This is a genomic window from Mycolicibacterium neoaurum ATCC 25795 (assembly GCF_000691525.1).
Taxonomy (GTDB): domain Bacteria; phylum Actinomycetota; class Actinomycetes; order Mycobacteriales; family Mycobacteriaceae; genus Mycobacterium; species Mycobacterium neoaurum.
The window spans coordinates 167,633-223,414 of record NZ_JMDW01000010.1 but is presented as its reverse complement, the minus strand read 5'-3'; the positions used below and the strand labels follow the sequence as shown (position 1 = coordinate 223,414).

57 protein-coding genes (1 of these 57 running past the window's edge) are annotated in these 55,782 nt (G+C 67.7%); 38 read left to right on the top strand and 19 right to left on the bottom strand.

Annotated features, from left to right (window positions below; genetic code table 11):
• The 4 genes from IC40_RS0114985 to IC40_RS0114970 all read left to right on the top strand — a co-directional run.
• Positions 1 to 214, top strand: partial view of a phosphoribosyl-ATP diphosphatase gene (locus IC40_RS0114985; protein ID WP_030135522.1) — the 3' portion only. The gene continues 68 nt to the left of window position 1, outside the view; only the last 214 of its 282 coding nucleotides appear in the window; its start codon lies beyond the left edge, outside the window; its stop codon occupies positions 212 to 214.
• A gap of 2 nt (positions 215 to 216) precedes the next feature.
• On the top strand, positions 217 to 1,062 hold the full coding sequence (gene hisG / locus IC40_RS0114980; protein ID WP_030135521.1) for an ATP phosphoribosyltransferase: 846 nt from the start codon (positions 217 to 219) through the stop codon (positions 1,060 to 1,062).
• A 79-nt stretch (positions 1,063 to 1,141) separates the two neighbouring features.
• On the top strand, positions 1,142 to 1,642 hold the full coding sequence (locus IC40_RS0114975; protein WP_030135520.1) for a DUF4126 family protein: 501 nt from the start codon (positions 1,142 to 1,144) through the stop codon (positions 1,640 to 1,642).
• The gene (locus IC40_RS0114970; protein ID WP_030135519.1) at positions 1,642 to 3,018 is read left to right on the top strand and encodes an FAD-containing oxidoreductase; all 1,377 of its coding nucleotides are present in this window, start codon (positions 1,642 to 1,644) and stop codon (positions 3,016 to 3,018) included. The genes IC40_RS0114975 and IC40_RS0114970 overlap by 1 nt, the downstream gene beginning before the upstream one ends.
• On the opposite strand, the gene IC40_RS0114965 is transcribed toward IC40_RS0114970, so the two are convergent.
• From IC40_RS0114965 to IC40_RS0114945, 5 genes are read right to left on the bottom strand one after another with little or no spacing between them, the layout of a single operon-like run.
• Positions 3,002 to 3,601, bottom strand: coding sequence for a flavodoxin family protein (locus IC40_RS0114965; RefSeq protein WP_030135518.1), 600 nt, complete (start codon positions 3,599 to 3,601; stop codon positions 3,002 to 3,004). The genes IC40_RS0114970 and IC40_RS0114965 overlap by 17 nt on opposite strands.
• On the bottom strand, positions 3,594 to 4,109 hold the full coding sequence (locus tag IC40_RS0114960) for an SRPBCC family protein (RefSeq protein WP_030135517.1): 516 nt from the start codon (positions 4,107 to 4,109) through the stop codon (positions 3,594 to 3,596). Before IC40_RS0114960 ends, IC40_RS0114965 begins: the two co-directional genes overlap by 8 nt.
• The gene (locus tag IC40_RS0114955) at positions 4,106 to 4,417 is read right to left on the bottom strand and encodes an ArsR/SmtB family transcription factor (protein WP_030135516.1); all 312 of its coding nucleotides are present in this window, start codon (positions 4,415 to 4,417) and stop codon (positions 4,106 to 4,108) included. Before IC40_RS0114955 ends, IC40_RS0114960 begins: the two co-directional genes overlap by 4 nt.
• Positions 4,418 to 4,469: 52 nt before the next feature.
• Positions 4,470 to 5,288 carry a thioesterase family protein gene (locus IC40_RS0114950; RefSeq protein WP_042509710.1) on the bottom strand — a complete coding sequence of 273 codons (819 nt, stop codon included), beginning with the start codon at positions 5,286 to 5,288 and terminating at the stop codon, positions 4,470 to 4,472.
• Positions 5,285 to 6,130, bottom strand: a complete 846-nt coding sequence (locus tag IC40_RS0114945; RefSeq protein ID WP_030135514.1) for a RecB family exonuclease — start codon at positions 6,128 to 6,130, stop codon at positions 5,285 to 5,287. The genes IC40_RS0114950 and IC40_RS0114945 overlap by 4 nt, the downstream gene beginning before the upstream one ends.
• An 86-nt stretch (positions 6,131 to 6,216) precedes the next feature.
• On the opposite strand from IC40_RS0114945, the gene IC40_RS0114940 reads away from it, so the two are divergent.
• The gene (locus IC40_RS0114940) at positions 6,217 to 7,074 is read left to right on the top strand and encodes a tRNA (adenine-N1)-methyltransferase (protein WP_030135513.1); all 858 of its coding nucleotides are present in this window, start codon (positions 6,217 to 6,219) and stop codon (positions 7,072 to 7,074) included.
• Here IC40_RS0114940 and lppK read toward each other — a convergent pair.
• Positions 7,071 to 7,676, bottom strand: a complete 606-nt coding sequence (lppK, locus tag IC40_RS0114935; protein WP_036460705.1) for a lipoprotein LppK — start codon at positions 7,674 to 7,676, stop codon at positions 7,071 to 7,073. The two genes, IC40_RS0114940 and lppK, sit on opposite strands and share 4 nt — an antisense overlap.
• Positions 7,677 to 7,686: 10 nt before the next feature.
• Complete coding sequence (locus IC40_RS0114930) at positions 7,687 to 8,181, bottom strand: MTB12 family secreted protein (protein ID WP_030135511.1); 495 nt, start codon at positions 8,179 to 8,181, stop codon at positions 7,687 to 7,689.
• 145 nt (positions 8,182 to 8,326) lie between these two features.
• On the opposite strand from IC40_RS0114930, the gene arc reads away from it, so the two are divergent.
• Positions 8,327 to 10,138 carry a proteasome ATPase gene (gene arc / locus IC40_RS0114925; RefSeq protein ID WP_030135510.1) on the top strand — a complete coding sequence of 604 codons (1,812 nt, stop codon included), beginning with the start codon at positions 8,327 to 8,329 and terminating at the stop codon, positions 10,136 to 10,138.
• A gap of 21 nt (positions 10,139 to 10,159) precedes the next feature.
• Entirely contained in the window at positions 10,160 to 10,804 is a 645-nt protein-coding gene (locus IC40_RS0114920) for a hypothetical protein (RefSeq protein WP_030135509.1), read from the top strand.
• Here IC40_RS0114920 and IC40_RS0114915 read toward each other — a convergent pair.
• Positions 10,756 to 11,661, bottom strand: coding sequence for a LysR family transcriptional regulator (locus tag IC40_RS0114915; protein WP_030135508.1), 906 nt, complete (start codon positions 11,659 to 11,661; stop codon positions 10,756 to 10,758). The genes IC40_RS0114920 and IC40_RS0114915 overlap by 49 nt on opposite strands.
• A 72-nt stretch (positions 11,662 to 11,733) precedes the next feature.
• On the opposite strand from IC40_RS0114915, the gene IC40_RS0114910 reads away from it, so the two are divergent.
• The gene (locus tag IC40_RS0114910; protein WP_030135507.1) at positions 11,734 to 12,672 is read left to right on the top strand and encodes a DMT family transporter; all 939 of its coding nucleotides are present in this window, start codon (positions 11,734 to 11,736) and stop codon (positions 12,670 to 12,672) included.
• Here IC40_RS0114910 and IC40_RS0114905 read toward each other — a convergent pair.
• Positions 12,638 to 12,928, bottom strand: a complete 291-nt coding sequence (locus IC40_RS0114905; protein WP_030135506.1) for a DUF732 domain-containing protein — start codon at positions 12,926 to 12,928, stop codon at positions 12,638 to 12,640. The genes IC40_RS0114910 and IC40_RS0114905 overlap by 35 nt on opposite strands.
• Before the next feature lie 120 nt (positions 12,929 to 13,048).
• Entirely contained in the window at positions 13,049 to 14,224 is a 1,176-nt protein-coding gene (locus IC40_RS0114900) for a hypothetical protein (RefSeq protein WP_030135505.1), read from the bottom strand.
• 42 nt (positions 14,225 to 14,266) lie between these two features.
• Here IC40_RS0114900 and IC40_RS0114895 point away from each other — a divergent pair, with 42 nt between their 5' ends.
• Positions 14,267 to 15,670: a HAMP domain-containing sensor histidine kinase gene (locus IC40_RS0114895; protein ID WP_030135504.1), complete on the top strand. Its 1,404-nt coding sequence runs from the start codon at positions 14,267 to 14,269 to the stop codon at positions 15,668 to 15,670.
• Here IC40_RS0114895 and IC40_RS0114890 read toward each other — a convergent pair.
• Complete coding sequence (locus IC40_RS0114890) at positions 15,643 to 16,320, bottom strand: response regulator transcription factor (RefSeq protein ID WP_023985775.1); 678 nt, start codon at positions 16,318 to 16,320, stop codon at positions 15,643 to 15,645. The two genes, IC40_RS0114895 and IC40_RS0114890, sit on opposite strands and share 28 nt — an antisense overlap.
• A gap of 547 nt (positions 16,321 to 16,867) precedes the next feature.
• Between IC40_RS0114890 and ectA the strand changes: the two genes are divergently transcribed.
• The 15 genes from ectA (at position 16,868) to IC40_RS0114810 (ending at position 31,955) form a co-directional block, all read left to right on the top strand.
• A complete protein-coding gene (gene ectA, locus IC40_RS0114880; protein ID WP_234411623.1) occupies positions 16,868 to 17,383 on the top strand; it encodes a diaminobutyrate acetyltransferase in 516 nt (171 codons plus the stop codon).
• A 58-nt stretch (positions 17,384 to 17,441) separates the two neighbouring features.
• Positions 17,442 to 18,755: a diaminobutyrate--2-oxoglutarate transaminase gene (gene ectB / locus IC40_RS0114875; protein ID WP_030135502.1), complete on the top strand. Its 1,314-nt coding sequence runs from the start codon at positions 17,442 to 17,444 to the stop codon at positions 18,753 to 18,755.
• Positions 18,756 to 18,791: 36 nt separating this feature from the next.
• A complete protein-coding gene (locus IC40_RS0114870; RefSeq protein WP_030135501.1) occupies positions 18,792 to 19,202 on the top strand; it encodes an ectoine synthase in 411 nt (136 codons plus the stop codon).
• Positions 19,199 to 20,107 carry an ectoine hydroxylase gene (thpD, locus tag IC40_RS0114865; protein WP_030135500.1) on the top strand — a complete coding sequence of 303 codons (909 nt, stop codon included), beginning with the start codon at positions 19,199 to 19,201 and terminating at the stop codon, positions 20,105 to 20,107. Before IC40_RS0114870 ends, thpD begins: the two co-directional genes overlap by 4 nt.
• A gap of 43 nt (positions 20,108 to 20,150) precedes the next feature.
• The gene (dop, locus tag IC40_RS0114860; RefSeq protein ID WP_030135499.1) at positions 20,151 to 21,659 is read left to right on the top strand and encodes a depupylase/deamidase Dop; all 1,509 of its coding nucleotides are present in this window, start codon (positions 20,151 to 20,153) and stop codon (positions 21,657 to 21,659) included.
• An 84-nt stretch (positions 21,660 to 21,743) separates the two neighbouring features.
• Entirely contained in the window at positions 21,744 to 21,938 is a 195-nt protein-coding gene (locus tag IC40_RS0114855) for a ubiquitin-like protein Pup (RefSeq protein ID WP_030135498.1), read from the top strand.
• Complete coding sequence (prcB, locus tag IC40_RS0114850; protein WP_030135497.1) at positions 21,935 to 22,783, top strand: proteasome subunit beta; 849 nt, start codon at positions 21,935 to 21,937, stop codon at positions 22,781 to 22,783. The genes IC40_RS0114855 and prcB overlap by 4 nt, the downstream gene beginning before the upstream one ends.
• Positions 22,783 to 23,616, top strand: coding sequence for a proteasome subunit alpha (gene prcA, locus IC40_RS0114845; RefSeq protein WP_081843447.1), 834 nt, complete (start codon positions 22,783 to 22,785; stop codon positions 23,614 to 23,616). Before prcB ends, prcA begins: the two co-directional genes overlap by 1 nt.
• Positions 23,617 to 23,720: 104 nt before the next feature.
• Positions 23,721 to 25,079 (top strand): Pup--protein ligase, encoded by a 1,359-nt coding sequence (gene pafA, locus IC40_RS0114840; RefSeq protein ID WP_030135495.1) that lies wholly within the window; start codon positions 23,721 to 23,723, stop codon positions 25,077 to 25,079.
• Positions 25,080 to 25,130: 51 nt separating this feature from the next.
• Entirely contained in the window at positions 25,131 to 26,135 is a 1,005-nt protein-coding gene (locus IC40_RS0114835) for a helix-turn-helix transcriptional regulator (protein WP_030135494.1), read from the top strand.
• Positions 26,132 to 27,082, top strand: coding sequence for a helix-turn-helix transcriptional regulator (locus IC40_RS0114830; protein WP_030135493.1), 951 nt, complete (start codon positions 26,132 to 26,134; stop codon positions 27,080 to 27,082). Before IC40_RS0114835 ends, IC40_RS0114830 begins: the two co-directional genes overlap by 4 nt.
• A 30-nt stretch (positions 27,083 to 27,112) precedes the next feature.
• Positions 27,113 to 27,367: a Sec-independent protein translocase subunit TatA gene (gene tatA / locus IC40_RS0114825; RefSeq protein ID WP_030135492.1), complete on the top strand. Its 255-nt coding sequence runs from the start codon at positions 27,113 to 27,115 to the stop codon at positions 27,365 to 27,367.
• Between the two features lie 84 nt (positions 27,368 to 27,451).
• Positions 27,452 to 28,408: a twin-arginine translocase subunit TatC gene (gene tatC, locus IC40_RS0114820; RefSeq protein WP_030135491.1), complete on the top strand. Its 957-nt coding sequence runs from the start codon at positions 27,452 to 27,454 to the stop codon at positions 28,406 to 28,408.
• Positions 28,392 to 31,142, top strand: coding sequence for a DEAD/DEAH box helicase (locus tag IC40_RS0114815; RefSeq protein WP_030135490.1), 2,751 nt, complete (start codon positions 28,392 to 28,394; stop codon positions 31,140 to 31,142). Before tatC ends, IC40_RS0114815 begins: the two co-directional genes overlap by 17 nt.
• A gap of 66 nt (positions 31,143 to 31,208) precedes the next feature.
• Entirely contained in the window at positions 31,209 to 31,955 is a 747-nt protein-coding gene (locus IC40_RS0114810) for a DUF4333 domain-containing protein (protein ID WP_030135489.1), read from the top strand.
• 15 nt (positions 31,956 to 31,970) lie between these two features.
• On the opposite strand, the gene IC40_RS0114805 is transcribed toward IC40_RS0114810, so the two are convergent.
• A complete protein-coding gene (locus IC40_RS0114805; RefSeq protein ID WP_042509713.1) occupies positions 31,971 to 32,969 on the bottom strand; it encodes a 5'-3' exonuclease in 999 nt (332 codons plus the stop codon).
• 11 nt (positions 32,970 to 32,980) lie between these two features.
• On the opposite strand from IC40_RS0114805, the gene IC40_RS0114800 reads away from it, so the two are divergent.
• On the top strand, positions 32,981 to 34,150 hold the full coding sequence (locus IC40_RS0114800) for a M24 family metallopeptidase (RefSeq protein WP_030135487.1): 1,170 nt from the start codon (positions 32,981 to 32,983) through the stop codon (positions 34,148 to 34,150).
• A 15-nt stretch (positions 34,151 to 34,165) separates the two neighbouring features.
• Here IC40_RS0114800 and IC40_RS0114795 read toward each other — a convergent pair whose 3' ends face one another.
• A complete protein-coding gene (locus IC40_RS0114795; protein ID WP_030135486.1) occupies positions 34,166 to 34,579 on the bottom strand; it encodes a F420-dependent biliverdin reductase in 414 nt (137 codons plus the stop codon).
• Between the two features lie 35 nt (positions 34,580 to 34,614).
• Between IC40_RS0114795 and IC40_RS0114790 the strand changes: the two genes are divergently transcribed.
• Genes IC40_RS0114790 through IC40_RS0114775 form a run of 4 tightly spaced genes read left to right on the top strand, consistent with a single transcriptional unit; the run spans position 34,615 to position 38,010 of the window.
• On the top strand, positions 34,615 to 35,358 hold the full coding sequence (locus IC40_RS0114790; RefSeq protein WP_030135485.1) for a decaprenylphospho-beta-D-erythro-pentofuranosid-2-ulose 2-reductase: 744 nt from the start codon (positions 34,615 to 34,617) through the stop codon (positions 35,356 to 35,358).
• Positions 35,355 to 36,527 (top strand): bifunctional cobalt-precorrin-7 (C(5))-methyltransferase/cobalt-precorrin-6B (C(15))-methyltransferase, encoded by a 1,173-nt coding sequence (locus tag IC40_RS0114785; RefSeq protein ID WP_030135484.1) that lies wholly within the window; start codon positions 35,355 to 35,357, stop codon positions 36,525 to 36,527. Before IC40_RS0114790 ends, IC40_RS0114785 begins: the two co-directional genes overlap by 4 nt.
• Entirely contained in the window at positions 36,524 to 37,285 is a 762-nt protein-coding gene (gene cobM / locus IC40_RS0114780) for a precorrin-4 C(11)-methyltransferase (protein ID WP_030135483.1), read from the top strand. Before IC40_RS0114785 ends, cobM begins: the two co-directional genes overlap by 4 nt.
• Entirely contained in the window at positions 37,285 to 38,010 is a 726-nt protein-coding gene (locus IC40_RS0114775; RefSeq protein ID WP_030135482.1) for a cobalt-precorrin-6A reductase, read from the top strand. The genes cobM and IC40_RS0114775 overlap by 1 nt, the downstream gene beginning before the upstream one ends.
• On the opposite strand, the gene IC40_RS0114770 is transcribed toward IC40_RS0114775, so the two are convergent.
• From IC40_RS0114770 to IC40_RS0114750, 5 genes are read right to left on the bottom strand one after another with little or no spacing between them, the layout of a single operon-like run.
• Positions 38,007 to 39,047 (bottom strand): phosphotransferase family protein, encoded by a 1,041-nt coding sequence (locus IC40_RS0114770; RefSeq protein WP_081843446.1) that lies wholly within the window; start codon positions 39,045 to 39,047, stop codon positions 38,007 to 38,009. The genes IC40_RS0114775 and IC40_RS0114770 overlap by 4 nt on opposite strands.
• A 31-nt stretch (positions 39,048 to 39,078) precedes the next feature.
• Positions 39,079 to 40,557, bottom strand: a complete 1,479-nt coding sequence (locus IC40_RS0114765; protein WP_030135480.1) for a precorrin-2 C(20)-methyltransferase — start codon at positions 40,555 to 40,557, stop codon at positions 39,079 to 39,081.
• Positions 40,554 to 41,180: a precorrin-8X methylmutase gene (locus IC40_RS0114760; protein ID WP_030135479.1), complete on the bottom strand. Its 627-nt coding sequence runs from the start codon at positions 41,178 to 41,180 to the stop codon at positions 40,554 to 40,556. The genes IC40_RS0114765 and IC40_RS0114760 overlap by 4 nt, the downstream gene beginning before the upstream one ends.
• Positions 41,181 to 41,189: 9 nt before the next feature.
• A complete protein-coding gene (gene cobG / locus IC40_RS0114755) occupies positions 41,190 to 42,323 on the bottom strand; it encodes a precorrin-3B synthase (RefSeq protein WP_030135478.1) in 1,134 nt (377 codons plus the stop codon).
• Positions 42,324 to 42,353: 30 nt separating this feature from the next.
• Complete coding sequence (locus tag IC40_RS0114750) at positions 42,354 to 43,310, bottom strand: TauD/TfdA dioxygenase family protein (RefSeq protein WP_042509714.1); 957 nt, start codon at positions 43,308 to 43,310, stop codon at positions 42,354 to 42,356.
• 393 nt (positions 43,311 to 43,703) lie between these two features.
• Between IC40_RS0114750 and cobN the strand changes: the two genes are divergently transcribed.
• The 4 genes from cobN to IC40_RS0114730 are packed head-to-tail and all read left to right on the top strand — an operon-like array spanning position 43,704 to position 49,078.
• Positions 43,704 to 47,306 (top strand): cobaltochelatase subunit CobN, encoded by a 3,603-nt coding sequence (cobN, locus tag IC40_RS0114745; protein WP_191293427.1) that lies wholly within the window; start codon positions 43,704 to 43,706, stop codon positions 47,304 to 47,306.
• A 51-nt stretch (positions 47,307 to 47,357) separates the two neighbouring features.
• A complete protein-coding gene (locus tag IC40_RS0114740) occupies positions 47,358 to 47,744 on the top strand; it encodes a PPOX class F420-dependent oxidoreductase (RefSeq protein WP_030135475.1) in 387 nt (128 codons plus the stop codon).
• Positions 47,744 to 48,640: a formyltetrahydrofolate deformylase gene (gene purU, locus IC40_RS0114735; RefSeq protein WP_030135474.1), complete on the top strand. Its 897-nt coding sequence runs from the start codon at positions 47,744 to 47,746 to the stop codon at positions 48,638 to 48,640. Before IC40_RS0114740 ends, purU begins: the two co-directional genes overlap by 1 nt.
• 51 nt (positions 48,641 to 48,691) lie before the next feature.
• Complete coding sequence (locus IC40_RS0114730; RefSeq protein ID WP_030135473.1) at positions 48,692 to 49,078, top strand: PPOX class F420-dependent oxidoreductase; 387 nt, start codon at positions 48,692 to 48,694, stop codon at positions 49,076 to 49,078.
• Positions 49,079 to 49,106: 28 nt separating this feature from the next.
• On the opposite strand, the gene IC40_RS0114725 is transcribed toward IC40_RS0114730, so the two are convergent.
• On the bottom strand, positions 49,107 to 49,724 hold the full coding sequence (locus IC40_RS0114725; protein ID WP_030135472.1) for a TetR/AcrR family transcriptional regulator: 618 nt from the start codon (positions 49,722 to 49,724) through the stop codon (positions 49,107 to 49,109).
• Between the two features lie 102 nt (positions 49,725 to 49,826).
• Here IC40_RS0114725 and IC40_RS0114720 point away from each other — a divergent pair, with 102 nt between their 5' ends.
• The 5 genes from IC40_RS0114720 to IC40_RS0114700 all read left to right on the top strand — a co-directional run bounded on the left by IC40_RS0114720 (position 49,827) and on the right by IC40_RS0114700 (position 55,775).
• Positions 49,827 to 50,999 carry an aromatic ring-hydroxylating oxygenase subunit alpha gene (locus IC40_RS0114720; RefSeq protein ID WP_030135471.1) on the top strand — a complete coding sequence of 391 codons (1,173 nt, stop codon included), beginning with the start codon at positions 49,827 to 49,829 and terminating at the stop codon, positions 50,997 to 50,999.
• A gap of 105 nt (positions 51,000 to 51,104) precedes the next feature.
• Entirely contained in the window at positions 51,105 to 51,617 is a 513-nt protein-coding gene (locus tag IC40_RS0114715) for an FxsA family protein (RefSeq protein ID WP_030135470.1), read from the top strand.
• Between the two features lie 12 nt (positions 51,618 to 51,629).
• Entirely contained in the window at positions 51,630 to 53,228 is a 1,599-nt protein-coding gene (locus IC40_RS0114710) for an amidohydrolase (RefSeq protein WP_030135469.1), read from the top strand.
• Positions 53,221 to 54,975 (top strand): apolipoprotein N-acyltransferase, encoded by a 1,755-nt coding sequence (lnt, locus tag IC40_RS0114705; RefSeq protein ID WP_030135468.1) that lies wholly within the window; start codon positions 53,221 to 53,223, stop codon positions 54,973 to 54,975. The genes IC40_RS0114710 and lnt overlap by 8 nt, the downstream gene beginning before the upstream one ends.
• Entirely contained in the window at positions 54,972 to 55,775 is an 804-nt protein-coding gene (locus IC40_RS0114700; RefSeq protein ID WP_030135467.1) for a polyprenol monophosphomannose synthase, read from the top strand. The genes lnt and IC40_RS0114700 overlap by 4 nt, the downstream gene beginning before the upstream one ends.
• Positions 55,776 to 55,782 lie beyond the last annotated feature (7 nt).

The window sequence follows — 55,782 nt, the reverse complement described above, 5'->3', positions numbered from 1 at the left end:
CCGGCCCGCCGGGAGCGGGACGGTTGCGGCACTGGATTCCGGCGTCCACGGCCTTGGCAAGAAGATCCTCGAAGAAGCCGGCGAAGTGTGGCTGGCGGCCGAGCACGAGAGCGACGCGGCGCTGGCCGAGGAGATCAGCCAGCTGCTGTACTGGACCCAGGTGCTGATGCTGGCGCGCGGTCTGAAGCTCGATGACGTCTACCGGAACCTGTGACCATGTTGCGTGTCGCGGTGCCCAACAAGGGCGCTCTCAGCGAATCGGCGTCGGAGATCCTCTCGGAGGCCGGCTACCGCCGCCGCACCGACCCCAAGGACCTGACCGTCGTCGATCCGGCGAACAACGTCGAGTTCTTCTTCCTGCGGCCCAAGGACATCGCGATCTACGTGGGCTCGGGGGAGCTGGATCTCGGTATCACCGGTCGGGATCTGGCCGCCGACGCCGATGCGCCGGTCAGGGAACGGCTCGCATTGGGCTTCGGCTCGTCGACGTTCCGCTACGCGGGCCCGGAGGGTCAGGACTGGCAGGTGGGCGACCTGGCGGGCAAGCGGATCGCCACCGCCTATCCGAATCTGGTCCGTCGCGATCTGGCCGCCAAGGGAATCGAGGCGACGGTGATCCGGCTCGATGGTGCGGTCGAGATCTCCATCCAGCTCGGCGTGGCCGATGTGATCGCCGATATCGTCGGCTCCGGACGCACGCTGCGGTTGCACAATCTGGTCGCCTTCGGTGAGTCGCTGTGCGATTCGGAGGCCATCCTGATCGAACGGTCGAACTCCGATCCCGACCCCGCACGCGATCAGTTGGCGGCCCGGGTGCAGGGTGTGGTCTTTGGCCAGCAGTACCTCATGCTCGACTATGACTGCCCGCGTACGGTTCTGGACCGGGCGACCGCGGTCACCCCTGGCCTGGAATCGCCCACCATCGCTCCGTTGGCCGACCCCGACTGGGTGGCGGTGCGGGCGCTGGTGCCGCGCCGCACGGTGAACACCATCATGGACGAGCTCGCCGCGATCGGCGCCAAGGCGATCCTGGCTTCCGATATCCGCTTCTGCCGGTTCTGATCGGCTGCCGGATCATCCGGCTCACCAGCGTCCTGCGTGTTAGCGTCCGGAGATCAGCTGGTCCGGCGCGGAGGTGCTCATGACGGTGGTCCTGGTTCTGCTGCTCGCGTTGTTGATCGGCGTGGTGGCCGGTCTGCGCGCACTCACGCCGCCTGCCGTGGTGGCCTGGGGTGGTCTGCTCGGCTGGATCGAGCTCGACGGCACCTGGGCGCAGTGGCTGACTCACCCGATCACGGTCACGGTGCTGACCATCCTGCTGGTGGTCGAACTGGTCACCGATCAGCTGCCCGCAACACCGCCGCGCACGGTCACGATGCAGTTCGCCGCGCGCCTGTTCACCGGTGCCTTCGCCGGTGCGGTACTGGTCAGCGGGGTCATCGGTGACGCCTCCGCGGGCAACGTCATCTCCGGTATCGGCGCAGGCGTCATCGGCGCGGTGCTGGGCACCATGGGCGGTTACCGGGCCCGCAAGGTATTGGTCGAGCGCAACGGCGGCAGGGATCTCCCGGTGGCCCTCGTCGAAGACGTGATCGCCGTGGCAGGCGGATTCGCGGTGGTCTACCTCGCATCGCTCATCTGATGCCGCAGGAAACGGCTTTCGACGCCATCATCGTCGGCGCGGGGCAAGCCGGTCCGCCACTGGCCGGGCGGCTCACCGACGCCGGCCAACGCGTCGCGGTCATCGAGCGCAAGCTCGTCGGCGGCACCTGCGTGAACTCTGGCTGCATTCCCACCAAGACGTTGGTGGCCAGTGCGCATGCTGCCCATATCGCCCGCCGCGCAGCGGATTTCGGCATCGACACCGGCTCGGTCAGCGTCGACATGGCCAAGGTGAAGGCGCGCAAGGACGGTATCGTCGAGTCCGACCGGCGCGGGCTGGAATCCTGGATCGAGGGGATGGACGGCGCGACATTGCTGCGCGGGCACGCCCGTTTCGTCGACCCGCACACCATTGACGTCGACGGGCGACTCATCAGCGCGGACCGGATCTTCCTCAATGTGGGCGGGCGGGCGGTGGTGCCCGACCTTCCTGGTCTGTCCGATATCGACTATCTGACGAATGTGTCTGTGCTGGAACTCGATAGCGTTCCCGAGCATCTGGTGGTGATCGGTGGTAGCTATATCGCGCTGGAATTCGCGCAGATGTACCGCCGATTCGGTGCGGCGGTCACCGTCGTCGAACGCGGGCCGCGACTGACCTCGCGTGAGGACGAGGATGTGTCCGCCGCCATCCGCGGCATCCTGGAGGCCGAAGGGATCGTCGTGCACACCGATGCCGATGACATTCGTTTCACCAAGCGTGACAACGGGTTCGAGGTGACACCGCGGGCCGGCGCCGAACCGATCGAGGGTAGCCACGCGTTGATCGCGGTGGGGCGGACGCCCAACACCGACGACCTGGGTTTGGACAGGGCCGGCGTGCGCACCGACCACCGCGGCTACATCGAGGTCGACGATCAGCTGCGTACCTCCGTCGAGCACATCTGGGCAATGGGGGATTGCAACGGCAGGGGTGCATTCACCCACACCTCCTACAACGATTTCGAGATCGTCGCGGCCAATCTGCTCGACGATGACCCGCGGCGGGTCAGTGACCGGGTATCGACCTACGCGCTCTACATCGACCCACCGCTGGGCCGGGCCGGGATGACCGCCGAGGAGGTGCTGCGCACGGGTCGAAAGGCGTTGGTGGGCACGCGCCCGATGACCAGGGTCGGCCGCGCGGTGGAGAAGGGTGAGACGCAGGGCTTCATGAAGGTGGTGGTGGACGCCGAGACCCGCCAGATCCTCGGTGCGTCGATCCTCGGCGTCGGTGGTGACGAGGTGGTGCACGCGATCCTGGATGTGATGACCGCGAAACTGCCCTACACCGCGATATCGCGCACCATGCACATCCATCCCACGGTCAGCGAGCTGATTCCGACGTTGTTGCAGGATCTCAGGCCGCTGACGTAACGGCGCGGCCCGCGCTGAGTTGCGCGGTCACCCGCGCGACGCGTGAGCCGAGGTGGGTGAAGGTGGCCAGATCGGCGGGATGCACATCCCGGCGATCGGCGTCGACATCGGTCTGCGCGCCGGCGCCCAGCCAGAATCCCAGCCGGTTGAGGTCGTGCTCGCTGCCCGCAGAACTGTTCCATCCCGGGCCCAAACCCAGGTTGACCCAATGCATGTGGTGCTGGGCGGCGAAGACGGACAGCGAGATCAACGCGGTGAGCTTGTCACCGCTCTTGGCGCCGGAGTTGGTGAACCCGGCGGCGATCTTGTCCCGCCAGGCCCCGTCCACGCAGCGTCGACCGGTCTGCTCGGCGAATGCCTGGAAGCCTGCCGAGATGTTGCCCATGTAGGTGGGTGCGCCGAAGATGATGGCGTCGGCGGTATCGAGGGTGGCCCACACATTATCGGTCAGCTCGCCGAGGTCGACCATGTCGACATGCGCACCCGCCTCGCGGGCGCCGTCGGCGACCGCACCCGCCAACGTGGCGGTGTGGCCGAAACCGGAGTGACAGGCCACCGCGACGGTGGGCGGGATATCAGACATCATGGTTATCTCCTCCGTAGTACATCGTTTGTGCCAGTTGGCGATAGCGGTTGCGCCAGGGTGGGAGCGGTGCTCCGTCCAGTAGTGCGGCGAGTCGGTCCAGGAACGCGTGGGTGCCCGGGCGGAAGCCGCCGGCGTTACGCACGCCGAGGCCGCGGTGGGTGAGCACCAAACGCGTGCCTGCGTTCTCGGGGTGCAGTTCGTAGCGCACATATCCCGGCTCGGCGATCCGCTGGTTCCATTCGTGTTCGAGCACGTGCGGTGGATCCCAGACGGTGATCCGTCCGGTCATCCGCTTGGCGGCTTCGGGGGTCGGGGGATCGGTCGGAACCATGTCGATGTGTCCGCCGACGCGCGGTTCGATGACGGTGGGGCCCATCCACCGGGCGCGCTGCGCGGGTTCGGTGAGCGCCGCCCAGACCGTGGCCGGCGGATGCGCGAGCCAGCGATCGAAACGCAGCGTGGCGCGGTCCCCGTCGACGATGAGCTCGCCTGCGGTGTCGCTCATGATTGCTCCGGGTTGTCGAGATGACGCTCGAGGGCGTCCAGGTGGCCGGTCCAGAACTGCCGGTAACGGTTCAGCCACTCGTCCATCGCGACCAGGCCGTCGGCGCGCAATGCGTAGATCCTGCGCTGCGCGTCCGAGCGCACCTCGACAAGGCCGACCTCGCGCAGCACCCGCAGATGGCGCGACACCGTCGGCTGGGTCAGCTCGGGCAGGCTGGCGACCAGCTCGCCCGCCGAGCGCTCACCGTCGCGTAACGCGTCCAGCAGTACCCGACGGCTGGGTTCGGCAACCGCCTCGAAGACATCCACATCCGACAGTATTGCATTTCGTCTATATAGACGCAATGCGATATTCAAGCGGTCAGCGGGCGCGCTGAACCAGCAGGGTCTGCGCCGACGTACCGATGAACCCATCCCGGTCGAAGATCTCGGCCGTTGTCACACCGATACCGTCCGGGCCGATGGACGCCCGTGCACGCAGGCCGAAATCATCCCCGCGCGGGGCGCGGTGCAGATACACGGCAGTGTCGGTGTTCAGGAAGACGAAATCGGCAGGATCCAGCACGGCGCCGATCCCGTTCGCAGAATCCACCACCTGGGCCAACCGCTGCAACGGGGTCGTCGGCTCGTCGTCGACCAGCGGCACCAGCGGGCTCATCCAGGCCTGGGCGGCCTGGCCCGGTTCGGTGGCCTGATTACGCCAGCTCACCGTCTCCAGATAGCCGGGGGCGCCGAGCCAACCGTGCGCGGTGTCGACCGCCGAACCCTCGGCCAGCGGGGCGTACCGGTCGGTGCGTACATCGGTGGTGTCACTGATCGCCAACAGCCATGCGCTCACCCGGGCCACCGGACGGTCCGGCGCATCGGACGGACACATCTCGGCGACGGCGAGGCTGATCCGCGCGCCCGGACGCTGTACCCAGGCGCGTACCCGTACCGGAGCGACCGGGATGGCGCCGAGGATGTCCAGCAGCAGCCGCCCCACCCGAAGCTGGGGCCGGTCGCGGTACAACTCCTCGATGGCTTTGGTCAGCAGTGCCAGCGGCGGGGAGCCGTGCTGGATGGCCGGGCCCCAGTTGCTGGCCGTGCTGACGGTCGATTCGAACAACTGGAACTCGCCATCGGATCCGAGCCGACGGTAGTGCGGTGCGCGCGCTCCTTCGGTGTGCGAGATGGTCATTCGGCGGGCACCTCCGGCCAGCCCGGGTACGGCGGCGGCGTGCCCCCGAACTCGGGACACCGCGCCTGATGTGCACACCAGTCGCACAGCTTGGATCGTTTGGCCCGGAATTCACCGGTGCGCCCAGCCGATTGGATGGCGCGCCAGATGGCGGTCAAGGTGCGCTCGAATCGGATCAACTCCTCCGGGTCGGGGGAGTAGTCCAGTACCTGTCCGTCGGCCAGGTAGATCAGCCGCAACCGGGCGGGCAGCACGCCGCGGGACCGCCACAGCGCCACCGCGTAGAACTTCATCTGGAACAGGGCCTTGGCTTCGGCCAGCGCCCAGACCTCCGAGGGCGCCTTGCCGGTCTTGTAGTCGACCACCCGCATCTCGCCGGTGGCCGCCACGTCGATGCGGTCCACGAATCCGCGGAGCAGCGTGCCGTCGTCGAGTTCGACTTCCACCCGCTGTTCACAGCTGTGCGGGTCGAACCGGGTCGGATCTTCCAGCCGGTAGTACCCCGAGAGCAGCTTGCGTGCGTCGCGCAGGATCGCCGGGCGCAACTCCGGATCGAGGTCCTGGCCACCGGCGGCATGTTCGGCGGCGACCCGTTCCAGCGCCGGATCGACCAGTGTCAGGGCGGTGTCGTGCCCGCGCCGGGCGGCCGGCAGGGCGTAGAGATCCTCGAGCGCGGCGTGCACCACCGATCCGCGCAGCTGAGCCGCGGACACCGGTTCGGGCAGCCGGTCGATGGCACGGAAGCGGTACAGCAACGGGCACTGCTTGAAATCGCCGGCGCGCGATGGGGACAGGGCAGGGCGCCGAGCGGTTGCCGGTCCGGTTCTGGTGGCGACGCTCATGACCGGAAGCCTATGTCGGCACCCCGACAATCCCTGGCCCAATCCCTCGACGCCCGGCCGTGGCGCGTCTGGCAGGCTAGGGCCCCGTGGCAATCACTGGTCCGTTCGTCGTGGGCGATCGCGTGCAACTCACCGACGCCAAGGGGCGGCACTACACGATGGTGCTCAGTCCCGGCGCGGAATTTCACACCCATCGCGGCGCGATCCCGCACGATCAGGTGATCGGCCTGCCCGAGGGCAGTGTCGTGAAGTCCACCAACGGCGACCCGTTCCTGGTGTTGCGTCCGCTGTTGATCGACTATGTGCTCTCGATGCCGCGTGGTGCCCAGGTGATCTACCCCAAGGACGCCGCGCAGATCGTCCACGAGGGCGATATCTTCCCCGGTGCCCGGGTGCTCGAGGCGGGCGCCGGGTCGGGCGCGCTGACGTGTTCGCTGTTGCGTGCGGTCGGTCCGGCCGGACAGGTCATCTCCTACGAGGTCCGCGACGACCACGCCGTGCACGCCATCCGCAACGTCGAGACATTCTTCGGTGAGCGACCGGCCAACTGGGATCTGCGCATCGCCGACCTCAACGAGTACCCGGTAGGTGCGGACGGACAAGCCGGGCTCGATCGGGAGGTCGATCGGGTGGTGCTGGACATGCTCGCACCCTGGGAGGTGCTCGATACCGTCGCCGGCGCGCTGGTCGCCGGTGGGGTGCTCATCGTGTACGTCGCCACCGTCACGCAGCTGTCCCGCACGGTCGAGGCGCTGCGCGAACAGCAGTGCTGGACCGAGCCGCGATCGTGGGAGACCATGCAGCGGGGCTGGAACGTCGTCGGTCTCGCGGTGCGGCCCCAGCACAACATGCGTGGGCACACCGCGTTCCTGATCTCCGCGCGCAAGCTCGCTCCGGGAACCATCACCCCGACGCTGCTCAAACGGCGCAAGCAACAGGTCTAGCGCGGCGGTGTCGGTGGGGCCGGGGGGAGCGGGTTCTGCGCCTGCAACTCAAGCAGCTGATCGGCGGTGTCCCTGGTCAACTGCCAGGCGCCGTCGTGCAGGGTGAATTGCATCGGGAAAGTGAACGGCGCCGCGCCGGGAATCGGATTGGCCGGTGCGACCGTCACGGTGGCCACGACATCACCGGCGTCCCCGGAAGCGGGGTCCCTGACACCGGCGCCAGTGCCGTCCGCCCACGTCAGATCGGCCGCCTGAAAGCTCAGCGGAGCCAGACCGGCGTCGACGGTGGCCTTGGCGAAACGATCGAGGGCCGCGGCGTCTTCGGGGGTGGCAAATTGCACCAGCGGCACCTTCTGCGCACCGGGAATCGAAGGGTCGGCCAGCTTGCCCAATACCTCGGTGAGCGCCTCCGGTGCCGGCAGCGCAGCGGCGGGCGGCTGGAATGGCATCGCGGATGTGCTGATGGGGGCGGGCGCCGGGGACTGCGCGGCGGTCCCGCGGTCGGGCTGGTCGGCGCATCCGGACAGCAAGAGCGCCGCCACCGAGGTGACGGCGCTCAATGCCTGCTTGGTGAGGAGGGGGATACCCCCGATGCGGCGCATTGCCGTCCGGTCAGCCGGCCGCCGAGAGCAGCGACAGCGCGGACTGCTTGGTGACCTGCCAGCCGGTGGGGCTGGGCCCTGCGATGAACGTCACCGGCTGGGTCGCGGTACCGCCCGTAGCAGCCGTCGCGGTGACGTTGGCGGTGGCGACGGGACCGTTGACGTCGATATCGACGACGTTGAAGGTCAGCGGGAACTTGCCCTCACGCGCCGCGTTGTTGTACGCACGGTCGGCCGCGATCGACTCGAAGCGTCCGACGCCACCCTGGATGTAGGGCGCCTTTCCGGCGAACGAGCCGGGGCTGGCGAGCGCGGTGAGCGTCTGCGTCAACGGCGCGGCCAGATCGGGTGCGGGCGCCTGCGGTAGCGGGGTATCCCACACCACGGTCACGATTGCCGGTGCGTTGCTCGCTGCCACCGACGACACGCCCGCAGCGGCAGCCGTGACCAGACCGGCTGCTGCGGCACTGGTCACTACGCCGGTCACTAGGGTTTTGATGAGCACAGTGGTCCTTTCCAACGGGCCAAGTATTCCGTGAGGTTAACAGCGTTGCTGGTGTGTCGAATTCCTAGACCGCACACAAAGGCTGAATCGCCGGTAGCGTTGAAGTTGTTACTGCGCCAACATTCGGTGCGGGAGGGAGCGCAACATGACTGATTCCGAGCGTTCGGGCTTGTCCGCCGAGGATGCCGCCGAACTGGAGAGGTTGCGCCGCGAAGCTGCGGCACTTCGTGAACAACTCGAGCAGACGGTGGGAGCGGGTAGCGGTCTTCGCAGCGCACGCGACATCCAGCAGCTCGAGGCGCGCATCGATTCGTTGGCTGCGCGCAACGCGAAGCTGATGGACACCCTCAAGGAAGCCCGTCAGCAGCTGCTCGCGCTGCGCGAGGAGGTTGATCGCCTCGGTCAGCCGCCCAGCGGGTACGGGGTGTTGTTGGCCACACACGAGGACGAGACCGTCGATGTCTTCACCTCCGGCCGCAAGATGCGGCTGACACTGTCGCCCAATATCGAGGTCGCCGCCCTGAAACAGGGCCAGACGGTTCGCTTGAACGAGGCGTTGACGGTCGTGGAGGCCGGCACCTTCGAGGCGGTCGGCGAGATCAGCACGCTGCGCGAGATCCTCGATGACGGTCACCGCGCCCTCGTGGTCGGCCACGCCGACGAGGAGCGCATCGTGTGGCTCGCCGAACCGTTGATCGCCGCGGAGTTCCTGCCCGAGGGCGTCGAGGTCGACGAGACCGACCTCGACGACGGGCAGCCGCGCAAGCTGCGCCCCGGTGACTCGCTACTGGTGGACACCAAGGCCGGCTACGCCTTCGAGCGCATCCCCAAGGCGGAGGTGGAGGATCTGGTCCTGGAGGAGGTGCCCGATGTCAGCTACGGCGATATCGGCGGGCTGACCCGTCAGATCGAGCAGATCCGCGATGCCGTCGAGCTACCGTTCCTGCACAAGGACCTCTACCGCGAGTACGCGCTGCGGCCGCCGAAGGGCGTCCTGCTCTACGGCCCGCCAGGATGCGGTAAGACGCTGATCGCCAAGGCCGTCGCGAATTCACTGGCCAAGAAGATGGCCGAGTTGCGCGGCGAGGAGTCCCGCGAGGCCAAGAGCTACTTCCTCAACATCAAGGGCCCGGAGCTGCTCAACAAGTTCGTCGGTGAGACCGAGCGGCACATCCGGTTGATCTTCCAGCGGGCACGTGAGAAGGCCTCCGAGGGCACCCCGGTGATCGTGTTCTTCGATGAGATGGACTCGATCTTCCGAACCCGTGGCACCGGTGTGAGTTCGGACGTGGAGACCACGGTCGTGCCCCAGCTGCTCTCGGAGATCGACGGTGTCGAGGGTCTGGAGAACGTCATCGTGATCGGCGCCTCCAACCGTGAGGACATGATCGATCCGGCGATTCTGCGGCCCGGCCGCCTGGACGTGAAGATCAAGATCGAGCGCCCCGATGCCGAAGCGGCACAGGACATCTTCAGCAAGTACCTCACCGAGGATCTGCCGGTCAACGCTGATGACCTCGACGAGTTCGGCGGCGACCGCGCGCTCACCATCAAGTCGATGATCGAGAAGGTCGTCGACCGGATGTACGCCGAGATCGACGACAACCGATTCCTGGAGGTCACCTACGCCAACGGTGACAAAGAAGTCATGTACTTCAAGGACTTCAACTCCGGCGCCATGATCCAGAACGTCGTGGACCGGGCCAAGAAGTACGCGATCAAGTCGGTGCTGGAGACCGGATCGAAGGGTCTTCGCATCCAGCACCTGCTCGACTCCATCGTGGACGAGTTCGCCGAGAACGAGGATCTGCCCAACACCACGAATCCGGACGACTGGGCCAGGATCTCGGGGAAGAAGGGCGAGCGGATCGTCTACATCCGCACGCTCGTCACGGGCAAGAGCTCGTCGGCCAGCCGCGCCATCGATACCGAGTCGAATCTGGGCCAGTACCTGTAGATCGCGGCTTAGGATCCTCCGGTGCAGTCAACCGGTGCCGACGTCTTCGGCAAGCGCTACGGCGAGGTCTTGTTGGTGGAGGCTGCCGAGAGCGGTCTGCAGGCGACGGTCTACAACACCTTCGGGCTCAACGACTGTCCGGCGCAGCTGTGGGACGCCCTGGACGCCACGGCGATCGCGGCCGAGCATGGTGTGCTCGCGGCGCATCTGAACGGTCCGAGGTACTGGCTGATGAGCCGTATCGAGAAGGCGCCCGGTGCGGCCATGCCCCGTGCCACGTTCGGTGGCCTGGCCATGCTGCGCCAGGCGACGGTCAGACTGTCGGCGATGAACCCATCGCCCTACGGCGAGAATCGGGTTGATCGGCGGGCGGTCTTCGTGTTCGACGCCGGACGTCGCGTGTATGAACTCAGCGATCCCGCCGGTCGCCGATGGATCATGCAGACCTACAGCCAGACCGTCGACAAGGACCTGGAGATGTCCGATCTCAGCGGTCTGGCGGTGCGGTTGTCCCTACCCGAGGGCTGGGGTTTCCACTCCTATGTCCCCGATGCGCCGGTCGTCGTCGACACCACGGGCGCCGAGGCGATCGTCACCCAGGACGATCTTGCCAACACCTACTCGCTGGTCGACGCAGCGACCTCTGATGCGATCGCGCGTAGCTGAGCCAGCACCAGCGCGATCGCCGGCCGCGACTCGGCGCCGGCGCGGGTGATGGCCTCGATCCGCCTGGCCAGTCGCATGTCGCCGATCGGCACGCGGACCAGATCGCGGGCCAACGTGACGTAGCGAGGTAACAGGGCGATGCCGATCCGGGCCGCGACGAGTTCTTCAGCGACGCGGAAGTCGTTCACCCGCTGGATGATTCGCGGGCTGGATCCGGTCAGGGTGGCCATCGTCTTGAATGCATCGTCGACCATCAGTCCGCCCGCCACACCGACCCAGTCCTGGCCCGCGAGTTCGGAGAGCTCGATACGGGGCCGCGTTGCCAGCGGATGGGTCGGCCACATCAGCACATCGAGCGGTTCGCGCAGGAGCATCGTCGAGTTGAATCGCGGTCCCCACGAGCTCGTATCGCGATCGTCACGATGCACGACCACGACGTCGAACTCCGTGAGCTGCTGTGGTGCATGGGCCGCCGGAACGTCGATATCGCGGCCCAGCACCTCGACACCGCGCGCGCCGGCGTGGCCGATCAACGGCGCCAACAACATCGCCGCACCGGACGGGAAGAGCGAGACCGTCACCTGTCCGCGTGGTGTGCTGCGGTAGCTGTCCATATCGGCGTGCGCCCGCTCCAGCGCTGCCAGCACCTGATCGGCGTGGCCGACCAGTACCCGACCGGCATCGGTGAGCCGGACGCGGCGGCCGGCAGGCTCGAGCAGGGTGACGCCTGCTTCGCGCTGCAACGTCTTCAACTGCTGAGAGACCGCCGACGGCGTCATCGACAACACGTCGGCGACCGCAGCGACCGTGCCGTGGTCGGCGAGCTCGCGCAGCATCCGCAACCTTTGCACATCCATGTAGGAATGCTACTTCTTACATTTAGAATGTGTAGCTGGACTGCACACTCATCGGGCGGCCAGGCTGTCCCCGTGACCCGATACCGCGTCGACCTCGCACTCCTGGCCGTGGCGGCAGTGTGGGGTTCGAGTTACCTCGCCATCAAGGAATCCGCCGCCCCGGCCGGGGTGTTCGGCTTCCTGGCGGTGCGCTTCACCCTCGCCGCGCTGGTGCTGGCCGTGCTGATGGCGCGGCGACTGCGGCGTATCACGCGCACCGAACTCGTCTCGGGCTCGCTCTTCGGGGTGATCCTTGCCGTCATCTGCATCACCGAGACCTACGGTGTGACGCAGACATCGGCGTCCAACGCCGGACTCATCATGGCGCTCACCGTGGTGGTCACCCCGCTGCTGGCGCGCGGCGGAACCCCCGCGTTGTTCTACCTACCCGCGGCGATCGTGGTGCTGGGCTGTGCGCTACTCACCCAGTCCGGTGGCTTCGCCGCGCCCGGCGCCGGGGACGCCTTGATCGCCCTGGCCGCGGTGGTGCGCGCACTTCACATCACCGTGATGGCGCGACGTCCGGGCATCGTCGATCCGGCGGCGGTGACCCTGATCCAGCTGTGCACCGTATCGGTGCTGACCGCGGCACCGGCGGTGCTGCTCGGTCAGTCCGGTGCGGTGCTGGACATGTCGCTGCGCCAGTGGGCCCTGACCGCGTATCTCGCCATCGCCTGCACGGTGTTCGCGTTCGGGCTGCAGGTCTGGGCGGTACGCCGGAGCACGCCGGCCCGGGTGGCACTGATGCTCGGCACCGAGCCCGTATGGGCGGTCATGATCGCGGTCGGTATCGCGGGGGAGTCGCTCACCCCGATCGGATTGCTCGGCGCGGCAATGGTTCTCGTGGGCACCCAATGGGGGCGCGCGGTGGAGACCCGACCCGCCGCACGCGCGCCTGCGCCGCCACCTGCGAGCGTTGGCGCGCGTGCGCCGACGCTCAGCAGAGGTGGACGATGGCGGTCTTGTAGATGAAGTTGGCGTCTTCGTGGTTGACGTTCTCGTTGGTGTTCTCGTAGATCGCATCGAGTGTGACCTGCATGGGCACCCCGTTGGCCAGGTCCTTGCAGACCGAGTACCCGAGATCCAGGGCGACATCCTGGGAGGTGTCCCCGTATCCGTAGTCGGTCAGGGCGGTGAAATAGCCTGCCTCGTCGGCGTAGGCAGGCGCAGCGAATGCGAGCCCGGCTGCGAACAAACCAGCGACGGCGGGCAGCACGAATTTGGCCATGATGATCTTCCCTTCATCCCGTGTTGCGCAGTGATCGACACTCACAGGACGGTCGCCGGTGATGCGCAGCGTAGGGATTCTATGTCCGAGTCTGGCAATCTGCAGTGCAAACTCGGAGACTCAGCTGGCAGACTCCATCTCCAGGTAAGCGTCACGGCCGGCGAGGCTGACGGCAACGTCGGCGACCAGTGGATCGAAGAAGCGCTCGCGGTAGAGCGGATCGACACTCGTGCTCACCGTGAAGTACAAACCCGAGAGCACCGCGACGAACAGCGAGGTGTGCACCACCGTCTGCGGAATCGGAATGTGAATTCCGAACCAGGTTCCCGCGCAGGGCGGTTCGCCGACCGCGCAGGTCTGTTCGCTTGCCCACAGCACCGTCACCTCATAGGGGACGGCGATGATGCCCAACGCAAGGAAGAAGGCGAACAGGCCCGCAGTGAACAGCACCACCTGGATCGCCTGTGACACCACCATCACGGCCACCACGTTGACCTGTTCGGCGCGCGACAGTGGCGTGCGGGTGGGCTGGTGGCCGGCCGGCGGGGCCAGTGGGGTTCCGGCGAGCAGACTTGCCGGATCGGTCTGCCCGGCCCGATCCTCGCGGAGTGCCTTGACCTCGTCGCGGATCGTCGTGACCATGAACAACAGCGCGATCAGAGCCAGGAAACCGATTGTCTCCCAGAGTCGTTGCCGTGTCATGCGGGCTGCCAGCTGCCACAGCTCACCGGTGAAGTAGACCACCACGGTCAGCATCAGCAGCGGCAGCGCGCGGCTCATCAGGTTGCCGAGCGCACCGAGCTGGACCCAGGCGAAGCGAAAGGCCCATGACGCGATCGACCCGAACCCGAGGTAGGTCAGCCAGATCGCGATGAGGGAGATCAACAGGAACAGCGGCACTTCGGCGGCCGCCGCAGCGGTCGCGCCGTTGACCGTCACGGGCATGACGATGACGAAGATCGCCATCACCAACCAGGCGCCCGACCGGCGCACCATCTCACCGAGCGCGGTATCGCGACGGTGCAGCACATACAGGGCGAAGGGTGCGGCCAGCAGAACGACGGCGATGACGCCCAACCGCAGCGCATACCCGTAGTTCGGGTCCGCTCCGGTGATCTCGGCAAGCAGCATGGTCGCCGCCGTCAACGCCCCCACGGAGCTGATCATCGGGGCGGAGCGTTCGATCAGGGCACGCGACCGCACCCGGCGGGTGAGCACCAGCGGCAAGCCCCGGTGCAGGAACCACTCGTGCACCTGCTCGTCGCGTGTTTGTGGGCTGGACTCCGACACCGCCATATTGTGCGGTATCGGCGGCCGGTTGTTTGGCACAGTGGACGCATGAGACCCGTGCTGACCCGCCCCGGCGAATGGGGGATCTCGGCACGGTCGGCCTTCGTCGCGGCGAGCGTGGTGCTCGGCGCGCTGGCTGTCACCGCGGTCGTGGTGTCCTGGGTGCTCTACCAATCGATGCTCACCGGCGTCGACAATGCCGCGGCCGCACGCGTGGCCCGGGTGGCCGCAGCGGTCGCCACCGGTGGTCCGGCCGCACTGGATGCCGAACTGCTGTCGACGGACACCAGGATCCTGTCCGTCCAGGTGATCGACGGCCAGTCCACCGTGGTGCGTCGCTCGCCGGGCGCACCGGATACCCCGCTGATCCCCATCGACCAGATCGGCGCCGGGCCGTTGATCGGTATGCCAGAACATGATTCGGCCGTCGGTCAGATTCGGTTCAGTGCCCAGTCGGTCGTCGGGCCGGATGGGGATCGGTACACCGTCGTGGTCGGCGAGGGCAGCCGTGTGGTCATCTCCACGGTTGCCACCGTGGTCGGTGCGCTCGCGGTGGCGGCACCGGTGGTGATCGGAGTCTCCGCCGCGGCAACATATCTGCTGGTGCGCCGGTCGATGCGATCGGTCGACGATATCCGGTCCAGGGTCGCCGAGATCACCACATCCGATCTCACCGGTCGGGTGCCGGTGCCCGAGGGGCGTGACGAGATCGCAGCGCTCGCGCTGACGATGAACGAGATGCTCGCGCGGGTGGAGGCAGGTCACGCCGCCCAGCAGCGCTTCGTCGGCGATGCCTCCCACGAGTTACGCAGTCCGCTGGCCACCATCATCTCCGCTCTCGAAGTCGCCCAGGCCCATCCGGAACTGCTCAATGCCGAGCTTGCCGAGCACACTCTGATGCCGGAGGCGCAGCGCATGCGCTCGCTGATCGACGACCTGCTGCTGTTGGCCCGCGCCGATGAGCGGGGGTGGAATCTGCGTCGCGATGATGTCGATCTCGACGACCTGGCCTCCGACGCGGTGCGTCGGATGCGTCGGGAGATCGACGGATCGTCCGACGCGGGAGCGCGTATCGAGGTGCGGTCCGCCATCGAGCCCGTGCGGGTCAGTGGCGATCCGGCCGCGCTGGCCAGGGTGTTGCGCAATCTCCTCGACAACGCCGCGCGTCATGCGGTCTCGTCGGTCGAGGTCGAACTGCGCACCACCGGTGACACCGCGGTGCTCAGCATCGGCGATGACGGGCCGGGGATCCCGCCTGCGGATCGGCAACGGGTGTTCGATCGTTTCGTGCGGCTGGACGAGGGCCGCTCACGAGATGCCGGCGGCACCGGCCTCGGGCTCGCCATCGTCGCCGAGATCGTCGCGGCGCACCGCGGCCGGGTGAGCATCGAGGACCGTCCCGGTGGCGGTACCCGCGCAGTGGTTCAGTTGTCGTCGGCGGTCAATCGGTAGCCGACACCGCGGATCGTCTCGATGGTGCTGGTACCGAACGGAATGTCGATTTTGCGTCGGACGTAACCGATGTACACCTCGACGACATTGTCCGGACCGTCGTAGTGCGCGTCCCAGACGTTGTGCAGGATGTCGGCTTTGGTGACCGCGACGTTCTTGTTGCGCATCAGGTACTCCAACAGGCCGAACTCGCGTGGGGTGAGCGAGAGCGCCTTGTCGCCACGCTGCACGGTGCGCCGACCCGGGTCGACCGAGAGCGTCCCCGCGGTGAGGACAGGTGGCTGGTGCGGAGCGGCGCGCCGGACCAGGGCCTTCAACCGGGCGACCAGCACGATGAACGAGAACGGTTTGGTCAGGTAGTCGTCGGCGCCGAGGTCGAAGGCATCGGTTTGGTCGTACTCACCGTCTTTGGCGGTGAGCATCAGCACCGGGGTCCACACCGATTTCGCGCGCATCCGGCGCAGCACCTCGTAACCGTTGAGGCCGGGCAGCATGATGTCGAGCACCACGACGTCGAAATCGTTCTCGGTGGCCTGCCACAGACCGTCCACACCATTGGCGGCTTCGACGACGACGAATCCCTCGGCCCGCAGACCGATGGCCAGGGTGGAACTCAGCCGAGGTTCGTCCTCGACGATCAGCACTCTCATAGGCCTCTATGTCTACCGGCTTCGTGGGCGGCCCGGGACGTGCGGGGCGAACCGGTCGGGGCCGAGGTCGGCGCGTCACTCGTGTGCCGGCCCCCACACCCCGCTGTCAACGATGAGCATGACGGTGTGGCCACGCGTGGCGCGCCGACGGCCTCACGCGTCAATCGACGCCTCGACCAGCAATTATCTGCGTACGGCTGGTGTCGACGATAGCTGTCGGTAGTGGTATCGGCGGCCGAATCGAACACACCACCGGCTGCCGGTATCGACGCACGTGAGCGGGGTCACACCGTCGAAATCAAGGTCACGATTGGGTAACGACGACGGGCGTCGGGCGGCGCTGGGGATTGTCAGGCTTTCCGCAGGTTGGCAGGGCGTCCGTCGGCGTACCGCGGCGACGGTGGTGCTTGATCCGGCCGGGCAATGCCGATTACGGTCGGGTTACCGAAGATACGAAACTCCGCGATGATCGATAACTGCTCGGTGGTGACTCTTACTGAACACGAACGGCTCGACCAAATCCCAAGTCCGGCAATCCAAGAGCGATCTGACCCAGGCGCCCGTGCTGCGCCGGCCACGCGCTGGCGATGCCATCGCCATCCGACGCCTCGTCGCCGAAACCGATGTGCTGGACCTCAATTCGACATACGCCTATCTCCTGCTCGCCACCGACTTCGCCGACACGTCGGTCGTCGCCGAGATCGACGGTCGCGTGACGGGAGTCATCACCGGTTACCCGCCGCCGAATCGACGCGGGGTGTTGTTCGTCTGGCAGGTTGCCGTCGCGTCGGCGGCGCAAGGTGGCGGGATCGCTGCAGCGATGCTCGACCATCTGGTGCACCGCGTCGCACAAGACGGTGGTGGCCGGCCGCTGACGGTGGAAGCCACGGTCGCCCCGGACAACGCGCCGTCGCGGGCGTTCTTCGCGGCATTTGCCCGACGTCACGGGGTGCCGATGTCGGAGCAACCGCATTTCACCGCGGCGCAACTCGACCCCGATCTGACGCATGCGGACGAGCCGCTGCTGCGCATCGGACCCGTCGCCACCTCCGCACCAATCTGATTACGCACTGTAACCCGCAGTGCGTCAAACCATCTCGTCGAAGATGGACCGATATCCAATGGAGGATAGTTCCTTGCTGCTCGAACCAACCCTGCTCCACGACGCCTCATCGCTGAGCGAGGCCGACCTTCCCGCGGTGTACGCGTCGGTGGAGTCCGAGGTCCGCAGCTACTGTCGGGCCTGGCCGACGACCCTGGCAACGGCCCGTGACTCCTGGGTCACCGATACCGAGGGGCGCACCTTCCTCGACATGTTCGCCGGTGCGGGTGCGCTGAATTACGGCCACAACAATCCGATCCTCAAAAGCGCTCTGCTGGAATACCTTGCCGCGGACGGGATCGTGCACTCGCTGGATATCGCGACGACCGCCAAGCAGCGGTTCCTGGAGGCCTTCGATCGGTTCATCCTCACTCCGCGTGGGCTGGACTACAAGGTGCAATTTCCCGGTCCCACCGGTGCGAACTCGGTCGAGGCGGCCCTGAAGCTGGCCAGAAAGGTCACCGGCCGCGAGTCGATCATCAGCTTCACCAACGCTTTTCACGGGATGACCCTCGGCGCTCTCTCGGTCACCGGTAACTCGATGAAGCGGGCCGGGGCCGGCATCCCGCTGGTTCATGCCACCCCGATGCCGTACGACAACTATTTCGGTGGCATCACCGAGGACTTCGGCTGGTTCGAGCGGGTGCTCGACGATTCCGGTAGCGGTCTGAACCGTCCCGCCGCCGTCATCGTCGAGACCGTCCAGGGCGAGGGCGGACTCAATGTGGCACGTGCGGAATGGCTACGGGCACTGGCCGACCTGTGTCGGGACCGCGACATCCTGCTGATCGTCGACGATGTACAGATGGGGTGCGGCCGCACCGGGGGATTCTTCTCCTTCGAGGCCGCAGGCATCGTGCCCGATATCGTCACGCTGTCGAAATCCATCAGTGGTTACGGACTACCCATGGCGCTGACCCTGTTGCGTCGGGATCTCGACGTGTGGACGCCCGGTGAGCACAACGGCACGTTCCGTGGCCACAACCCGGCCTTCGTCACGGCCGCCAAGGCACTCGAAACGTATTGGTCGGATCTCGAATTCGCCACCGAGACTGCCGATAAGGGTGCGCTGATGCGCGAGGGCCTTGAGCGTATCGCGGCGGGTCACGACGGCGTGTCGGCCCGCGGCCGCGGGATGGCGCAAGGGCTGCGCTTCGAAGAGGCCGAGGCGGCCGGACGGGTCTGTCGGGCGGCCTTCGACCGCGGTGCCCTGATCGAGACCAGCGGGCCATCCGATGAGGTCGTCAAACTTCTTCCGCCGCTGACCACATCGCGCAGTGACCTGGAGTCCGGCCTACAGATCCTGGCTGAATCGGTCACCACCGCCATCTGAAAATGCCTACCGCACAAGCAATGAGGAGTTGATTTCATGATCGTGCGCACCACCGCCGAGATCACCGGAACCGAACGCGATGTCGCAGCGGGCGCCTGGCGATCCAAGCGGATCATCCTGGCCGGCGACGGCGTAGGATTTTCCTTCCACGAGACCGTCATCGAATCGGATTCGGTCAGCGAGTTCCATTATCAGCATCACGTCGAGGCGGTCTGGGTGATCGAGGGCCGAGGCACCCTGACCAACCTGGAGACCGGAGAGGACCATCACCTGGTACCCGGAACCATGTATCTGCTCGACGGGCACGAACGGCATCGCGTCACCTGTGTCGAGCAGTTGCGGATGCTGTGCGTGTTCAATCCGCCGGTGACCGGGACCGAGGTTCACGACGAGACCGGTGCCTACCCGGCACCACAGCAGCTGGACCGGCAGGTGTTGAAGGCATGAGTACTGCCGTCCTGCCCACCCTGCGCGACCCTTATCCGAGCCGGCTGGACCATGCCATCTCGCCGATAGCGCGCCAGGAACCCACCGTGTGGTGTGACCGGAGGTCGAACTCGGGACCACTGGGCCCGGACGATCTCGATCGCTTCGATGAGCGGGGTTACCTGATTCGCCACGGAACCATCGGCACCGAGACGGTGGCACCGTTCGGCACCGAGATCGATCGGCTGGCCGCCGAGCTCGCACCCGATGACCGGCGGGTGATCCGAGAACCGGGCGGCGCGATTCGGTCCATTTTCGCGCCCCATCTGCTGAGCTCGCTGATCGCCGATGTGGTCCGCTCGGACGCCGTCCTACCGGTGGCTCGGCAGCTGCTCGGTGGTGAGGTCTACATACATCAGGCCCGGATCAACCTGATGCCAGGGTTCACCGGGTCAGGCTTCTACTGGCATTCCGATTTCGAGACCTGGCATGCCGAGGACGGGATGCCACGGATGCGCGCGGTGTCCTGCTCGATCGCACTGACACCCAACTACCCCTACAACGGCTCGCTGATGGTGATCCCGGGGTCGCATCACACCTTCTATCCATGCGTGGGCCCCACTCCTGCCAACCATCATGAGAAATCGTTGGTGGCCCAGCAATTCGGTGTTCCCGACCAAGACACCCTGACCAAGGCCGTCGACGCCCACGGTATCGACCAGTTCACCGGCGCAGCCGGTAGCGCGCTGTGGTTCGACTGCAATCTGCTGCACGGTTCGGGCTCCAACATCACCCCGCTGCCGAGGTCGAATGTCTTCCTGGTGTTCAACTCGGTCGAGAACCGGCTCGGGCAGCCGTATGCCGCCGAGCAGAGCAGGCCCGAGCACCTGGCCGCCCGCACCGCGACCGCTCCCATCCGCCGGTAGACGCGCCGACGTCGCGACCGGGCCCGTCGCCTAGGCTTTGCTCATGCAACGGATTATCGGGACCGAGGTCGAATACGGCATCTCCTCGCCGTCTGATCCCACGGCGAATCCGATCCTGACCTCGACCCAAGCGGTGTTGGCGTACGCCGCGGCGGCCGGATTGCAGCGGGCCAAGCGCACGCGGTGGGACTACGAGGTCGAATCGCCGCTCCGCGATGTCCGCGGTTTCGACCTGTCCCGCGGAACAGGTCCCGCGCCCATCGTCGACGCCGACGAGGTCGGGGCGGCCAACATGATCCTGACCAACGGCGCCCGGCTCTATGTCGATCACGCCCACCCGGAGTACTCCGCGCCCGAGGTGACCGATCCGATGGACGCCGTCATCTGGGACAAGGCCGGCGAACGGGTGATGGAAGCGGCGGCCCGGCACGTGGCCAGTGTGCCCGGGGCGGCGAAACTGCAGCTCTACAAGAACAACGTGGACGGCAAGGGCGCGTCCTACGGCACCCACGAGAACTATCTGATGTCCCGGCAGACGCCGTTCTCTTCGGTCATCGCCGGATTCACCCCGTTCTTGGTCTCGCGTCAGGTGGTCACCGGTTCCGGCCGGGTCGGGATCGGGCCCTCCGGTGACGAACCGGGATTCCAGCTCTCCCAGCGCGCCGACTACATCGAGGTCGAGGTCGGCCTTGAGACCACCCTCAAGCGCGGCATCATCAACACCCGCGACGAGCCGCACGCCGACGCGGACAAGTACCGGCGGCTACACGTCATCATCGGCGATGCCAACCTCGCCGAGACCTCGACCTATCTCAAGGTGGGGACCAGTTCGCTGGTGCTCGACCTCATCGAGGAAGGGCCCGCGCACGGTATCGACCTGTCCGACCTCGCGTTGGCCCGGCCGGTACACGCGGTGCATGTCATCAGTCGTGATCCCGCACTGCGGGCGACCGTCGCACTTGCCGATGGGCGCGAGCTGACAGCGCTTGCGCTGCAACGCATCTACCTGGATCGGGTGGCAAAACTGGTCGACGCCCGCGAGCCCGACCCGCGGGCCAGCCATGTCGTCGAGACCTGGGCACATGTCCTGGACCTGCTGGAGCGCGATCCGATGGAATGCGCCGAGATCCTGGACTGGCCGGCCAAGCTGCGGCTGCTGGAGGGCTTCCGCAATCGCGAGAACCTGACATGGTCCGCACCGCGACTGCACCTGGTGGATCTGCAGTATTCGGATGTGCGGCTGGACAAGGGCCTGTACAACCGGCTGGTCGCCCGCGGCTCGATGCAGCGACTGGTCAGCGAGCAGCAGGTGCTCGATGCGGTGGACAACCCGCCGACCGATACCAGGGCGTACTTCCGGGGCGAATGTCTACGCCGGTTCGGTGCCGATATCGCGGCGGCCAGCTGGGACTCGGTGATCTTCGATCTCGGTGGGGATTCGCTGGTGCGCATCCCGACCCTGGAACCGCTGCGTGGCAGCAAGGCGCATGTCGGCGCGCTGCTGGATTCGGTGGACAGCGCAGCCGAACTGGTCGAGCAGCTCACGACGTGACGTCCGGTAACACCGGCTAACCCGAGTATTACCGGCGTCGACCGGTAATGTGAAAGAACCGGACAGAGCAATCAGGAGGCAGCGATGGCTCAGGAGCAGACCAAGCGTGGCGGTGGCGGCGGTGAGGACGATGACGTCACCGGCGCATCCGCGGCCGGGCAGGAGCGTCGCGAGAAGCTGGCCGAGGACACCGACGATCTGCTCGACGAGATCGACGATGTTCTCGAGGAGAATGCCGAGGATTTCGTGCGTGCCTATGTCCAAAAGGGCGGCCAGTGACGGCGTGGTCGAATAAGCCGGTCCCTACCAGTCTCGATATCACCAACACGCATCTGAACCTGTCGTCGTTCTCGGATTTCCTGAGCCGGCAGGCCCCGCAGCTGCTCCCCGGTGGACGCGACGTGTCCGCCGGACCGGGAACGGAACTGCCGCACGGCACGACGATCGTCGCGCTCAAATATCCCGGCGGGGTGTTGATCGCCGGTGATCGGCGGGCCACCCAGGGCCACATGATCGCCAGCCGCGATGTCCAAAAGGTGCATATCGCCGATGATTACGCGGCCACCGGGATCGCCGGTACGGCGGCCATCGCGGTCGAGTTCGCCCGGCTCTATGCCGTCGAACTGGAGCATTACGAGAAGGTCGAAGGTGTCCCGCTGACCTTCCGCGGCAAGGTGAACCGCCTGGCGACCATGGTGCGCGGCAACCTGGGTGCCGCGCTGCAGGGTTTCGTGGCGCTGCCGCTGCTGGTTGCCTTCGACATTGACGATCCCGACGCCCGCAATGCCGGGCGCATCGTCTCCTTCGATGCCGCCGGCGGCTGGAATATCGAGGAGGAGGGCTTCCAGTCGGTGGGCTCGGGTTCGCTGTTCGCGAAGTCCTCGATCAAGAAGCTGTACCCGCAGGTCAGCGATGCCGATTCGGCGTTGATGGCCGCCATCGAGGCGCTCTACGACGCCGCCGACGACGATTCGGCCACCGGTGGCCCGGATCTGGTGCGCGGTATCTACCCGACCGCGGTGCTGATCGGCGCCGAAGGAGCTGAGGAAGTGACCGAGGCCCGGATCGCCGATCTGGCCCGACAGGTCATCGAGAAGAGGACACGCGCGGGCGGTAACGGCTGATGAGTTTTCCCTATTTCATCTCGCCCGAACAGGCGATGCGTGAGCGCTCCGAGCTTGCGCGCAAAGGTATTTCACGCGGACGCAGCGTCGTGGTGCTGACCTATGACAGCGGCGTGCTTTTCGTCGCGGAGAACCCGTCGCGCTCACTGCAGAAGGTCAGCGAACTTTACGATCGGGTCGGTTTCGCCGCGGTCGGCCGGTTCAACGAATTCGACAAGTTGCGGGTGGCGGGCATCCAGTTCGCCGATACCCGCGGCTACGCCTACGACCGGCGCGATGTGACCGGCAGGCAGCTGGCCAACGTCTACGCCCAGGCGCTGGGGACCATCTTCACCGAGCAGGCCAAACCCTTCGAGGTGGAGCTGTGCGTGGCCGAGGTGGCGCATCACGGTGAGACGAAAGCTCCTGAGCTGTACCGCATCACCTACGACGGATCGATTGCCGACGAACCGCATTTCGTGGTCATGGGCGGCACCACCGAGCCGATCGCCACGGCGCTGGGGGAGTCATACACCGAGAACGCCAGCCTCGCCGATGCCGTCACGATCGCGGTGAACGCGCTGCGCGCCGGTGGCAACGGCTCAGAACCACGGGTGTTGGAGCCGTCGACCATGGAGGTCGCCATCCTGGACGCCAACCGGCCCCGCCGGGCGTTCCGGCGGATCACCGGTGCGGCCCTGGAGGCGCTGGTGCCCGGCACCGGCGAGCGCGGCGACGGGGAAACCAGCACCGGCGAGCGCGGCGACGGGGAAACCAGCACCGGCGAGCGCAGCGACGGGAAAATCAGCACCGGCGAGCGCACCGACGGGGACCCCGAACAGCCCCTGGGCTAGCCGGCAACCGGTTGGTCTCCTCGCGGGTCGGCACGCACACCGAAAACGAACCGCTGGCCTGCCTTGCCCACCGATACCCGGACCCACCCCGTAAGCTCGATCGTGTGCAGCGACGGATCATGGGAATCGAGACAGAATTCGGCGTGACCTGCACCTTTCATGGTCACCGCCGGCTCAGCCCTGACGAGGTGGCACGCTATCTGTTCCGGCGGGTGGTGTCCTGGGGCCGCAGTTCCAACGTCTTTCTCCGCAACGGAGCCCGGCTGTACCTCGATGTCGGGTCGCATCCGGAGTACGCCACCGCCGAGTGTGACAACCTCGCCCAGCTGGTCACCCACGACCGGGCCGGGGAACGGGTGCTCGAGGACCTGCTCATCGACGCCGAGCAGCGCCTGGCCGACGAGGGTATCGGCGGCGACATCTACCTGTTCAAGAACAACACCGACTCGGCAGGAAACTCCTACGGCTGCCACGAGAACTATCTGATCGTGCGCGCCGGCGAGTTTTCGCGCATCTCCGATGTGCTCTTGCCGTTCCTGGTGACCCGGCAGTTGATCTGCGGTGCAGGCAAGGTGCTGCAGACCCCGAAGTCGGCCACCTTCTGCCTGTCCCAGCGCGCCGAGCACATCTGGGAGGGCGTGTCGAGTGCGACAACCCGTTCCCGGCCGATCATCAACACCCGCGACGAGCCGCATGCCGACGCCGAGAAGTACCGCAGGCTGCATGTCATCGTCGGCGATTCCAACATGAGCGAGTCGACCACCATGTTGAAGGTCGGTACCGCGTCATTGGTGCTGGAGATGATCGAGGCGGGGGTGGCATTCCGCGACTTCTCGCTGGACAACCCGATCCGCGCCATCCGCGAGGTCAGCCACGATCTGACCGGGCGCCGCCCGGTGCGGCTCGCCGGTGGTAGGCAGGCCAGCGCCTTGGACATCCAGCGTGAGTACTACGGCCGGGCGGTGGAGTACCTGCAGACCCGTGAGCCCAACACCCAGATCGAGCAGGTGGTCGATCTGTGGGGCCGACAGCTCGATGCGGTCGAGAGCCAGGACTTCGCCAAGGTCGACACCGAGATCGATTGGGTGATCAAGCGCAAACTGTTCCAGCGCTACCAGGATCGCTACAGCATGGAGCTTTCCGATCCGAAGATCGCGCAGCTGGATCTGGCGTATCACGACATCAAGCGTGGACGCGGTGTGTTCGACCTGCTGCAGCGCAAGGGGCTGGCGGCACGGATCACCACCGACGAGGACATCGACGCCGCGGTCAACACCCCGCCGCAGACCACCCGAGCCAAGCTCCGTGGCGAATTCATCAGCGCCGCACAGGAAGCGGGCCGCGACTTCACCGTCGACTGGGTGCACCTCAAACTCAACGATCAGGCGCAGCGCACGGTGCTGTGCAAGGACCCGTTCCGGTCTGTCGACGAACGGGTCAAGCGGCTCATCGCCAGCATGTGATGGGCACGTCGCGCGCGGTCGCGGCGGGCGGTACCCCCTAAGCTGCTTCAGGTGGCGACGTCCAAGGTCGAGAGACTGATGAACCTGGTGATCGCGCTGCTGTCCACCAGCTCGTATCTGACGGCGGAGAAGATCCGCAAGAACGTGGCCGGATACTCCGAGAGCCCGTCGGACGAGGCGTTCTCGCGGATGTTCGAGCGGGACAAGAACGAACTGCGTGATCTGGGCATCCCGCTGGAGACCGGCAAGGTGTCGTCCTTCGATGCCACCGAGGGTTACCGGATCAACCGACAGGCTTACGCGTTGCCGCCGGTCGAGCTGACGGCGGAGGAATCGGCCGCGGTGGCCGTCGCGACGCAGCTGTGGCAGTCACCGGAGCTGGTCACGGCGACCCAGAGCGCGCTGCTGAAGCTGCGGGCGGCCGGTGTCGAGGTCGATTCCGAGGATGTCGGGGTGGCGATCAGCTCGACGGCGACGCTGCCCGGTCTACGTGGTTCGGAGGAGGCGCTCGGCGTGCTGCTCTCGGCGACGAACTCGGGCCGGGTGGTGCAGTTCGAGCATCGGCAGAGTCGCAACGATCCCTACCGGACGCGCACGCTGGAGCCCTGGGGTGTGGTGACCCATCGTGGACGCTGGTACGTCGTCGGTCACGACCGGGACCGCGCCGATACCCGAACGTTCCGGTTGTCGCGCATCGGACCCGGCGCCAAGGCCGTCGGGCCGGCGGGTGCGGTCACTGTCCCCGACGGGGTGAACCTGCGCGAGATCGTGGCACGCGCGGTGGCCGATGTCCCCACCGGTGAGCGGGCCCGGGTGTGGATCGCCGACGGCCGGGCCACGGCGCTGCGCAGGCAGGCGACCGCCGCGCGCCCGATGACCTGGCGAGGACGGCAAGGTGAGGAGATCACGGTCGATATCGGGATGTTCGACCGCCTCGGCCGTGAGATCGCCGGTTACGGCACCGATGCCGTAGCGCTCGATCCACCCTCGCTGCGCGATGATGTGCTTGCCCGGTTGCGCGCCCACGCGGGTGCGCCGAGCGGGGAGGCGGTATGACAACCCAGGTCTCCACCCGGCTGGTCCGGCTGCTGAACATGGTCCCGTACTTCAAGGCCAACCCGCGGGTCACCCGGGATGAGGCGGCGGCCGCGCTGGGCGTCACCCGCAAACAACTCGATGCCGATCTCGAGCAGCTCTGGTTGTGCGGGCTACCCGGCTACGGCCCCGGCGATCTGATCGACTTCGACTTCACCGGGGACACCATCGAGGTGACCTTCGCCGCCGGTGTCGACCACCCGTTGCGGCTGACCTCCACCGAGGCGACCGGCGTACTGGTTGCCCTGCGCGCGTTGCTGGATGTGCCGGGCATGGTGGATCCGCAGGCGGCCCGCAGCGCCATCGCCAAGATCGAATCGGCGGCCGGCGCAGCAGCCGCGGCGGACACGGTCGACCCCGCCGAACCGGAGAGCGCGTCGGCAACGGCTGTCCGGGAGGCCACCCGCACCGGCCGGGCGCTGGAACTGGAGTACCACTCCGCCTCGCACGACACCGTCTCCAGCCGCACGGTGGATCCGATCCGCGTCGTGCTGATCAGCGATCGCAGTTATCTGGAGGCCTGGTGCCGCAGCGCCGAGGGAGTGCGGCTGTTCCGTTTCGACCGGATCGTCTCGGCGCGGGTTCTCGACGAGCCGTCCAGGCCACCGGCCCCGGCCGTCGCCGCGGGCCCTGATACGGCGTTGTTCGATGCCGATCCGGCGCTGCCATCGGCGACGCTGCTGATCGACAGGTCGGCGGGGTGGATGTTCGACTACTACCCATTGCGCGTACTGACCGAACTTGCCGACGGTGCCTGCGAGGCGGCCATGACATACGCTTCGCAGGAATGGATGGCCCGCTTCGTCTTGGGCTTCGGGTCCGCGGTGCGCGTGCTGCACCCGCCCGAACTCGCCGACCGGGTCCGCCAGACCGCCGCAGCGGCGGTGCTCGCGTACGAAGACGAGTAGACTCGACCACAATCTCTGGAGGTGTTTGAATTGGGCGGTCTTCAACCGTGGCACTGGCTCATCGTGATTGCAGCGTTCATCCTGCTCTTCGGTGCCAAGAAGCTCCCGGACGCGGCGCGCTCGCTGGGTAAGTCGATGCGCATCTTCAAGTCCGAGATCAAGGAGATGCAGGCGGACGGCGACAAGCCGAGCACCCCGCTGCCCGAGAGCACCGGCCCGGCCACCCCGGTCAGCTCGGAGCGGGTCGACACCGCCGAGCAGTCCAGCGACAAACGACCGGCCTAGACAGCTGCAGTACGTCCCACCCGCGGCGCGACGTCGCGATGATGTCGCGGGCGGATCTCGCCTGCACCGACGTTAAGGCTGCCCGTGCCGACCCCCGGAATTTTCTCAAGACTCAACCCGCGCAACGGCCGTATGCCGGGGCGCAGGCGTGCCAACCCCGACGGCACCATGTCGTTGGTCGACCATCTGGCCGAGCTGCGTAATCGGCTGCTGATCGCGGTGGTCGCGGTGCTGCTGACCACCATCCTCGGTTTCATCTGGTACACCCACGGTTTCTTCGGGTTCCACAGCCTCGGCGAATGGTTGCGTGGGCCGTATTGTTCGCTGCCCGAATCGGCGCGGGCGACGATCGCCCCCGACGGGCAGTGCCGGCTGCTGGCGACCGGTCCCTTCGACCAGTTCATGCTGCGGCTGAAGGTGGCCCTGACCGCAGGCATCGTGCTGGCCTGTCCGGTCTGGCTCTATCAGCTCTGGGCGTTCATCACCCCGGGCCTGTACAAGAAGGAACGCCGTTTCGGGATCGCCTTCGTCACCGTCGGCGGTGTGCTGTTCATCGGCGGGGCCGTGCTGGCCTATGTCGTGCTCTCGACCGCGTTGAGTTTCCTGCTCACGGTCGGCAGCGACGTCCAGGTCACGGCATTATCCGGTGAGCAGTACTTCGGATTCCTGATCAACCTGCTGTTGGTGTTCGGCATCAGCTTCGAATTCCCGCTGCTGATCATCATGCTGAACCTGATCGGTGTCCTGACCTATGCGCGGCTGAAGGAATGGCGGCGCGGGCTGATCTTCGCGCTGTTCGTCTTCGCCGCCTTCGCCACCCCCGGTTCGGACCCGTTCTCGATGTTGGCGCTGGCATTGGCCTTGTCCCTGCTGCTCGAATTCGCCATCCAGATCGCCCGGATCCACGACAAGCGCAAGGCCAAGCGGGAAGCGCTGGCCGATGTGCCCGAGGACCAGGCGGCGCCCATCCCGGCTGCCGAGCCGATCGACCGGCCGGCGCCGGTATCCGCGCAGACGCTGATCGATGACGACGCCACCTGAGGCCGGACCGGAGCTGCGGGCGTTCGCCGGGCAGCTCCCGTTTGGTCTCGACGGATTCCAGGTGCGGGGCTGTGCCGCGCTCGAGGCAGGACACGGGGTCCTGGTGTGCGCCCCCACCGGAGCGGGCAAGACGGTGGTCGGTGAGTTCGCCGTGCACCTGGCACTCGCCGCCGGCCGCAAATGCTTCTACACCACCCCGATCAAGGCACTCAGCAATCAGAAACACGCCGATCTGGTGCGTCGCTACGGCCAGGACAAGATCGGTCTGCTGACCGGTGACCAGTCCGTCAACGGTGATGCCCCCGTCGTGGTGATGACCACCGAAGTGTTGCGCAATATGCTCTACGCCAATTCCGATGCGCTGCATGGTCTTTCCCATGTGGTCATGGACGAGGTGCACTTCCTCGCCGACCGGATGCGTGGCGCGGTGTGGGAGGAGGTGATCCTGCACCTGCCGGAGGAGGTGCGGCTGGTCAGCCTGTCGGCGACGGTGAGCAATGCCGAGGAATTCGGTGGCTGGATCCAGACCGTGCGCGGCGACACGACCGTGGTGGTCGACGAACACCGCCCGGTGCCGTTGTCGCAGCACATGATGGTGGGCAAGCGGCTGTTCGACCTCTTCGCCGGCTCCGACCACACGCTGGTCGACCAGGATCTGATCCGGCACATCGCCCACCGGCGCGAAGCCGAGCGACTGACCGATTTCTCCCCGCGCGGCCGCGGTCGCGGCCGTCAGCAAGGCAGGCCGACGTTGAACCGGCCGCCGTCACGGCCCGATGTCATCACCACACTCGATGCCGAAGGTCTGCTGCCGGCCATCACCTTCGTGTTCTCCAGGGCGGGTTGTGATGCCGCGGTCAAGCAGTGCCTTCGCTCACCGCTACGGCTGACCACCGACGAAGACCGCGTCCGGATCGCCGAGGTCATCGACCGCCGCTGCGCCGACCTGCAGGACTCAGACCTGTCGGTGCTCGGCTACTACGAATGGCGTGAGGGTCTGCTGCGCGGGTTGGCCGCACATCACGCGGGCATGCTGCCGGTGTTCCGGCACACCGTGGAGGAGCTGTTCACCGCAGGCCTGACCAAGGCGGTCTTCGCCACCGAGACACTGGCGCTGGGCATCAACATGCCGGCCCGCACCGTGGTGCTCGAACGCCTGGTCAAGTACAACGGTGAGCAGCACGCTCCGCTGACGCCGGGGGAGTACACCCAGCTCACCGGCCGCGCCGGCCGGCGCGGGATAGACGTCGAGGGCCATGCGGTGGTGCTGTGGCATCCCGATGACGTCGCCGCCGACCCGGCCGAGGTGGCGGGGTTGGCCTCGACGCGCACGTTCCCGTTGAAGAGCTCGTTCATCCCGACCTACAACATGACCATCAATCTGGTCGAACAGCTTGGGCCCGACCAGGCGCGCAGCCTGCTGGAACGATCATTTGCCCAGTTCCAGGCGAATCGTTCGGTCGTCGGACTGGTACGCGGCCTGTCGCGCGGGGAGAAGATGCTGACCGACCTGGCCGCCGAGATGGGCGCCCAGCCCGGGAAGAAGACCGAACCGCCGGTGCTGGAATACGCCCGCCTGCGCGTGGCGATCTCGGCGCGTGAGCGTGCCCAGTCCAGGGCCTCACGGATGCAGCGTCGGCGCGCCGCCGATGACGCCCTGACCGCCCTGCGGCGTGGCGACATCATCAACATCACCAATGGGCGTCGCGGTGGGCTGGCCGTCGTGCTGGAACCGGCCCGCGACACCGACGATCCCCGGCCGCTGGTGCTGACCGAGCACCGCTGGGCAGGCCGCATCTCGTCGGCGGACTATTCCGGTGGCTCCGCGCCGCTGGGATCGATGCACCTGCCCAAGCGCGTCGAGCACCGCCAACCCCGGGTGCGCCGCGACCTGGCATCGGCGCTGCTGTCGGCGGCGGCCGGACTCGATGTGCCGAGCCGGCACCGGGCCGGTCGTGGTGAACCCGATGTCGATCCCGAACTGGTGACGCTGCGCGATCAGCTGCGTCGGCACCCCGTGCACAGCGCCGGCGACCGCGAGGCCAAGGTTCGGTTGGCGGAACGCTATCTGCGCATCGAGCGGGACAACGAGCAGATCCGACAGAAGGTCGCGGCCGCCACGAACTCGTTGGCCCGCACCTTCGACAGGATCCTTGTGCTGCTGTGCGAACGCGGTTTCGTCGACCGCACCGGCGACACGCCGAAGGTCACCGAGGACGGTCGGCTGCTGGCGCGGATCTACAGCGAGAGCGACCTTTTGGTGGCCGAATGTCTGCGTCGCGGAGTGTGGGACGGGCTCGGTCCCGCCGAGCTCGCCGGTGTCGTCTCGGCGGTGCAGTTCGAATCCCGTGGCGACGGGTCGGGGCCCCAGGGCATGCACATCCCGACCGCGAACCTGCGCAAGGCGCTGACGGCAACCCGCCGGTTGTCGGCCGATATCCGCAGTGATGAACAGCGCCAACGCATCACAGCGAGCCGCGAGCCCGACGACGGCTTCGTCGCGGCCATCCACCAGTGGGCCACCACCGGCGATCTGGCGTCGGCGCTGGCCGCCTCCGATGTCAACGGAAACGGATCAGTGTTGTCCGCCGGTGATTTCGTGCGGTGGTGCCGTCAGGTGCTCGATCTGCTCGACCAGGTTCGGATCACCGCGCCGGAACCGGCGCTGCGGGCATCGGCGAAACGCGCCATCAACGGCATTCGACGGGGCGTCGTTGCAGTTGATGCAGGGTAGTGTGACGGCGTGGATCCGCGGCGGCGGGTCACGCAGACCAGTACGAGCTCGGATCAAGGAGACACGATGAGCGGACCGCAGGGATCTGACCCCACGCAGGCGTGGTCGGGTCAGCCGCCGCAGTCCGGCGGAAACCCGCCCTCCGGTGACCAACCCGCCTGGCAGCCGCCCCAGACCCCGGAACAGCCCGGCCACGACGCGCCGGCCTGGGGCCAGCCGCCGGCCTATCAGCCACCGCAGGGTTATCCGCAGTATCAGCAGCCGGGTCAGCCCGCTTATGGTCAGCCGCAGCAGTACCCGCAGCCCGACCAGTACGGCCAGCAGCCCACGGCCTATGCACCGCAGGGTTACCCGCAGCAGTACGGTCAGCCGGGCCAGCCCTACGGTCAGCAGCCCCAGTACGGGCAGCCCGGCCAGTACGACCCGCAGCAGCAGTACCCGCCCTACGGCCAGCCCGGTTCCGAGGAGGGCTCGAAGAAGTCGCTCGCCGTCATCGGCAGCGTGCTCGGCGGTCTCGCGCTGGTGGTCATCATCGCGGTGCTGGTGCTCGGCTTCTGGAAGCCGGGATTCTTCGTGACCACGACGCTGGATGTGGATGCCGCCCAGACCGGCGTACAGCAGATCCTGACCGACGAGGCCAACGGCTACGGCGCCAAGAACGTCAAGGACGTCACCTGCAACGGCGGCGTCAGCCCCGAGGTCAAGAAGGGCGACACCTTCACCTGCCAGGTCAGCATCGACGGCACCAAGCGCCAGGTGACCGTGACCTTCCAGGACGACAACGGCACCTATGAGGTTGGCCGCCCGAAGTAGCCGTCGTCGCGGGACTCAGGAAGGCAGCTTGTCCAGTGCCTTCTGCAACCGCGCGATCGAGGACTGCACACCGAATTCCTCGGCCAGTGCGACCACGCGCGCCGGGTCGACGGCGGCCAGCGGCAGCGCGTCACTGTCCCCGGACAGCGTCACCGGCGCATCGAGCGCCACCCGGACCACCGGCTCGGCGGCAGCGATGTAGTCCGAGGCGGCCAGCAGCTTCTTGCGTTGCGCCGTCGGCACACTCGACGACGGATCGGCCGCTGCGGCGATGATGGACTCCAGTGATCCATGCTGGGCCAACAACGTCGCGGCGGTCTTCTCACCGATACCGGCCACCCCTGGCAGTCCGTCGGAGGGATCTCCGCGCAGCAGCGCCAGTTCGGCGTAGGCGGGCCCGGCCCGATCGATCGGCACGTGATAGGTCTCGGCGACCTCGGCCGGCCCGAACAGCACCGCCTTGGCCAAGCCGCGACCGATGTAGAAGACCCGCACCGGCACCGGTTCGTCGCGCACCAGCTGGAGCAGGTCACGGTCGCCGCTGACCACCACCACCGGGTCCTGCGATTCCGCGGCGGCCAGGGTGCCCAACACATCATCGGCCTCGTATCCGGGGGCACCGGCGGTGGTGATCCCGAACGCGTCGAGCATCGCCATGATCATGTCGACCTGCGGGGTCAGCTCGTCGGGGACCTCTTCGACGTCGGGGGTGCCCGCGGGCAACGCCTCCTCGACACGGTGCGCCTTGTACGACGGGATGCGGTCCACACGCCACTGCGGGCGCCAGTCGAGGTCCAGGCACACCACCAGCCGACCGGGCCGGTGCGTGGTGACCAGTGCGGCGATGTTGTCGATGAACCCGCGCAACGCGTTGACCGGACGTCCGTCGGGGGCGGTGATCGAGGACGGCACCCCGAAGAAGGACCGGAACCACATGCTGGCACCGTCGAGGAGCAGGACGGGGCGGTCCCCCGGGGCGAGCGTCGCGGCGCGGTGAGATCCGGAGTCGGGCATCGCACTAGCCTATGGGTATGGCCAACGCCGGGGACACCACCCGTTTCAGCACCGATGTCTACGCCCACCGGCTGCGTGACGCCGCCGCGGGCGCCGCCGCTGCCGGACTGTCCGGTCTGATCATCACGCCCGGCTACGACCTGCGGTATCTGACCGGCTCGCGCGCGCAGACCTTCGAACGACTGACCGCGCTTGTTCTGCCGGCCGACGGGGCGACGCCCACGGTGGTGGTGCCGCGCCTGGAACTGGCCGCGCTGCGCGAGTCCGCCGTCCCCGAACTCGGTGTGACGGTGCGGGACTGGGTCGACGGCGAGGACCCCTACGCGTTGGTGGCCGCGGCTCTCGGAGCGGGTGGGGTGGGCACAGCGACGGGTGACCGACCGGCGACGGCGGTCACCGACTCCATGCCCGCTCTGCATCTGTTGCCGCTGGCCGACATCCTCGGCCGGGTGCCGGTGCTGGCCACCGATGTGTTGCGTCGGTTACGGATGATCAAAGACGAGAGCGAGATCGACGCGCTGCGCAAGGCCGGCGCGGCCATCGACCGGGTGCACGCCCGTGTGCCGGGTTTCCTCGTGCCCGGGCGCACCGAGGCCGAGGTGGCTGCCGATATCGCCGAAGCCATTGTCGCCGAGGGACATTCGGAGGTGGCGTTCATCATCGTCGGCTCCGGTCCCAATGGCGCCGACCCGCACCACGAATGCTCCGAGCGGGTGCTGTGTGCCGGCGATATCGTCGTGGTCGACATCGGCGGGCCCTACGCGCCCGGCTACAACTCCGACTCCACCCGCACCTACAGCCTCGGCGAGCCCGATGCCGAGGTGGCCCGCCAGTACGCGGTGCTGGAGCGTGCGCAGGCCGAGGCCGTCGCAGCGGTACGTCCCGGCATCAGCGCCGAGTCGGTCGACGCCGTCGCCCGCGATGTGCTCGCCGCCGAGGGTCTTGCCGAGGCGTTCGTCCACCGCACCGGTCACGGGATCGGGCTGTCGGTGCACGAGGAGCCCTACATCGTCACGGGCAACGACATCACCTTGGAGCCCGGGATGGCGTTCTCGGTGGAGCCCGGGATCTACTTCGCCGGGAAGTGGGGAGCCCGGATCGAGGACATCGTGATCGTCACCGAGGATGGGGTCGAGCCGGTGAACAAGCGGCCGCACGAGCTCGTCATCGTGCCGGTCTAGCTCCCGGCGCGGTACTCAGCTCTCGCTGCGATCCAGCAAGCTCGACGAGCCGAGCACCCGTTCGATGCGCACCGTGATGACGACTCGACGCGGATTGACCCGCGGGGTCCGGTAGCGCTGCGCGTACCGCAGCTCGGCATCCCGGACGTCATCGGGGTCGCCACTGACGGTCGCCGTGCCCTCCAGCGACAACCAGCGCGCACCGTCGACCTGGCTCAGCACGGCCACGCCGCGCTCCTTGGCATTGACGGCCTTCTGCGATCCACCGGTGGTGATGACACGCGCCAGATGGGTCGTCGGGTCGAAGGTGAACCCGACCGCCACCACATGCGGTGAATTGTCACCCCGCAGCGTGGTCAGCATGGCCAGATGACGCTCTGTCAGAAATGCCAGTGCGTCATTGGTCAGTCGTGTGGTTGCCTTGCCCATCGGGGTCCACGCTAGCGCAGGACATAATCACAGCCATGAAGGACACGGGGCTCGTCGTGATATTCGGCGGGCGCAGCGAGATCGGCCTCGAGATCGCGACGCGATTGGCACCGGCCAGGACGGTGGTGCTGGCCGCCCGGCGCTCGGCCACCCTGACCGCGGAGGCCGACGCGGTGCGGGCGGCCGGTGCGAGGCAGGTGCTCACCGTCGAGTTCGATGCCGACGATCTGGGCTCGCACGCCCAGCTGGTGGCGGCGTTGGTCGCCGAACACGGGCGCATCGAGATTGCCGTGTTGGCCTTCGGCATCCTCGGCGATCAACACCGCGCCGAGAGCGATTCCGCGCACGCGGCACAGATCGCCCACACCGATTACGTCGCCCAGGTCGGGCTGTTGACCGAACTCGCCACCACCATGCGCGCGGCCGGTGCGGGGACCATCGTGACCTTCTCCTCGATCGCCGGTGTCCGGGTGCGTCGCGCGAACTATGTGTACGGCTCGGCCAAGGCGGGCCTGGACGGCTTCTGCTCCGGCCTGGCGCAGGCATTGCGCGGTTCGGGAGTCCGGCTGCTGGTCATCCGTCCCGGGTTCGTCATCGGCCGGATGACAGCGGGGATGGCACCGGCACCGTTCTCCAGCACCCCGGCGCAGGTCGCCGATGCCGCGGTCCGCGCACTGTCCGGCCGGCGCGGGCGGGTGTGGGTGCCCTGGCAGGTGGGCGGTATCGCCGCGGTCTTCCGCCTTCTTCCCGGCCCGATCTGGCGGAGGCTGCCGCGATGAGCGCGCACATCGTGGTGGTCGGCATCGGTGCCGACGGCATGGCCGGGCTCTCACCCGCATCGACGGCCGAGCTGCGCAGCGCCACAATCGTTTACGGCTCCGGTCGGCAGCTCGACATGCTGGACTCGAGCATCGGCGCGCAGCGCAGGCAGTGGCCTTCACCCCTGTTGGACGCGTTGCCCACGATGTTCGACGGTCTGGGCACCGTGCACGTGGTCGCCTCGGGCGACCCGATGCTGCACGGCATCGGCGCCACGTTGATCCGGGTGTTCGGCACCGATGCCGTCCGGGTTCTGCCCCATGTGTCGTCGGTGACGCTGGCCTGCGCTCGGCTCGGCTGGCCTGCGCACGAGATCGAGGTGATCAGTCTGGTCACCGCAGACCCGGTGACCGCGGTGCGCCGGGGCGGCCGGGCAGTGGTGCTCAGCCGCGACGGCGACACGCCCGCCACGCTGGCCCGACTGTTGACCGAGTCCGGCCGCGGCGACTCCGAATTCACTGTGCTGGAGAATCTCGGCGGCCCGGACGAACGCATCACCCGGAGCACGGCGGGCACCTTCTGCACGCGGGTCGGCGACCTCAATGTGATCGCCGTGCGTTACCTGCCCGATGTGCGGCGCGCACACGCGCTGCCCGACGAATCGTTCGCCCACGACGGGCAGATCACCAAGCAGTCCATCCGGGCGGTCACGCTGGCCACGCTCGGGCCGCGGCCCGGCGAGCTGCTCTGGGACGTGGGATCCGGATCGGGGAGCGTCGCGGTCGAATGGTGCCGCAGCGCACCGGGGTGCCGAGCGGTGTCCTTCGAACGAGACGCCGACCGCCGCCACCGGATCGCGATGAACGCCGCCGCCTTCGGGGTACGTGTCGATGTGCGGTCCGCGGCTCCGGAGCCCTTCGGTGACGTGGCGCCGCCGGCGGCGGTGTTCGTCGGTGGCGGCGTGACGCAGCCCGGGCTGATCGAGGCCTGTATCGATCGACTGCCCCACGAGGGCAGGCTGGTGGTCAATGCCGTGACGGTGGAGTCCGAAGCCGCACTGGCACAGTGGTACGCACAGAAGGGTGGCGAGTTGCGACGTTTTCAGCACTATCACGGTGGGCCGGTGGGTGGCTTCACCGCGTGGCGCCCGGCACTACCGGTCACCCAGTGGGCATGGGTGAAACCGTGACCGTCTACTTCATCGGGGCAGGTCCCGGGGCGGCCGACCTGATCACCGTGCGCGGACAACGGCTGCTCGGCCAGAGCCCGGTATGCCTGTACGCCGGTTCGATCATGCCGCCGGACCTGTTGGCGTTCTGTCCGGCGGGAGCGCGGGTGGTCGACACCGGACCGCTGACGCTGGATCAGATCATCGACGAGATCGCCACCGCCGATCGCGCCGGACACGATGTGGCCCGGCTGCATTCGGGCGATCCATCGCTGTACTCCGCACTCGCCGAGCAATGCCGCAGGCTGGACGCGCTGGGCATCGGTTACGAGGTCGTGCCGGGCGTGCCCGCGTTCGCCGCCGCCGCCGCGGCGCTCGGGCGGGAGTTGACCGTGCCAGGGGTGGCGCAGACGGTCACTTTGAGCCGGGTCGCCACCCTGTCGACCGCCATGCCCGAGGGTGAGTCGCTGGCCGCGCTGTCGGCACCGGGCGCCACGCTGGTGCTGCATCTGGCCGCCGCCCAGGCCGAGTCCATCGTCGCCGAGCTCACCGGACCCGGAGCCGGGTATACCGCCCAAACACCATGTGCGGTGGTGGCATACGCCAGCTGGCCTGCCGAACAGGTGGTGCGCTGCGAGCTCGGGGACCTGGTCGAGAGGTTGCGGGCAGCCGGCATCACCAAGACCGCAGTGATCATCGTCGGAGACGTCCTCGGCGCACAGGGGTTCACCGACAGCTACCTGTACTCGACGGGGCGCCGGCGGGGGAGCCGGCACTAGTGCGGGTACTGCTGCTGGGCGGGACCGGCGAGGCCCGCGATCTGGCTTCCCGACTGCATCCCGAGATCGCGGTGATCAGTTCGTTGGCCGGCCGGGTGCCCGACCCCGCGTTACCGGTCGGCGAGGTCCGCATCGGCGGATTCGGTGGTGCGGACGGGCTCGCCGACTGGCTGACCGACAACGCCATCACCGCCGTGGTGGATGCCACCCATCCGTTCGCGGCCACCATCACCGCCAACGCCGCGCGCGCCGCGGCGAGGGTGGGCGTGCCACATGTGGTGCTGGCCCGCCCGGCGTGGCCGCACGGTGACGCCATCGTCGTACCCACCGACACCGCGGCGGCTCAGACGGTGACCCGTCACCGATACCGGCGGGTGTTCCTCACCACCGGCCGGTCGGGGACCGCGGCCTTCCGCGGTGTCGACGCATGGTTTCTGATTCGCGCCGTCACCCCACCCGAACCCGAGCTGCTTCCGGACCGGCACCGGCTGGTGCTCTCGCGCGGGCCCTACCGTCTGACCGACGAACTGAAACTCTTGCGCGACAACGGTATCGACGCACTGGTGACCAAGAACAGCGGCGGTGCGATGACACAGGCCAAACTCGATGCCGCAGACGAGGCGGGAGTGCCGGTGATCATGGTGGACCGCCCGGCACTGCCGGATGGGGTGGCCAGCGTGCACACCGTCGACGCGGCGGTCGACTGGGTGTGGGCCCGGCGCTAGATCAGGGCCAGCGTGTCCAGTTCGCGGATGGCGCGGCAGGACCGTTGGGCCATCGCCAACATCATCTCGTCACCGCGCTCGGTGTTCGTCGCGAAAGCAACCCCGAACGCGATGATCAACGGTGCCTGCAGCATGCCCAGACGGTAATCCCGCCAACAGGTTTCGACGTCGTACTCGGTGACCCCGAGTCCGGTCAATGCGGCATGGTATTCGGCGACCAGATCCTGCTCGGACGCCGCGCGGACCTCGGGATCCAGACTGGTTCCGGTGAAATACGCCAGATCGCGGGCTGGCAGTCCCACGGCGAGGGTCTGCCAGTCGACGATCGTCACGGTCGAGCGGGCGGGATCGAAGAGCATGTTGTCCAGCCGGTAGTCGCCGTGCAACAACCCGAACCGATGCGGTTCGGTCAGCAGCCACGGCGTCACCATCGACAGCGCCGCCGCCATGGTGGCGCGATCATCGGCGGTCATCCGGTCCCCGAGCCGCTCCAGCGTGGCCTCGGCGGCCATCTTCGCCAGATCGCCCATCCCGGCCGCCATCGCGGCGTCGGGCTTGGGCATCGGGATTCCCGGCAAGCCCGTCAGCTCGGAATTGCACCAGCTCGGCGCGTGCAGGCCGGCCAGCGCGCGTGCCCCGAGCGCAGCCTCCTCGGCAGTGCAGCCGGCGATCTGGTCGCCCTGTTCGGCCGGTGCCAGATCCGCCAGCAGCAGCACGAAATCGCCTCCGTCGGCGCCGATATCGCAGTGGTAGTGGCGTGGGACCGGTACCTGGACCCGGTCGGCGATCCCGGTATAGAACGCATGCTCGGATCGATAGCCCAGGGCGACCCGATCGCGGACGGCATCGTCCTGGGCGGACAGCTTCACGGCAAAGGTGGTGGGCAGCTCGGCAGCGTCGGCGTAGCCGAGCTGCACGCGGTAGGTCGCACCGGTCTGGCCCGTACCGATCGGGGTGATGTCGACACTCTCGACACGGGCGCCGAGCACACCGGTCAGCCAAACCGCCGTCACGTCATCGGGAGTACGCGGGATCACCAGCGAAAACTAGACGTGATGCCAGAGGCTGTCAACGATGCTCGGCCGAGGTCAGCTCCGGGTAGGTGCGCGGGGTGAACACGATATCGCCGTACACCCGAGTCTGCGAGGACCCGATGATCAGCAGGCATCGCATGTCGACCTCATCGGGGTTCAACTCCCCGAGCGTCACCACCCGCACACTTTCCTGCGGTCCGGCCACATCCCGTCCGATCACCACCGGCGTGTCGGGGGACCGGTGCTCCAGCAACAGCTCCCGCATGGCGCCGACCTGCCAGGTCCGCGTCTTCGACGCCGGGTTGTACACCGCGATGGCCAGATCGGCGGCGGCGGCCGCGCTGATCCGCTTGGCGATGATGTCCCACGGTTTGAGCCGGTCGGACAGGGAGATCACGGCATAGTCGTGGCCGAGCGGTGCGCCGACGCGGCTGGCCACCGCGTTGGCCGCGGTCATCGCGGGGATCACCCGGACCGGGACGTCGGGCCAGTGCACGGCCTCCTCCAGGACCGCCGTGGCCATCGCGAAGACGCCGGGGTCTCCCGAGGACACCACGACCACCGAGCGGCCCTGGCTGGCCAACTCACAGGCCAGGCGAGCCCGCGCGGGCTCGTCGGTGTTGTCACTGGCGTGGCGGGTCTGGCCGGTGCGGACACCGACCCGATCCAGATAGGGGAAGTAACCGATCAGATCGGTGGCGGCGGCCAGCTCGCGTCGCGCCTGCGGCGTGATCCAGTCCAGGTCGCCCGGGCCGAGGCCGACCACCGCGACGCTGCCGCCGCGGCGCTGGACCGCCGCCTCACCGGGGAGCATGACGATGGAGAAGTAGGGCACCGAGTCCGCATCGACGTCGGCGGCGGCGAGCACCCGCTCCTGCTCGGTGCTGGCCCGCTCCACGTAGAAGGCCCGCTCGAGGCGGCCGGTCTCCGAGAGTGCCTGCCGCACTTCTGAATAGGACTTACCAAGCTTCATGATGACCGCGGCGTCGGTATCGGCCAGCCGACGGGCCAGCTCGGCGCCCGGCAGGGTTCCCGGCAGGATGGTCAGGACCTCGTCGCCCTGCACGAGCGGCATACCGTTGGCGGCCGATGCCGCGCTGACCGAGGTGACACCGGGCACGATCACGGCGCGGAACTGTTCGGTCAACCGGGTGTGCATGTGCATATAAGAGCTGTAGAACAGCGGATCGCCCTCGGCGAGCAGGGCGACATCGCGACCCGCCCGCAGGTGGACGGCGATGCGCTCGGCCGATTCGGCGTAGAAATCCTCCATGGCGCCGTCATAACCACCGGGATGCTCGGTGGTCTCGGTGGTCACCGGGTACACGAGATGCTCTTCGAGCTGTCCCGCACGCAGATAGGGTTCGGCGATCCGGCGCGCGATACTGCGGCCGTGCCTGGCACTGTGATAGGCCACCACGTCGGCCTCGCCGATCACCCGGGCCGCCTTGACCGTGACCAGCTCGGGATCACCGGGGCCCAAACCCACACCGTAGAGCGTTCCTTGACTCATTCGCGTTCACTCGCAATCGCATTCACCGCTGCCGCCGCCATCGCGCTCCCGCCACGACGGCCCGTCACCACCAGATAGTCCATTCCGCGCGGGCGGGCTATCAGCTCGTCCTTGGACTGTGCGGACCCGACGAAGCCGACCGGCCCGCCGAGCACTGCCGCCGGGACGGCGGCACCGTCGTCGAGAAGTTCGAGAAGTCGGAACAGGGCGGTCGGTGCGTTGCCGATCGCGAGCACCGCGCCGTCGAGTCGATCGGCCCAGATGTCCACACCCGCGGCCGATCGCGTGCTGCCAAGCCGCGCGGCCACCTCCGGGGCGCGGGGATCGGCGACCAGCGATATCACCTCGTTGTCGGCGGGCAGGCGAGACCGGGTGATACCGGCTGCCACCATCGACGAGTCGCACAGCACCGGCGCGCCCGCGGCGAGCGCCGCGCTCGCCCTGGCCACGACATCGGGACTGAACGCGACGTGATCGGTGACATCGGTCTGCCCGCAGGTGTGGATCAGGCGGACGACCACCCGGGCGACATCATCGGGAAAGCGCGCCAGATCGGCTTCGGCACGGATCGTCGCGAAGGACTCACGGTAGATCTCCGCGGCATCGCGGATGTATTCGAGCACCCGCTCACCCTACGTGTGGCGGGGTCGGTATCCGTCCGCGGAGGCAACCAACACCTGGGCACCCGCCGGCGCGCCGCAGCCGCGCTCGCACCCCACGAAGTGTCGGTGGGCGCCCGATGGTGCAGTCGGACCGGAGTTGACGGCGGCAACGGCATCTGCGCGGACATCCGTCGTCGAGCGCTCGCAACCGGGGCTACCTGCGCAGGCGCTGACGGTCAGCCACGGTGAGGCCTCGTCGAAGACCAGTCCCAACGGCGCGAGCACGCGTAGCGCGGTGTCCGCGACCTCCTCCCGAAGGTCGCAGATCAGGATCGAACGCCACGGCGTCACCACCAATGGCGCGTTGATCGCGGCCACGAATTCCGCGGTGCGCGCCGGCAGCACTCCCAGGGGCACCACCGACGCCAGCGTGACGCGGGGATCGGAGCCGTTCTGCTCGATCCACCCCACCGGTCCGCGCGCGGTATCACCGACCACCAGCCGCTGCCCGGCCGGCACCGCAACCTCATAGCCGGCGGTCAACACCGCGGGGTCGTCGAGTTCGGCTACCCTCCAACGCTTTCCGCGATCGCGCTGGAAACGCGAGGCAATTTCGATCACGGTGGGTATGGCGCTGTCGGCCGACAGCCGCACACCGCTGTCCGAACCCGCCAGCAACAGTGCGACGCCATCCTCGGTCACCTGCAAACCCACATCGGTGCGCAGTCCGCTGACATCGCCACGGCCGTCATCGATGGAGAACCAGAACCGGCCGGGCAGCTGGGACAGTGCGGCATCGGCCTGCAGCGCAGCGTCGAGGTCGCGGACCCACTCGCGGACATCGGTCAGACCGCCGGACCTGCCCGACAGGGGGGAGGAGACGATGTTGCGGACCCGCTCGTGCGCCGGTGCCGGCAACAGCCCGGCGCTTGCGATGGCATCGGCGACGCGGGCGGTGTCGGTGATCGCGCGGATCTGCACGCTGCCGCGCGAGGTCAACTCCAGCGCACCGTTACCGCATTCGATGGCCAGATGCGCGAGCGTCTCCAACGCCGCGGCCTCGAGGAAACCGCCGGGCAGCCGCACTCGCACCAGGGCCCCGTCGGCAGCCTGATGCACCTGCAGGGCGCCGGGACAGGCGTCTTGATCGCGGGTTCGACTCACCCGTCCACCGTACTGCCCGGTGCGGAATGCTCAGCTGGCCAGTGGAACCGGGGTGACCACCACGGAGTACTTTTCGGCGTCACCGGCGATGACCCGGCTGGCCGCGCCGTTGACGTCGACGGGCACATCCCCGGCCAGGGTGACCCGGCTGAGTCGGCGGAACTGGTCGTCATAGTCGGCGACCGCGTAGTGCTGTGTCGCCCGGTTGTCCCAGATGGCCAGGTCGCCGGGAGCCCAGTTCCACCGGACGGTGTTCTCCAACTTGGTGATCCGCGCCTGCAGCAGATTGAACAGGGTGGCCGACTCCGTCGCACCGAGCCCGACCAGTCGCTTGACGAAGTGGCCGAGCAGCAGGACCCGCTCGCCGGTCTCCGGGTGCACGCGCACCACCGGGTGCTCTGTCTCGAAGTACTCGGACTCGAACTCGGCCCGGTGTTCGCGCACGGTATCGGCCAGCACGTCGTGCCGCTGGTCACCGGCCGGGTGATCGGCGGTGTAGTCATAGCGATTGGTGTGCACCGCCCAGAGGTTCTCGGCCAGTATGCGCAGCGGTGCCGGCAGCTGGGCGTAGGCGGAGGCGGTATTGGCCCACACCGTCGTCCCGCCGTAGTCGGGCAGGGTGACGGCCCGCAGCAGCGAGGCCTTCGGGATGCGATCGACGAAGGTCACGTCGGTGTGCCAGCTGTTGGCCTTGTCGTAGCGCGAGTCGATGGGCAGCACCCTGGTGCCCCGCGACAACACCGTCGGATGCGCCGCGGTGGTGGTGCCCAACCGCTGCGCGAACGCCAGTTGCCCCTCGTCGTCGAGATGGTCCTGGCCGCGGAAGAAGATCACCTTGTGCTCCAGCAGCGCGGTGTTGATGGCCGTGACGGTGGCCGCGTCGAGGTCATGGGCGAGTCGCACACCGTCCACGCGGGCGCCGATGTGCGCGCCGAGCTTGACGACACGTATCGGGCGCTGCGAGTGCGATGGGTCGGAAAGTGTCATAGGAGTATTGGGCCAGCTCGACCCACGGCTGCCCACGGTTTTACCGGCGGCGATCCAAAGGCCGATATGCGCAGTTCAGCGGCCTGGGACTGAAGCGATTGTGTGATAGGTCACATCAAGATCGACGCTGTCGGCTCACGCACAGATCGCACTTTTGCCGACACCGCGGGGTTACGTTCTCGGTACCAACTGGTACCAGCCGGTACCCCTACCGAAAGGAGGCGACACATGGCGTCATTGATTGCCATCGGACTGGGCGTTGCCCTCGTCGTCGCCGCCATCGCAACTCCCTACCGGGGCTCCTGGTACGCCCGCTGGGGCGGCTGAGACAGCACCCGGCGTAAACACCGGGCGCGCCCCACGCCGGGGGTGCGGTGGGGCAGGATTGAGCGGGTGCCGACCGTACTGCTGCTCTCGACGTCCGATACCGACCTGATCACCGCGCGTGCCAGTGGGGCCCGGTACCGCTGGGCCAACCCGTCCCGGCTGCTGCAGGACGAACTCGACCGGGAGCTGGCCGAGCTGCTGACGGGCGTCGACATCGTCGTGGTGCGAATCCTCGGCGGCTACCGCGCCTGGCAGGACGGCATCGACGTGCTCGTGGCCAGTGGCGTGCCGACCGTGGTGCTCTCCGGCGAGCAGGCACCCGATGCCGAGCTCATGCGGTATTCGACGGTGCCGGCGGGCGTGGCCCTGGAGGCGCATGTCTATCTGGCCCAGGGCGGCGTCGAAAATCTGCGCGGGCTGCACGCCTTCCTGTCCGACACGCTGCTGATGACGGGCCAGGGGTTCGACCCACCCGTGCAGATCCCGACCTGGGGTGTCCTGGAACGCACCGAGGCGGCGCAGCCCGACGCTCCCACGGTTGCCGTGCTCTACTACCGGGCCCAGCACCTGGCGGGTAACACCGGCTATATCGACGCGCTCTGCGCGGCCATCGAGACGGCCGGCGGTCGGGCGCTGCCGGTGTACTGCGCCTCACTGCGCACCGCCGAGGCCGACCTGCTGGAACTGCTCGGCACCGCCGACACGCTGATCACCACGGTGCTCGCCGCAGGCGGTGCCACCCCGGCGACCGTCACCGCAGGCGGCGCCGATGACGGCTGGAACGTGGCCCACCTGGCGGCGTTGGACGTCCCGATCCTGCAGGGGTTGTGTCTGACGAGCTCGCGGGCCACCTGGTCGGCCAATGATGACGGACTCTCGCCGCTCGATGTCGCGACCCAGGTCGCCGTGCCCGAGTTCGACGGGCGCATCATCACCGTGCCGTTCTCGTTCAAGGAGATCGACGACGAGGGCCTGATCACCTACAACGCCGATCCCGAACGGTGCGCCCGGGTGGCCGGTCTTGCCGTGCGCCATGCCCGCCTCCGCCGCATCCCCGCCGCGGACAAGCAGATCGCCCTGGTCTTCTCGGCCTATCCGACCAAACACGCCAGGATCGGCAACGCCGTCGGGCTGGACACCCCCGCCAGCGCCATCGCACTGCTGCGCGCGCTGCGTGACCATGGCGTCGACATCGGCGAGGTGCCCGGCGTCGACGCCGGAGATGGTGACGCCCTGATCCACGCGCTGATCGAACGCGGTGGCCAGGATGCCGACTGGCTCACCGAGGAGACGCTGGCGCTCAACCCGATCCGGGTCAGCGCGGCCGAGTACTCACGCTGGTTTGCGACCCTGCCCAGCGAGCTCGCCGACGCCATGGTCGAGCACTGGGGTCCGCCCCCGGGCGAACTGTTCGTCGATCGCACCCACAACCCGGACGGCGATATCGTCATCGCGGCCATGCGATCGGGCAATGTGGTGATCCTCGTTCAGCCGCCGCGCGGGTTCGGCGAGAACCCGGTGGCGATCTACCACGATCCCGACCTGCCGCCGAGCCACCACTATCTGGCCGCCTACCGCTGGCTGGACGGCCAGTTCGGAGACGGACCCTCGTCATTCAAGGCCGATGTGGTCATCCACCTCGGCAAGCACGGCAACCTCGAATGGCTACCCGGCAAGACGCTGGGGATGAGCAGCGCATGTGGGACCGACGCTGCCCTCGGCGATCTGCCGCTGATCTACCCGTTCCTGGTCAACGACCCGGGCGAGGGCACCCAGGCCAAGCGGCGGGCGCATGCCACCCTGGTCGACCATCTGATCCCGCCGATGGCGCGCGCCGAAACCTATGGAGACATCGCGCGTCTGGAACAACTGCTCGACGAACACTCCAACGTGTCCGCGCTGGACCCGGCCAAGCTGCCCGCCATCCGCCAGCAGATCTGGACCCTGATGCGCGCGGCGAAGATGGACCACGACCTGGGTCTGGAGGATCGGCCCGACGAGGACTCCTTCGACGACATGCTGCTGCACGTGGACGGCTGGCTGTGTGAGATCAAAGACGTCCAGATCCGCGACGGCCTGCACATCCTCGGTCTCGCGCCGGACGGGGACTCCGAACTGGATCTGGTGCTGGCGATCCTGCGCGCCCGCCAGTTGTTCGGTGGTGAGCAGACCGTACCGGGTCTGCGCCAGGCGCTCGGTCTCGCCGAGGACGGCGCCGACGAACGCCACGCCGTCGATGCCGCCGAGGACGCGGCGCGGCAGTTGGTCACCGGGCTGCAGAAGACCGGCTGGGACGCCGGGGCCGTCGACGAGCTGACCGACGACCCCGTGGTGGCCGAGATCCTGCGCTTCGCGGCCACCGAGGTGGTACCGCGGTTGCGCGCCACCTCCGGCGAGATCGATGCGGTACTCAAGGCGATCGACGGCCATTACATCGCGGCCGGTCCCTCGGGATCCCCGCTGCGCGGCCTGGTGAACGTGCTGCCCACCGGGCGCAACTTCTATTCGGTGGATCCCAAGGCCGTGCCGTCTCGGCTTGCCTGGGAAACCGGTATGGCGCTGGCGGATTCACTGGTCGAGCGGTACCGCTCCGATCACGGCGAGTGGCCGAAGTCGGTCGGGCTCTCGGTGTGGGGCACCTCGGCCATGCGCACCTCCGGCGACGATATCGCCGAGGTCCTCGCGTTGCTCGGCGTCCGCCCGATCTGGGACGACGCATCGCGGCGCGTCGTCGACCTGGAGGTCATCACACCGGCGGAGCTCGGCAGGCCCCGCATCGATGTGACGGTACGTATCTCGGGATTTTTCCGCGATGCGTTCCCGCACGTGGTGACGATGCTCGATGACGCGGTGGCGCTGGTGGCCGCCCTCGACGAGGCTCCGGAGGACAACTACGTGCGCGCCCACGCGCTGGCCGACCTGGCCGAGCACGGCGACCAACGACGCAGCACGACAAGGATTTTCGGATCCAAGCCGGGCACCTACGGAGCGGGCCTGCTGCAGCTGATCGACAGCCGCAACTGGCGCGATGACGCCGATCTCGCCGAGGTGTACACCGCCTGGGGCGGATTCGCCTACGGCCGCGGCCTCGACGGCGCCCCGGCGTCGGAGGACATGAACCGCGCCTACCGCCGGATCGTGGTGGCGGCCAAGAACACCGACACCCGGGAACACGATATCGCCGACTCCGATGACTACTTCCAGTACCACGGCGGCATGATCGCCACCGTGCGGTCGCTGACCGGCAAGGACCCGGCCGCCTATATCGGTGACAACACCCGGCCCGATGCCGTGCGCACCCGCACGCTCTCCGAGGAGACCACCCGCGTGTTCCGCGCGCGCGTGGTCAATCCGCGCTGGATCAACGCCATGCGCAGGCACGGCTACAAGGGCGCGTTCGAGATGGCGGCGACCGTCGACTACCTGTTCGGATACGACGCGACCGCGCATGTGATGGCGGACTGGATGTACGAGCAACTCAGCCAGACCTACGTGCTGGACGCCGAGAACCGGAAGTTCATGAACGAGTCCAACCCGTGGGCACTGCACGGGATGGCCGAACGCCTGCTGGAGGCGGCGGGCCGGGGCATGTGGGCCCAGCCGGAGACGGCGACCCTCGACGGACTCAAGCAGGTGCTGCTGGAGACCGAGGGTGAACTGGAGGGCTGAGCCGGCCGGCGCCGGCCGGCGCAATCCCTCCCGCGCACTAGGATTGCGCGCATGGCTCTCACCTTCGCCGACGTCGCCAAGGCCGACTACGTCCTGCTCACCACCTTCACCAAGGACGGGCGCGGAAAGCCCACCGCGATCTGGGCGGTGCCCGACGGGGATCGGCTGCTGGTGGTGACCCAGGCCGGCTCCTGGAAGGTCAAGCGGATCCGCAACACCCCCCGGGTGACGGTGGCCGTCTGCGATCGTCGCGGCAATCCGAAGAGTGAACCGGTCGAGGCGGTGGCGGCCATCCTGGACGAGGCCGCGCTGCGCCGCACCTATGACGGGATCGCTCGGCGCTACGGCATCGTGGGCAAGCTGTTCGGCCTGTTCTCCAAACTCCGTGGCGGGATGAAGAACAACGTCGCGCTGGAGTTGCGCGCGGCCGACTCCTGATGACCTCGAGTTATCCGACGGGCACGTCGAAGTCGGCACGGCACAAGGACATCGGCAGGCTCTTGTTGCGCTGTCCGGACCGGGCCGGCATCGTCGCCGCGGTCTCGACCTTCCTCACCGAGGCCGGCGCGAACATCATCTCTCTCGACCAGCATTCCACCGAGGCCGAGGGCGGCACCTTCCTGCAGCGCACCGTGTTCCACCTCCCGGGGCTTGCCGCTGCCCGGCCGGAACTGGAGGCCCGGTTCGCCGAGCGGATCGCGCCCGAGTTCGATATCGATCACCGGTTCACCGATGCCGCCACCCCCAAGCGGGTGGCCATCTTCGCCTCGACGGCCGACCACTGCCTGCTCGACCTGCTCTGGCGCAATCGTCGCGGTGAACTGGACATGTCGGTGGTCATGGTCATCGCCAATCACCCCGACCTCGCCGACCAGGTGCGCCCGTTCGGGGTGCCCTTCGTCTACATCCCCGCGACGCGTGACACACGCGCCGAGGCCGAGGCGCGCCAGCTGGAACTGCTCAAGGGCAACGTCGACCTCGTCGTGCTGGCGCGTTACATGCAGATCGTCACGCCCGGGTTCCTGAATCAGATCGGTTGCCCGCTGATCAACATCCACCATTCGTTCCTGCCCGCGTTCATCGGCGCCAACACCTATCGACGGGCCAAGGAGCGCGGTGTAAAGCTGGTCGGCGCCACCGCCCACTACGTGACCGAGGACCTCGATGAAGGCCCCATCATCGAGCAGGACGTGGTGCGCGTCGACCACACCCACACCGTCGAGGATCTGGTGCGCCTCGGCGCCGATGTCGAGCGCGCGGTGCTGTCCAGGGCGGTGCTGTGGCATTGCCAGGACCGGGTCGTCCGCCACCACGGTGAGACCGTCATCTTCTGAGTGCCCATCATCTTCTGAGTGCCCGGCGTCCCGGCGTGGTGAACTGTTGCCATGGCTCCGACATTCGATGAGGTCTACCGCGAGAAGTACCTGCTGCTGACCACGTTCACCAAGGACGGCAGGCCCAAGCCGACGCCGGTGTGGGGTGTGCCGCACGAGGGCAAGCTGTTGATCAGCACCGATGACGGATCGTGGAAGACCAAGCGGATCAAGAACACGCCGCGCGTGACCATCCAGAAGTGCGGAGTCCTCGGCAAGGTCAAGGGTGAACCCGTCGAGGCCGTCGCCCGCAACCTGCCGAAATCCGAGACCCGCCGGGTGTTCGACATGGTGACCCGGCGGTACTGGTGGCACGCCTGGTGGTGGATTCCGCAGGCGCTGATCCGCGGCGGGGTGGACAAGGTACATGCCGCCATCGAGGTCAGCCCGGTGGACTAAAGGGCTCAGGTGTCGAAGGGCTCAGGTGTCAACGAGCGGTGCGATCCGCACCCGATGCCGCGAGCACGGCGGGGGCGACCCACCGGTGCAGGAATCCGCGAAGTTCGGTGCCGCGGCGGCTCGGGCCCTCGGGATCGAGGATGAACGACTGTAATACGCGCAGCATGAACTCGATGAGTTCGTCGAAGCGCTCTGCGGTGAAACCCGATGCGGCCCAGTCGACGTCGAAGCGCTCCAGGATCGACCGTCCGAACGCGATCGCCACATCGGCGGTGACGCCGACGGCGAAGGCGCTGGCCCGTCCGGGATGCATGACCAATCCCAGGTACCGATCGTGCGGTAGCTGTTCCAGGGTGTAGGCGATGCCCTCCACGACCGCGACGGTCGGGTCGTCGATCGCATGGAGATCTGCGGCGAGGCGGTCGAGGAAACCGCCGACTGAGGCCAGGGCGGTCGCCTGCAGCAGCGAATCCTGGGTCGCGAAATAGCGGTAGACCGTCTGGCGTGTGATTCCCAGGGCGGTCGCGACATCGGAGATGGTGACCGACCCGCGCTCGTCGATGCAGGCGCGGGCGGCGTCGATGATGCGGCGTGCGGCCTCGTCGTCGTCGGCGGGGATGTCACCGCCCCATCCGTGTCTGCGCATGCAGGCATCGTGCCATCCCGACGCGCACAGGGAAGAGCTTCATCGCTGAATCAGAAGTGGAATCAGAACATACAAATGATCTCTGATGTATGTTCTGAATTCATGACCACATCGATCGGAACACCGGTGAGCAACCGGGACGAGGAACTGACCCGTCGCGCCCTCGCACACGCCATCGGCAAGACCACCGATATGGCCGAGCGTGAGCTGCGGGTGCCGCTGCACTACTACCGCGACCCCAAGGTCACCGAGGTCGAAGAGTCCCAGATCCTGCGCAGGGTGCCGCTGGCCATCGTGCCGAGCGCGCAGATCGCGGGCATCAACGACTACGTCGTGCGGTCCGTGCTCGGTGATTCGCTGCTGGTCACGCGCGACCGGCACGGCCACAGCCACGTCTTCCTCAACTACTGCAGGCACCGCGGGGCGATGCCGGCGTGCGGGTCGGGCAACGCGTCCCGTTTCGTCTGCCCCTACCACGCCTGGAGCTACCGCAACACCGGCGAGCTGTTCGTCGTCCCCGGCCAGGCTGGATTCGATTCGATGGACAAGGCCGACTACGGATTGGTCGAACTGCCCAGCCAGGAGCGGCATGGCTTCATCTGGGCCGTGCTGACCGCGGACGCCGATATCGATGTCGACACCCACCTCGGCACGCTCGGCCCCGAGCTCGCACTGCTGGATTACACCTCCTACGGCTATCACGGCGAGAAGGAATTCCAGTCCCAGGTGTCCTGGAAGGGTGCACTGGAGGCGTTCGCCGAGGGCTACCACTTCCCGTTCGTGCACGGCGAGAGCGTCATCGGCCAGAACACACTGGCCAACACCGGTGTCTATGACGAGTTCGGCCGACACCACCGAATCGGCTTCCCGTTCAACTGGATCCGCAACCTCGCCGACGACCCGTCAGGGTCGTGGGATCCGCACATGAACATGGGGGTGATCTACTGGATCTACCCCAACCTGATTCTGGCCAACAGCCCGGTCGGCGTCGAGATCATCGACATGTTGCCCGCCGGGGAGCCCACCCGGTGCACCGTGCGGCACAGCTGGATGAGTCGGGTGCCCGCCGAGAACGACGAGATGCGCGCCACCTACGACCTGATCTTCGAGGGCGTGCACGCAGCCGTGCGCGATGAGGATTTCGTCATGCTCCCGCAGTGCGGTGAGGGCGTTCGCCACGCACAGCACGATCACATGATCATCGGCCGCAACGAGATAGGTGTGCAGCACATGATCACGGTGTTCGCCGCCGAGCTGGGCATCGCGTTGACCTGACCGGGCCTTGACCTGACCGGGCCCTGACCTGACCGGGCCTGACCTGACTGGACAGTGGCGATCCAGGAACCCGCACGGCACCCCGTACGTTGACCGGACATGGCAATGCGGATGTTCCTGATCTACGTACTGGTCGAACTGTCCGTGGTGGTCGGGCTGGTCTCGGCCATCGGCTTCGGCTGGACGGTGCTGGCGATCATGGTCACCTTCGTGGTCGGCCTGGCGCTGGCCGGTTCCCAGGTCACCCGCCACCTCGCCCGACTGCAATCCGCGCTGAACTCGCGCTCGGCCTCCGGCGCGCTGGCCACCGACAGCGCTTTGGTGGCGCTCGGCGCGGTGCTGGTCGTGATCCCGGGGCTGGCCAGCACGCTGCTCGGTGCGCTGCTGTTGCTGCCGCCGACCCGCCGCATCGCCCGGCCGATCGCCGTCGGGATCGTCGGTCGCAAGCTCGCCGCCACCCCGGTCGTCACGGTCTACCCGGGCGGTTTCGGCCGGGCGCAGCGCCGCGCTCCCGAGTACGTCGAGGGTGAGGTCATCGATGTCGTGGACGTCGACGGATCGTCGTCGACGCGCCCCGATCCGACTGCGCTGGACTACCGGGTCATCCGCAACGATTAACGTGTCTCCTTCGTGACGACACTGTTGATCAACGGCCGGGTGCACAGTCCCGCCGCACCCGACGCCACCGCGATCGCCTTCGGCGACGGACCGGACGGCACCGTCATGTGGCTGGGTGCCGATGACACGGCGCAAGCGGAGTTCCCCGACGCCGAGGTGGTCGATCTGGACGGCGCGTTCGTGGCCCCGGCATTCGTCGACAGCCACGTCCACCTGACCGCGACCGGACTGAGTCTGACCGGGCTGGACCTGCGCTCGGCCACCTCTCGGCCACATTGCCTGAGCCTGCTCGCCGCCCACGCCGCCGCCCATCCCGACGGCATCATCTGGGGTTCCGGCTGGGACGAGTCGGACTGGCCCGACCGCACGCCACCGAGCACCGTCGAGATCGACGGAATTCTCGGCGACCGCCCTGCCTACCTCAGCCGTGTCGACGTGCACTCCGCGGTGGCCTCCACCGGTCTGCGGTCCGCGGCCACCGGGCTTGAGGTGGCTACGGGCTTCGATCCCCAGCGACCGCTGACCGCGGCCGCCCATCACCTCGTCCGCGCGGCCGCCCGCGAGATGCTGACACCCCGGCAGCGGCGCGATGCCCAGCACGCCGCGCTGGATGCGGCCGCCGCGCACGGTATCGCCGCCGTGCACGAGTGTGGTGGCCCCGATATCGGCGGCCGCGAGGACTGGGATGCCGTGCTCTCGCTCGAACACGGCGTACAGATCACGGGCTATTGGGGCGAGGCCGTCGACAGTGCGGCCGCCGCCCGCGACCTGATGGCGTCCACCGGCGCCGCGGGGCTGGCCGGTGACCTTTTCGTCGACGGCGCGCTGGGGTCACGCACGGCATGGCTGCACGAGCCCTACGCCGATGCGAACCACACGTGCGGCAATCGCTACCTCGACAGCGACCAGATCATCGCGCATCTGCATGCCTGTACCGAGGCAGGTGTCCCGGCGGGGTTCCATGTCATCGGTGACGCCGCCGTCAGCGAGGTTACCGCGGCGGTGCGGCAGGTCGTCGAGCGGTTCGGGGGTCCGGCGGTCGCCCGCTGCGGCCACCGGCTCGAGCATCTGGAGATGGTCGATTCCGAACAGGCCGCCGATCTCGGGCGATGGGGGATCATCGCCAGCGTCCAGCCCGCTTTCGATGCGCTCTGGGGCGGTCCCGAGGGCATGTACGCGCAGCGGCTCGGCGCCGATCGTGCCGCGCTTCTGAATCCGTTCGCGCTGTTAGCATCTCAAGGCGTGCCCCTCGCCTTCGGCTCAGACAGTCCGGTGACCGGGCTCAACCCCTGGGAGGCGGTCCGCGCGGCTGTCCAACATCGGACCCCGGGCAGTGGGATCTCTGCTCGCGCAGCGTTCTCGGCGGCCACCCGCGGAGCATGGCGGGCCGGGGGAGTGCGCGACGGTGTGACCGGGACGCTGGTTCCCGGCGCCCCCGCCAGCTACGCCATCTGGGAAACAGGCCCGCTGGAGGTCAGTACCCCCGCCAACGACGCGGCCGCGCGGTGGTCGACCGATCCGCGGTCGCGGGTGCCCGCGCTGCCGAACCTGGACGGGGTGCTGCCACGCTGCCTGCGGACTGTGCATCGAGGCGTGGTGCTGTATGGGTGACGGCGAGGCCGGCCGGTTCGCCCACTACACCGACATCGTGCGGCGTGCGCTGGTCGCGCGCTGGTCTCGCCTGCTGGCATCGATCGCAGGTGGGGCGCTGCTGTATTTGAGCTTTCCGCCCGTCGGCTGGTGGTGGACGGCGTTCCCGGCGCTGGCGCTGCTCGGTTGGGTACTGACCCGCGCCCGGACGACGCGCGCCGGCGGGTTCGGTTACGGCCTGCTGTTCGGGCTGGCCTTCACCCTGCCGCTGCTGCCGTGGATAGGGCTGTTCGTCGGCACCGGGCCGTGGCTTGCGCTGGCGCTGTTGGAGGCGCTGTTCCCGGCGTTGTTCGGTCTGCTCGCGGTGCTGGTGCGGCAATTGCCCGGTTGGCCGGTGTGGTTCGCCGCGGAGTGGGCGGTCCAGGAATGGCTCAAATCGACGGTTCCGTTCGGTGGGTTCCCCTGGGGCGTGGTCGGTTTCGGACAGACTGACGGCCCATTGCTACCGCTGGCGCAGGTGGGCGGGGCGCCGCTGGTGTCGGTGGCCACCGCGCTCGTGGGGTTCAGTCTCACGGCGCTGACGCTGGAGGTCGTGCTGTGGTGGCGACACAGCCACCCGAACCGACCCCGGCGTGCCGGCGGTGTCGACGCCGCCCGCCCGGAAGCCGTGCTGCCCGGCATGTGCATCTGCGTGGTGCTGCTGGCCACCGCGCTGGTCTGGCCGGCGGTGCGGCAATCGGGTGTCGGCGCCGGAGATCACCCCACGGTGACGGTGGCCGCCATCCAGGGCAACGTGCCGCGGCTCGGGCTGGACTTCAACGCCCAGCGTCGTGCGGTACTGGACAACCATGTCGCGGAGACATTGCGACTGGCCGACGAGGTGCGCGCGGGACGCGCACCCCAGCCCATGGTCGTCATCTGGCCGGAGAACTCCTCTGATATCGACCCGCTGCGCAACACCGACGCCTCGGCGGCGATCTCGGAGGCCGCCCGCGCGATCGGTGCACCGATCCTGGTCGGGACCGTGCTGGCCGCGCCCGATTACACGCCCACCCAGCCGGTTACCACCAACTCCGTCCTGGTCTGGGATCAGGAGAACGGGCCGCAGGCCCGCCACGACAAGCGCATCGTGCAGCCCTTCGGTGAGTACCTGCCCTGGCGCGGCTTCTTCCGCAAGTTCTCGTCCTATGCCGACCGTGCCGGCTATTTCGTCCCAGGCACCGACAACGGTGTCGTTCAGGCGGCGGGGATCCCCATCGGTGTCGCCACCTGCTGGGAGGTGATCTTCGACCGAGCGGTCCGCGAATCCGTGCTCGGGGGTGCGCAGTTCCTCGCGGTGCCGAGCAACAACGCGACCTTCGACGAGACCATGAGCCGCCAACAGCTGGCGTTCGCCCGGCTGCGGGCCGTCGAACACGACCGCTATGTGGTCGTCGCGGGAACCACCGGTATCAGCGCCGTGATCGCCCCCGACGGGCAGGTGGTGGCACGCACCGAGTGGTTCGAACCCGCATATCTGGATTCCGTGGTGAAGCTGCGGTCCGATATCACCTTCGCCACCCGCTGGGGGCCGGTGGTACAGGCGGTGCTGGTCGGGATCGGCCTGGCCGCTGTGCTCGCCGCGATGCTGCATAATCGGAGATTCGCAAGCGGGAGCAAGGCCGCCGCCAGCAACACCGGAGACCGACGGCGGGAAGCCGACGCCGCCGCATCCGGGCAGGTCCGGGAGCAATCCGCCCAGAGCAGTGAGGATGAGAAGAAAGCATGAGCACGACCGATAACCAGGAGCAGGACTCCGGCTATCCCGCTTCTCCCAGTCGGCGGACGCTGGTGATCATCCCCACTTACAACGAGCGCGAGAACCTGCCGCTGATCGCGGCCAGGGTGCGCGCCGCCACACCGGACGTCCACATCCTCGTCGTCGACGACGGCAGCCCGGACGGCACCGGCCAGCTCGCCGACGAACTGGCCCTGGCCGACCCGGACCGGGTGCACGTCATGCACCGGGTCAGCAAGGACGGTCTCGGCGCGGCTTATCTTGCGGGATTCGCCTGGGGGCTGGGCCGCGGATACTCGGTCCTCGTCGAGATGGACGCCGACGGCAGTCACGCTCCGGAGGAGCTCGGCAGGCTGCTGGACGCGGTGGACGCCGGTGCTGACCTGGTGATCGGTTCGCGCTACGTGCCCGGCGGCGCCATCCGCAACTGGCCGCGGCGGCGCTTCGCGCTGTCAAAGACCGCCAACACCTACGCCAGGGTGCTGCTCGGGGTGAACATCAACGACATCACCGCCGGCTACCGCGCCTACCGCCGTGAGGTATTGGAGAAGATCGACCTCTCGGCCGTCGACTCCAAGGGCTACTGCTTCCAGATCGATCTGAGCTGGCGCGCCATCAACGCCGGATTCAAGGTGGTCGAGGTCCCGATCACGTTCACCGAGCGCGAGCTCGGGGTGTCGAAGATGAGCGGATCCAATATCCGCGAGGCCATGGTCAAGGTGGCCGAATGGGGTCTGCGCGGCCGGATCGACCGGGCCCGCGGTGTCACCAGCAAGCCGGCACAGCTCTAGCGGACCG

Excerpts from the sequence above, each read along its gene's own strand:
- IC40_RS0114870 (WP_030135501.1), top strand. The coding sequence starts at position 18,792 with ATGATCGTGCGCACCACCGCCGAGATCACCGGAACCGAACGCGATGTC.
- IC40_RS0114810 (WP_030135489.1), top strand. The coding sequence starts at position 31,209 with ATGAGCGGACCGCAGGGATCTGACCCCACGCAGGCGTGGTCGGGTCAG.
- IC40_RS0114815 (WP_030135490.1), top strand. The coding sequence starts at position 28,392 with ATGACGACGCCACCTGAGGCCGGACCGGAGCTGCGGGCGTTCGCCGGG.
- IC40_RS0114700 (WP_030135467.1), top strand. The coding sequence starts at position 54,972 with ATGAGCACGACCGATAACCAGGAGCAGGACTCCGGCTATCCCGCTTCT.
- IC40_RS0114730 (WP_030135473.1), top strand. The coding sequence starts at position 48,692 with ATGGCTCCGACATTCGATGAGGTCTACCGCGAGAAGTACCTGCTGCTG.
- IC40_RS0114715 (WP_030135470.1), top strand. The coding sequence starts at position 51,105 with ATGCGGATGTTCCTGATCTACGTACTGGTCGAACTGTCCGTGGTGGTC.
- IC40_RS0114960 (WP_030135517.1), bottom strand. The coding sequence starts at position 4,109 with ATGAGCGACACCGCAGGCGAGCTCATCGTCGACGGGGACCGCGCCACG.
- IC40_RS0114830 (WP_030135493.1), top strand. The coding sequence starts at position 26,132 with ATGACAACCCAGGTCTCCACCCGGCTGGTCCGGCTGCTGAACATGGTC.
- IC40_RS0114740 (WP_030135475.1), top strand. The coding sequence starts at position 47,358 with ATGGCTCTCACCTTCGCCGACGTCGCCAAGGCCGACTACGTCCTGCTC.
- thpD (WP_030135500.1), top strand. The coding sequence starts at position 19,199 with ATGAGTACTGCCGTCCTGCCCACCCTGCGCGACCCTTATCCGAGCCGG.
- IC40_RS0114725 (WP_030135472.1), bottom strand. The coding sequence starts at position 49,724 with ATGCGCAGACACGGATGGGGCGGTGACATCCCCGCCGACGACGACGAG.
- IC40_RS0114855 (WP_030135498.1), top strand. The coding sequence starts at position 21,744 with ATGGCTCAGGAGCAGACCAAGCGTGGCGGTGGCGGCGGTGAGGACGAT.
- IC40_RS0114895 (WP_030135504.1), top strand. The coding sequence starts at position 14,267 with ATGAGACCCGTGCTGACCCGCCCCGGCGAATGGGGGATCTCGGCACGG.
- IC40_RS0114945 (WP_030135514.1), bottom strand. The coding sequence starts at position 6,130 with ATGAGCGTCGCCACCAGAACCGGACCGGCAACCGCTCGGCGCCCTGCC.
- IC40_RS0114765 (WP_030135480.1), bottom strand. The coding sequence starts at position 40,557 with ATGAGTCAAGGAACGCTCTACGGTGTGGGTTTGGGCCCCGGTGATCCC.
- IC40_RS0114805 (WP_042509713.1), bottom strand. The coding sequence starts at position 32,969 with ATGCCCGACTCCGGATCTCACCGCGCCGCGACGCTCGCCCCGGGGGAC.
- dop (WP_030135499.1), top strand. The coding sequence starts at position 20,151 with ATGCAACGGATTATCGGGACCGAGGTCGAATACGGCATCTCCTCGCCG.
- IC40_RS0114785 (WP_030135484.1), top strand. The coding sequence starts at position 35,355 with ATGAGCGCGCACATCGTGGTGGTCGGCATCGGTGCCGACGGCATGGCC.
- IC40_RS0114800 (WP_030135487.1), top strand. The coding sequence starts at position 32,981 with ATGGGTATGGCCAACGCCGGGGACACCACCCGTTTCAGCACCGATGTC.
- IC40_RS0114900 (WP_030135505.1), bottom strand. The coding sequence starts at position 14,224 with ATGGCGGTGTCGGAGTCCAGCCCACAAACACGCGACGAGCAGGTGCAC.
- lnt (WP_030135468.1), top strand. The coding sequence starts at position 53,221 with ATGGGTGACGGCGAGGCCGGCCGGTTCGCCCACTACACCGACATCGTG.
- IC40_RS0114965 (WP_030135518.1), bottom strand. The coding sequence starts at position 3,601 with ATGTCTGATATCCCGCCCACCGTCGCGGTGGCCTGTCACTCCGGTTTC.
- IC40_RS0114750 (WP_042509714.1), bottom strand. The coding sequence starts at position 43,310 with ATGACACTTTCCGACCCATCGCACTCGCAGCGCCCGATACGTGTCGTC.
- IC40_RS0114950 (WP_042509710.1), bottom strand. The coding sequence starts at position 5,288 with ATGACCATCTCGCACACCGAAGGAGCGCGCGCACCGCACTACCGTCGG.
- IC40_RS0114890 (WP_023985775.1), bottom strand. The coding sequence starts at position 16,320 with ATGAGAGTGCTGATCGTCGAGGACGAACCTCGGCTGAGTTCCACCCTG.
- prcA (WP_081843447.1), top strand. The coding sequence starts at position 22,783 with ATGAGTTTTCCCTATTTCATCTCGCCCGAACAGGCGATGCGTGAGCGC.
- IC40_RS0114790 (WP_030135485.1), top strand. The coding sequence starts at position 34,615 with ATGAAGGACACGGGGCTCGTCGTGATATTCGGCGGGCGCAGCGAGATC.
- hisG (WP_030135521.1), top strand. The coding sequence starts at position 217 with ATGTTGCGTGTCGCGGTGCCCAACAAGGGCGCTCTCAGCGAATCGGCG.
- IC40_RS0114905 (WP_030135506.1), bottom strand. The coding sequence starts at position 12,928 with ATGGCCAAATTCGTGCTGCCCGCCGTCGCTGGTTTGTTCGCAGCCGGG.
- lppK (WP_036460705.1), bottom strand. The coding sequence starts at position 7,676 with ATGCGCCGCATCGGGGGTATCCCCCTCCTCACCAAGCAGGCATTGAGC.
- ectB (WP_030135502.1), top strand. The coding sequence starts at position 17,442 with ATGGAGGATAGTTCCTTGCTGCTCGAACCAACCCTGCTCCACGACGCC.
- arc (WP_030135510.1), top strand. The coding sequence starts at position 8,327 with ATGACTGATTCCGAGCGTTCGGGCTTGTCCGCCGAGGATGCCGCCGAA.
- IC40_RS0114915 (WP_030135508.1), bottom strand. The coding sequence starts at position 11,661 with ATGGATGTGCAAAGGTTGCGGATGCTGCGCGAGCTCGCCGACCACGGC.
- IC40_RS0114975 (WP_030135520.1), top strand. The coding sequence starts at position 1,142 with ATGACGGTGGTCCTGGTTCTGCTGCTCGCGTTGTTGATCGGCGTGGTG.
- IC40_RS0114795 (WP_030135486.1), bottom strand. The coding sequence starts at position 34,579 with ATGGGCAAGGCAACCACACGACTGACCAATGACGCACTGGCATTTCTG.
- IC40_RS0114970 (WP_030135519.1), top strand. The coding sequence starts at position 1,642 with ATGCCGCAGGAAACGGCTTTCGACGCCATCATCGTCGGCGCGGGGCAA.
- IC40_RS0114720 (WP_030135471.1), top strand. The coding sequence starts at position 49,827 with ATGACCACATCGATCGGAACACCGGTGAGCAACCGGGACGAGGAACTG.
- purU (WP_030135474.1), top strand. The coding sequence starts at position 47,744 with ATGACCTCGAGTTATCCGACGGGCACGTCGAAGTCGGCACGGCACAAG.